Genomic DNA, 57,671 nt, shown 5'->3' with positions numbered 1-57,671 from the left:
CAAGCGCGTGGCGGAGTTGATTGTCACTGGCTTTAACCAACGTAGCCAATCAACCTACTGTGCAGTTCGTTTTGGGAATGTTCTTGGTAGCCGTGGTAGTGTCATTCCAGTCTTTGAACGTCAGATTGCTGAAGGTGGGCCTGTAACGGTCACAGACTTCCGCATGACCCGTTACTTTATGACTATTCCAGAAGCTAGCCGTCTGGTTATCCATGCTGGTGCTTACGCCAAAGATGGGGAAGTCTTTATCCTTGATATGGGCAAACCAGTCAAGATTTATGACTTGGCCAAGAAGATGGTGCTTCTAAGTGGGCACACTGAAAGTGAAATTCCAATCGTTGAAGTTGGAATCCGCCCAGGTGAAAAACTCTACGAAGAACTCTTGGTATCAACCGAACTTGTTGATAATCAAGTTATGGATAAGATTTTCGTTGGTAAGGTTAATGTCATGCCTTTAGAATCCATCAATCAAAAGATTGGAGAGTTCCGCACTCTCAGTGGAGATGAGTTGAAGCAAGCTATTATCGCCTTTGCTAATCAAACAACCCACATTGAATAAAAAAGAAAAACGCATATTATCAAGTTAACAACCTTGGTAATATGCGTTTTATTATGTAGAGACTTATACTCTTCGAAAATNNAGCTGACTTCGTCAGTTCCATCTACAACCTTAAAACAGTGTTTTGAGCAGCCCGCAGCTAGTTTCCTAGTTTGCTCTTTGATTTTCATTGAGTATTACTTCATTTTCTTCTGAAATAGAGTTGTCGCCCAGTCTATGCTATTGAAAATACGCCAAAACTTCTAAGGGTTTGTGAGCGATATAATCAGGTTGATAGTTTAGTAGATTTGCTTGCTCTCCAAATCCCCAAGTGACGGCCAATTTCTGAATACCTGTTTCTCGAGCTCCCAGCATATCAAACTTGGTATCTCCGATGATGATGGCTTGTTCTGGTGCTAGTTGATGTGTCTGTAAGGCTTGGTGAATGACATCTGCCTTATGGGGTGCTTCAGGGCTAGAACCATAAATACCATCAAAGAAATGATGGATTTCCAAGTTTTTGGCCATGTCTTGAGCAGTAGATGTATTCTTTGTCGTGGTGATGTAGAGTGGATAACTGCTCGATAACTCCTCAAGCAAGTCTATAATCTGAGGAAAGAGTTGAGCTTCATAGATGCCTTTTGCCTTATAGTAAGAACGATATATCTGCATGGCTTCAGAAATTTGGTCTTTGGACAGGCAGGTCGCAAAACTACTTTCGAGAGGTGGTCCCATAAAACCACGAATAGTTTTGGCATCAGGGCTAGGCACCCCCAGCTCTTTAAAGGTATAGGTAAAGGCATTGTGAATCCCGATAGAACTATCAACGAGGGTTCCATCCAAATCGAAAAAAATCGCTGTGATAGAGGTCATGGTTTCTCCTATTTGATAAGCTTATTCTCCGAAAATCTCTTTTTGGAGGCGACGACCAGTAGGGGTGGTAGCGAGTCCACCTTCAGCTGTTTCACGAAAGGCAGTTGGCATGCTTGCTCCTACTTGGTACATGGCATCGATCACTTCATCCACAGGGATTTTAGATTCGATACCTGCCAAGGCCATGTCTGCTGCGATGAAAGCAAAGCTAGCTCCCATGGCATTACGTTTGACACAGGGAACTTCGACCAAACCTGCAACAGGGTCACAGATGAGGCCTAGCATATTTTTAATGACAAAGGCAATAGCTTGACTGGCCTGATAAGGTGTTCCACCTGCAGCCAGAGTCAAGGCGGCAGCACTCATAGCAGAGGCTGAACCAACTTCAGCTTGACACCCACCCTCAGCACCTGAGATGGAGGCATTGTTTGCGATGACTAGTCCAAAGGCACCAGCAGCAAAGAGGAAATCCAATTGTTGCTCGTGGCTGAGGTCTAATTTTTCAATAGCAGCAGTGAGAACGGAAGGGAGACAACCGGCACTTCCTGCGGTAGGAGTAGCGCAGACCAAGCCCATTTTAGCATTGTGTTCATTGACTGCGATAGCATTTCGGGCAGCAGAGAGAATCGTGTAATCTGATAAAGTTTTTTCGTTTTTGATGTAGTGATCCAATTTGGCAGCATCTCCACCTGTCAGGCCACTACGAGATTTATTTTCATTGAGGCCAAGTTGGACAGAGGCTTTCATAACTTCCAGATTGCGTTCCATGAGAAGGAAGACTTCTTCACGTTCGCGACCGGTCAATTCAAACTCTGTTGTAATCATGAGTTCTGCGACATTTCCTTGAAAGTCCAGATCTGCTTGCTCGACCAATTCTTTGATAGAATAAAACATGCTTCCTCCTATTTAAAGAAATTGACATTGTGGAGATGAGGGATTTTTCGAATTTCTTCGATAGCCTCATCACAGTTGCGACTGTCAACTTCGATAATCATAATGGCTTTTTCACCAGCTTTTTCACGAGTGACATTCATCTGGGCGATATTGATACCATAGCGGGAAAGCGCCTCTGTAACAAGGGCAATCATACCTGGAATATCTTGATGAACGATGATGATAGTCGGTGTATTCATATTGAGAGAGACGGCAAAACCATTGAGTTCGGTTACCTGAATATTTCCTCCACCGATAGAAATACCAGTCACGCTGATGGTCTTGTGGGCATTTTTAACAGTAATTTTAGTGGTGTTAGGGTGAGGGGCATTGCTGTCTTTCTGAATGGTCCAGACAATCTTGATACCACGCTTGTGGGCAATTTCCAGACTATTTGGAATTTCAGGATCATCTGTATCCATTCCTAAAATACCTGCAACAAGGGCTAGGTCTGTTCCGTGACCACGATAGGTCTTGGCAAATGAGTTAAAAAGTTGGAATTCAACTTCTGTCGGAGTATCATCAAAAATGGAAGAGACAATCTTCCCAATACGAACAGCACCAGCGGTATGGCTACTAGATGGGCCAATCATAACTGGTCCGATGATATCAAAGACAGATTGAAAACGAAGTGATTTCATCAGTTTCCCCTTATAAAAATTCTTATCTCTATTATATCAAAGAATGAGGGGCTTGGCTTTAATTGTGGATGAAAACCTTTCTAATACCTTAAATAGCATAAAAATAGTATCTTTTATGACAAAAAACACATTATTTAGGGAAATAAAAAATAATTTTGTAATATTTCTACATAAAAGTGTTAAGAAATAGTAATATTTAAAAGGTATGATAGAACTATAGAAAGAAGGAGAATTTTCAAATATGAAATCAACAACTAAAAAGATTAAAACAACTCTTGCAGGAGTAGCTGCCTTGTTTGCAGTATTTGCTCCATCATTTGTATCTGCTCAAGAATCATCAACTTACACTGTTAAAGAAGGTGATACACTTTCAGAAATCGCTGAAACTCACAACACAACTGTTGAGAAATTGGCAGAAAACAACCACATCGACAACATTCATTTGATTTATGTTGGTCAAGAGTTGGTTATCGATGGTCCTGTAGCGCCAGCAGTACCAGCTTCAACGACCTATGAAGCTCCAGCAGCCCAAGATGAGGCTGTTTCAGCTCCAGTGGCAGAAACTACAGAGGTAGAGGAAGAAACTCCAGTAGTAAGTGAAACAGTAGCAGAAGAAACAGTTGCTTCAACTGTAAGCGGATCTGAAGCAGAAGCCAAAGAATGGATTGCTCAAAAAGAATCAGGTGGTAGCTACACAGCTACAAACGGACGTTATATCGGACGTTACCAATTGACCGATTCATACTTGAACGGTGACTACTCAGCTGAAAACCAAGAACGTGTAGCAGATGCCTATGTAGCAGGACGTTACGGTTCATGGACTGCTGCTAAAAACTTCTGGCTTAACAACGGCTGGTATTAAGAAATAACGAACAGAATAATATGAAAAGGTCGAGGAAATCCCTCGACTTTTTATATTTCCTTCGGTTGAGAATAGATCTCTACTTCTTTTTTGAGATGAGACAGCATAGAAGTTTCCTCGGTCAGCTCTAGAAGTGAGAAACCTTTTTGGATAAGTCTAGCGTCATCCCTACAAATCCCGATACGGACATAGCAGATAGCAAGTCTATCGTAGTGCTTCTTTTTCTTGGCATCCTCTAGTAAAGTATAGCAGATTTGTTGACACATGTTTTTGTCTTGATGGTATAAGTAAATGGTGGACAGATTGAGTAGGATTGCCATTCGTAAGTCATATAAATGTTGGTAGTTTTTATAGACTTCCAAGCGTTGCAAGATTTTTCCAGTGATGAGATGGAGGTGTTCAATGGGAAAGCTGAAAAGAATGGTATTGAGGATTTTTAGGTCATTTTCATACCATGTATCTTGTTTTTCAATTTTTTCCCAAAGCTTTTTGATAGTCTGTTTTACTTGGTCTGACAGTTGCTCTGTACCATGTTGACGGATATGAATGACAACTTCCAGCATATCCCTGATCTCTTCTATAGGGAGGTCATGATGGGTCTTGAGATAGTTTTGGCATTTTTGAAATAGTTTTTCGAGTTCACTAGTCCCTAGGATTGAGCTCATATTGAGATAGGTTTGCATGATTTCTGTTCGTTGGCTTGGTTGATAGAGATGGCAGATATAGTCAAACTCTTCAAAACTCATATTGATTTGCTGGAGAAGAAACTCCATATTTTCATATTTGGGAGTTGCTTTACCGCCTTCAATCTTTGATAGTCTGGTTCTTGAGAGGACATTTCCACAGACCTCTTCTTGGGTCAAGCCTTTTGACTCGCGTATTTCTTTATAGACCTTTCCGAAATCATAACGCATAATTTTCTCCTTTTCGTGAAAAAAGTTAACAAATAATAAAATCTAGTTAAAAATATTGTATCATAGTAACAGGAATAGTAAAAAAGAAAACTAAAATAATGTGTGAAAAAAGTTAACTAATTTTAAAATAGAATAAAGAAGAGGTATACTATAGATACAAAATATGGATAGGAGGGAAAAAGTATGAATAAAAAAGTTTTTCGCTTTTTAGTTGTTCTTGCTTTCTTATTTAGCATTGCTACGGTTTTCCCATGGAAATGGCCGATATAATGCGCTAGTTGCAAAAATGAAAGGAAGATGAGTCCAATGGATTATTTAGTAATTACATAAGATTTTCTGTGAATGTTAATTTCGTTTTAAGGTAGTTATTCTATAAATTTGAATTCATTATAATTTTGATTTTTAGTTTATCATATTTGGTTTCACAGGAAGTATATCATATCCCAAATTAAAGAAAACAACACAATACAACATGTTTTTCATTTTGTATTGTGTCGTAAGTGGAGCGAAAGGATTGGATTGTAATAATGAAAAAACTAGATACTAAAACAAAGTTATTTGCAAGTATATGTGCTACGTTAATGATTGGTGCAATGGCTGTCTCTGCTAGAGAAATTTCGGACTACGATATGATTATGCCGAGATTCGGAGGTCGTACAGTGACTGACTCATTATATAAAACAAATCAATCAAGAGGAGTAAATAATAATACATCAATCGGTGGTGGTTATACAATGCACTGTGCTATTTTTAGAGGTGACGCTCAAATGACACGTACATATTCTTCAGGCAGTGGAGATAGGATTTATTTGAATTATAATAGTCCATCAGATGCAGAAGGATCTAATCTTAGATTGGGTGGATGGACAGGGTTCGCAACATATGTTAAAGTTCAAACCAGCGGTTCGTGGAGTCCTGATGAGTATTAAGAGCTAGAATATAGGTTTGTATATTTGGGGGTGAGCATGTTCGCTCATCCCATTTGTTTTATAGGAGAGAAGTATGGATTACAAGGTCAGTATATTTTTAAAAGGGATGAAAAATAAGCAATTCTTTTTAGCAATATTAATTATTTTAACTTCTATGATATTTTCTGTAAGTGCATTTATTGAAGAGGGGATGGAGTATTTTTTTAATCATGATTATATTGTGGTATTTTTACAAGGTTATAATGGTGATAGGTCGTTGTTAATAGTTTTGGCACCTCTTATTGCAACAATTCCTTTTGCGTCACAGCATATCGAAAATAGAAAAAGTGGAATAATGAAATATATTATATCAAGGATGGGATATAAACAGTATTTTAATTCTATTTTTATAATCAATGGATTCATATCATTTACAACATTTATTTTTGGAATGTTATTATTCTTGATAATGTCAATTTTATTTTTTAATAGAAGTATAAATATGGATGCTTATTATGCAATAACAAAAGTTTCTATTTATGAATCAGCAGTGAGGACATCCCCGTTATTTTATGTAGTAATAATCATTTTACATTGTTCCTTTGTTGGCGTTGCATATAGTAGTGTTGGATTGGCGATGTCATATTTTATTAAGAGCAAATTTGTTGCATGGTTATCCCCATTTATTTTAACGACAATAGGATCATTGTTTGCTATGTTTTTAGGTCTTACTAAAATTGAACCAATGTCAATTTTTGATGTTTCAAGAGTAAAAGGAATAAGCATAATATTTGTTTTTGTATATTTGATACTTGTAGTAGTAATATCATATTGGATGTCGTATAAAAAATTTAAAAGGGATATAGAAACTGATGAAGAAATTTAAAGAATTAAAAAATAAAGAAGATTTTTATATAGGTTTTATATATTTATTAGTGGCTTTTGCTATATTAGCAAATTTTAGTCAGCTGATAGTATTGAAATATAAATTTGGGAATTTTCATTTTGGTGAGCTGATTCTTATCATGTTTAATGATTCCTATACTGGATATTTCACATTTCCGTTTTTATTAGCTTTCATAATGATGCTACAAAGCCCAGTTGAACAAAATATATTTTTTGTACTAAGTAGGTATTCAAGTAGAAATGATTTTTATAGAAATAAGCATTTCAAAATTTTGAAAAGTGTGATTTATTATGTGGTTAGTATTTGTATATTTTCCACTATAGTAGGAATAGGAGATTCTGACTTTGGCATCGGCATTTCAACAGCCACAAAAAAATTTTCAGAAACGTATTTATTTGGAAATTTTGAAACGAATATCGTAATTTATGAGATAGGGAAGATAATAATTTTACAAGGATTGTTGCTATATTTCTTTTCCCTGCTCCATGCACTTTTAACACAGTTTAGAATATCACAATCGTTAGTATTTGTTATCTATACGGGCACTTTGATTGTAATGGCGGGTTCAACATTGGGCTTGTTAGGAGAACATCTGAGACCATTTTCATTGTTTTCTATTTCCGGTTCAGTATATGGTTACGGTATAAATTTCATTGGTAGATGTGGGATATTGGTATTTGTTGATGCAATGTTAGTTCTATTAAATTTTAAAATATTTGAAAATAAAGATATTACATTACCTAAAGGAAGTAAGCAGTATCAAGATGAGTAAGGAGTTGAAACGTATGGATTGTATAAAAGTAGATCATCTTTCAAAAACATTTGGGAAAAAGTGTGTTATAGATGATGTTAGTTATGTTTTTGAATCAGGTAAAATATATGGAATTATAGGAACCAATGGATGCGGGAAAAGTGTATTATTTAAAATGATTTCAGGACTAATGAAACCTACTACGGGTAAGATTACAGTTGGAAGTGTAATTGTTGGTGAAAATGGCTCTATGCCACTTGATGTAGGCTTACTTATTGAACATCCAGGATTTTTGTCTAGTCTAACTGCATTAGAGAATTTAGAGCAATTAGCTACAATCAAAAATAAAATTACTAAGAAAGAGATTGAGGAAGTATTGAATAAGGTAGATTTATATCAGGATAAAGATGTAAGAGTAAAAAATTATTCATTAGGTATGTTACAAAGGTTAGGGATTGCCCAAGCATTGATGGAAAATCCTAAGATTTTACTCCTAGATGAACCATTTAATAGTATGGACTATGAAGGTGTAGAAGAACTTAGAAAAATAATTAAGAGTTATGCTCGAAAGAATCATATTACTATGTTGGTCACATCTCACAATAAAGAGGATATTGAAGTATTATCTGATATTGTTCTTGAATTGAAAAATGGTAAATTAGTTGAGATATCTAACTTTTAGTAATGGTAGGTGGCTAACTTTATTATAGACCTTCCCGAAATCATAACGCATGATGTGCTCCTTTTTGTGAAAAAGTTAACAAATAATAAAATCTTAGCAAAAATATTGTATAATAGTAATATAGAAAGTAAGGGAGAAAACTAAAATAAGTTTAAGTAGTACTATGATGTAGCTAGAAAAGAAAGAATTCTAGCTTGATACAATATTACCAGTCTTATTTAAAGTTGTGATGGAACTATTTTCAAAATAAATAGGCCTCTGCTTTAAGTGGAGTAGTGAATCAGGAGGTTAAGTGATGAACTACAATTTAAAATATCTTTTATCAGGAATATTTGTCCTAGTCTTTATAGGTTTCCTAGTCTGGATGCGTTATTTTAATCAGAGGAAGGAAGAAGAGCATTCGGATGTGTCTTTTGAAACGAGGTTGGATAGTGAGGTCAAGAACTTGTATAAACAACTAGGATTGGGTGAGGAGCCTCATTATTTCTTAGCATATCGCTACCTACATCCCTGGTTTGATTTGGCGATTTTACCACCAACAGTTGAAATTTTCTTAACTAAAATAGCGCTGGTGATGGTAACTCCAGATGAACTACTGATAAGAAATCTTGGGAATGGGATGACTTTCACAAGTGAGCATCATCGTGATTTACGGCAAGGACTTATCCGCATTCCAAAATCAGAGATGAAAGAATTTGAGATTCGTAACTGGAAAAAATTTTTTGTATTTGGCGATTTTTTGACAATTAAAACAAGCCAACATAGCTATTATTTACAGGTTAGAGATGATGGACTTCAAAAAGGAAGTCTTTCTACCAAACATTTCTCCGACTTGAAACGACAAGATTTTCTCGGATTATTAACAGATAAACGGACATTCTGATAGATAATTGCCCTAGTTGTTTATTGTAAACTTTACAAATTTGGCTTGTAATTTTTTTATAAAATTCACTTCAATTACTTGACAGTTATTATATTTTCGCTTATAATATAGATAAAAGGATGGGATAGGAGTTTAAAAATTTGAAAACGCTATCCATGTTGTTTATTGGGCTGATTCTTGAGTAATAGTTAGAGTGTGCTTAATACTACTCTGGTTGTTCAAAGACCTGATACAGAAGAGAACTATTCTCCTAGTTAAGAGTAAGTTCGTTGTTTAAAAATGAAATGAGATAGTGAGAAAATTAGTTAAAATTGGTGTTGCATCTTTAATGGTATGTAGTATACTTGCTTCTACAAGTGTTTTGGCAGTATGGGTTGATGGTGGTCAATGGAACTATGGAGTAGGATGGTCAGGAAATTTTGGTTATTCTGATTATTTACATTCTACTCGCTCTCATACAGCAACTGTTAAAGATGGAAATAAATTCTCTAAGGATCGTGCAGAAGCTGAGGCATGGGCTCGGGCTTCAATCTTCAAATTCCCACCAACGGGAATGGAATATTTCTATGGATTTTAATTAAAATTCTCCCTCCCCTTTTGGAGAGGGAGTTTCTTTACGGGAGGTATCTCTATGAAAAAAATCAGTCATCTTTGTATGCTCCTGCTCTTGCTGTGTACTACGTTTTTTGTCCTGAATGTAAATGTTACACGAGAAATAGTGCGGATTCAGGAGATGGGCAAGACAATTTATTCATTTGACTTGTACTTGAAAGATGTCACTAAACCGACAGAAACGATTCTCCAGTTTTTTGAAGAGGTTGCAAGCCAAGACAAGGTCTCTATTATCAAAGTAGATAATGGCGATGAGGTCGTCAAGGCTGGTGTTTTTGATAAGGAAACATTCCCCTATCAGGAGTTCGGTCTGACTTCTCTTGATTTTTCAAAGAATGAGAAGGGAGTCTACAGTAACCAGAACCTTCCCAATAATCTAGGAACCATTCCCACCTTTTTAAAGGTGAAACTCATTCGACTCCAGACCTTCCAATCTTATATTGAGGATAAATCCCATACTGTAAATGGACGCTACATGATTACCTCCAGCAAAGAGATAGATCGTGATACCATTCTACAAAAGTGGAGTGATTTTTTCCAGATAGATAAGACGATTTTATTAGAACCCACTTACCGAAGTCAGGTTGGAGTGCTAAATCAAGATTTGTTACTATCTATCATTATCTTTATCTTGGCAATCTTGCTTGTGATTTTAATGACAGTTTATCAGCCGATGATGGAGATGAAACGAGTGGGGGTTCAAAAGTTACTTGGTTTTCAAAGCAGGGCGATTTTAGCTGGTTTTGTAAAGACTAATTTTTATCTTCTCTTGGGTGGAAGTCTTGTCATTGACTTGGGACTATTTTTAGTGCTGGACTACAGGCCAAAACTTTTGTTTCCAAGTTTACTCTTATCCCAATTTCTGCTTTTACAGTTGTATTTGTTCATCAGTTGGCTGACCTACCTGATGATTCAGAAAATGACAGTCAGTTCCATGTTGAAAGGTTTTTCATCTGTCAAACTTGGTCTCATCTTTAATTATGTGATGAAAATAGGGACAACTATTTTACTGACGGTCTTACTGATTGGGGTGGGCAGAAGTTTAGAACAAGAAAACAAAGAACTTGCTTATCAGCAACAGTGGGTAAGCCAAGGCAATTACCTGACCTTGGAAACCTTCAAACTCAATGATAACCTGTGGCAAGAAGAGCTAGCAGGGTCAGGGAAATCTACAGATTATTTCTATCGATTTTATCAGGATTTGGTAGAAAAAACGCAGGCGGGCTATGTGCAGAGTAGCAGTCTTCCTGTAAAAAATTTTGTCCAATCAGAACAGATTCAGCAATATCAGTTAACAGATACGGTGGATGTTTACTATGCCAATCGCAATTTTCTAAAGAGCAAGGGATTCAAGCTACCAGATACCGGTATTAAAAAAGTTATTTTGATGCCAGCAAGTACGAAAGGTGAAGAAGATAAAAATCAGCTCTTGGGGAAGTTAATTGCCTTTCATTCGATGAAGTATGAAGAGCAGCAAAAACGAACGATAGAGGAGATGGATGTCGAGATTGCCTATTATGAAGGAGATTGGTCATTTTTCCCATATAGTGATAAGCGAAAGGAAAATCTCTCCAATCCAATTATTAGCTTGGTCAATGATTCTGATATGATGTGGGATGAGAAAGCCTCCCTGTCAACAACTGGCTTAAATAATCCGATTAAAATTGAAAATACGGTTCAACATCAAAAAGAGATTACAGAGTTAGTTGAGAAATTGTCAGATGGAAATTATTTAAAATTTTCATCTATTCAAGCCATTCAAGAGGGGATAGTTGATACCTATCGGGATTCTGTTCGTAATTTTAACGTTCTTTTTGCCTTATTTGCTCTTCTCAGTATGATTGTCTCCTACTTTTTACTCGTTACCACTTTCTTGTTGAAGCGCAGGGATATCATTACCAAGAAGTTTATGGGGTGGAAACTGGTCGATCGCTACCGCCCTCTCCTCGTTCTGCTCTTGCTGGGCTATAGTCTCCCTCTTCTAGTCTTGATTTTCTTTGCCCATGCGCTCTTGCCACTCCTACTTTTTGCAGGTTTTACATGTTTGGATATACTATTTGTGCTAGGCTTGGCTTCTAGGATGGAGAAAAGAAGTCTAGTAGAATTATTGAAAGGGGGCATCTTATGATTGAGTTGGAAAATATTACCAAAACCATTGGGGGAAAAGTGATTTTGGATCACTTGTCTCTCAGGATTGATCAGGGGGATTTGGTAGCCATTGTTGGCAAGAGTGGTAGTGGTAAGTCGACCTTGTTAAATTTATTGGGTTTGATAGATGGTGATTATAGCGGACGGTATGAGATTTTTGGTCAGACAAATCTAGCGGTTAATTCTGCTAAGTCACAAACAATAATCCGTGAACATATCTCTTATCTATTTCAAAATTTTGCCCTGATTGATGATGAAACGGTCGAGTACAATCTTATGCTGGCGCTGAAATATGTGAAATTGTCTAAGAAAGACAAGCTCAAAAAGGTGGAAGAGATTTTAGAGAGAGTAGGTTTGTCAGCTACTTTGCATCAAAAGGTCTCCGAATTGTCTGGTGGCGAACAACAACGAATTGCAGTTGCTAGAGCCATCTTAAAACCCAGCCAGCTGATTTTAGCCGATGAACCTACAGGTTCGCTGGACCCTGAAAATAGAGATTTGGTCTTGAAGTTTCTCCTAGAGATGAATCGAGAGGGGAAAACAGTCATTATTGTGACCCACGATGCTTATGTAGCCCAACAATGTCATCGCGTCATTGAATTGGGCAAGGGGGAATGAGTTAGTTCTGCTTATTTTGACTGAGTGAATACTAAATTGTCAAATTAAGTTAGATTTTTCATGTAACTCAGAAAAACTTGGTAGGGTGATTGATAATTCGATGATTTCCTAGGAATTCTATTTATTGAGTATAGGTCATTTATGTTAGTTTCTTTCAGACAAATGTGGTGTTTATCTGAGCCTAACATAGATGGCTTTTTCTGTCTAGTTTAATTTTACAAATTGGGTCTCTCAATCTCAAAAGTGCATAGAATACTCATTACCATTACTTGAAAATTTGATAATCTTAAAGTAATTATAAGGAGGAATTACTATGTCAGCAATTACAGATAAATGGATAAAACTATTTAATAATGTCAATAATTCTCAGGAGTTAGATACATTTTTAAAGAATGTTTCAGGGAAAGGGCTCAATGAATGGGAACAACTATATAATGACTATGATGAAAGTAAAGATTTATTTATTGAAGAAGCGCTAGAACAAGGTGAATGGATGTTATATACTCCACAGCAAAGGCTTAAGACTAGAATCAATTGGTTAGATTTATATAAACCATTGTGTTATAAATATGTCCAAAAAATTTATAGTATTGTTGAAACTAAGAATTATATTTCTGATAAACAGACTTTTATAGAAGGTATTGAAACATATTTTTTTGAGATTTGTATGAATATTAGTTATCGTACAGTTGTTTTAGAAATTAATGATTTACGCAGAAATTCAAAACTTCTGGGGGAGAGTAGTGAGGATAGATATAAATACTATATAGACACTTTATTACGAGATAAAGAATATATTGTTGATTTTTATAAAAGATATCCAATGTTATATGAGGTATTAGATCAAAAATTAAAAAATATAAGTTTTTATATTCAAGAAATTTTAAATAATTTAGAAGACGACATTCAAGATATTCAGAATTATTTTAAAGTATCGAATTTACAATTATCCAAAATTAATTTTAATGCAGGTGATACTCATTCTAAAGGCAAGACAGTTTGTATATTAAATTTCAAAGATAAGGATATTGTGTATAAACCTCGTAATATGATATTGGATGTTAATTTAAAATTATTTGCAGAAGAATTTGAAAAGACATTTGGAATCTCGAATACATTATTTATCCCTAAGACTTTAACTAAGAAAGGATATAGCTATGTAGAAATGATTGAAATTCAAGAATGTTCTACTTTAGAAGATGTAAAAATATATTTCGAAAATATGGGGAAAATTCTAGCATTTTTACATTTGTTTGGTGCCAAAGATTATCATGGAGAAAATGTATTAGCATCTGGGAGATTTCCTTATTTGATTGATAATGAAACAATTCTTCATTTTAGTGAAAATGAGACAATTAATACATCTATACATAAAATGTATGACTTTGTAGCTAACTCAGTATATAGTACAGGTATTTTGCCAATGACGCTATATTCAATTAATAATAACAAAGGAATGGAAATAGGTGCATTAAATTCTGGTGCAAGAAGAGAATCTCCCTATTTAACACATCAGCTGTCTAATGTTGGCACTGATGAAATCAGAATTGAAAAAGTTTTTAAAGAGGTTGGAAGCTTTCCCAGTACTGTTAGATACGAGGGTGAGAATGTCTCTTGTTCTAATTATTTACCTCAAGTTCAACAGGGATTTGAAGAGATTTATAGAATTTTTGTTGATAATAAGTCAGTTATCTCAAAAATGATTAAGAAATATTTTAATAATTGTGAAACGAGATACATTTATAGAAATACTAATATATATGTACAGTTGCTAGAGACTAGTCATCACCCAGAACTCTTAAAAAATCGTTATGATTTTGAAATGTATTTTCTTAGATTATGTGAATATGGTGATATTTCCAATGAATTTGATAGTAAAATGATTCATGATGAGATTAATCAATTGAAAAATGATGATGTCCCAATTTTTTATTCCGATTCATCTAATAATAATATTTCAAATGGAGTTAAGGAATATATTTTATCACTTGAGGGCGAAAGTATTGTAGAGAAAATTTTAAATAGAATAAAAATAGCATCTACTTCAAACTTAGTTCGTCAGAAGAGAATTATTAATATGTCTTTTATGGGGACCGAATTATTTGTAAAAAATATTGAACCTTCTAAAAGAAAAGATCTTGGAAGAGAATTATTTGTAAAAAGACTATTATCTAGTAGGTTTGAACATAATGGCGAAATTAGCTGGTTAGCAATGCTAGCTATGGATAAAAATTATGATATATCACTTATGAAGTATGATTTATATTCAGGTACAGCAGGCATTTTACTTGGAATCAATAGTTTAAAAATCAAGGAGTTAGAAGAACTTTTTCCTGGAGTAATGAAATACACTGTTAACTACATAAAGGATTTTAGTTCTGATATTACATATCAAAATGTTGGAGCTTTTACCGGAATTTATGGCTATCTATATGCATTGTGTGTATTAAAGGAGAGTAATAAAGATATTCCTTTGGAGATTGAAACATGTATCTTTGAAACCATTTTTAGAACTAAAGATATAGTTTCAAATTTAGATAATTTAGATATTATCGGTGGGATTTCTGGTATTTTAGGTGTTTTATTGAAAGTCAATAGTACATTTAAAGGAAATTTAGATATATTAAATTTGACAGATAAGTTGATGAAACTAATTGTTCAACGTCTGCTTAAAATATATGCCGAAGAAGGGGTATGGATTTCAGAAGATCCAGGGTATGCTCACGGGAATTATGGTGTAATTGTTCAGCTATATAAATATAGTTTAAGTTTAAGTACAGATTCAAATATTAGAAAAATGATTATTCAGTGTGTACAAGACTATTTAAGGAAAGAGAGAGAGGAACTAAATCCCAATAAAGTTCTAAAAGTAAGAAAAAATGCTAAATACTACTCCTGGTGTAATGGTATTGTTGGTATTGTAAAAGCTAAGCATTATTTGTTAATTAATGGGTTATCAGATAAGTTGTTATCGGAAGAAGTGGAGTATTACAGCAGAGATATACTAATTAATGGATTAAATTTGGATAATTCAATTTGTCATGGGAATGTGGGTAATTTGGTGATTTTGGATTCAATTTTACCTGTTCAAACTAATCAATTTGAAAATGAGATACATCAGGAAAGCAATCAATATTTATTAGAAAAAATGACCTATGAAACTGATGATTGGGGTGTTTTGACAGGTGAAATGGGAATATTGATGGCTAATTATAAGGCGGGTAGAAAATGTCTTAATGAATTGCTATTATTAAATTAAGGAGGAATGTAATGAAGAGAAGAGTACCATTTATAGAACAGCATCAAAAAACAGAGTGCGGTTTATGTTGTGTAGCAATGGTATCAAGTTATTTTGATCATGAGATTTCTGTCAAAGATTTACGTAATATTCAGGAAACAGGAAGGGATGGAACAAATTTTGGAAACTTAATTGATATATTAGAAAATATTGGATTTTCTATTAAGTCGTTTCGTTATCCCAAAGAACAAATTGAAAATTTCTCTAAAATTTTGACTCCAGCAATTGCCTTATGGCAAAGTAAACATTTTGTAGTAATTGAGAAGGTAAACGAAAAATTTGTATGGGTTGTCGATCCAGAACTTGGTAGAATTAGATATAGTTTGGAAGAATTTTCAGAAGGTTTTTCAGAGTATCTAATCAGTATAGTAGATAGTTCACAAGTATCTAGGAGAAAGAGTAAAGAAAACTTTCAAGTAGTTTATAAACAGTTGTTAAAAACTTGGTCATATTTTATTCCATTGCTTTTTTTAACACTAGGTAGTTATGGAGTAAATTTTATTTTTCCTCTATGGATGCAACAAATTTTAAACGAAGTCTCAAAGGGAGTTTTTATTAAACAATTCGATTTATTACTTAGATTCTTAGTTTTTGTCTCCATATATTTTATTATCATGTTGTGCCAGAGATATTTTGCAATTATATTGACAAGTGCTATTGATGAGCGACTAAACAATAATGTGATAAGTAATCTCTTTAAGTTACCTTATAAATTTTTTTCTACTAGAAGTAGCGGAGATTTAATCTACTCAATAAATGGTTTGTCTAGAATCAGACAGTTATTTACAAATCAGTTTATACTTGGGATTTTAGATATAGGGTTTGCTATTTGCATTTTAATCTATTTTGCTAGATTTAATTATATTATATCCTTATTAGCTGTTCTATTGTTTTTTTTGAATCTTTTTATATTATTCTTGACCAGACAGAGTTTAGAACAAAGAAATAAGTCATTTATAATTTCTCAAAATGACTTACAGAATAAACAGATTGAAATGGTTTATTCTATGATGGGAATTAAAATGGAAGGTTTTGAAGACCAGACATATAAGCAGTGGAAGAGTTTATTTGATAAAAATATATATAGATATAAATGTAGTGAAATTTTTTCAGGATTTGTGAATTCGTTATTTACTATTATCACATTTATTTCACCTTTTATATTGCTGTTTGTTGCTTTACAATCAAATAGTAGTGTTGGTATAGGAAGTGTATTTGCACTTTATTCTTTAAGTACTCTTTTATTCAGTAAAACTAATAATATTTTTGAAACAGTAGTATCATTTTACAATAGTAAAACGTTTTTAGCTAGGATAGTTGAAATTTTAGAAGAAGACATGGAGGAAAATGGAGAATTAAAATTTGATTTAAAAGGCGATATTGAATTAAGAAATGTATCATTTTCATATACAAAAGATAGTAAAAAGGTTTTAGAAAATATTTCTTTAGAAATAAAACAAGGAGAGCAGGTTGCAATTGTCGGATCATCTGGTTCTGGGAAAAGCACTCTATCTAAGTTATTAATTGGTCTATATCCAGCAAGTTCAGGAGAAATATTGTTTGATAATATAGATTATGATAAATTTGAGAAAAAATACTTACGTCAACAAATTGGAATTGTACCTCAAGATATGACACTCTTTAATAAAACTATTCTTGAAAATATTATAGGTGATAATATTATTTCACAAGAAGAAGTAGAGGAAATTTGTAAATTAGTAAATATTCACGATGAAATCCAAAATATGCCTATGGGATATCATACGCTAGTTTCGGAGATGGGATTGAATTTGTCTGGTGGGCAACGTCAAAGAATTATTTTGGCTAGAGCATTAGTCAAGAAACCTCGAATTATGCTCTTAGATGAAGCGACAAGCTATTTAGATAATGTAAACGAAAAACAAATAATGAGAAAATTTAAAGAGCAGAATATTACTATAATCTTGATTGCACATCGTTTATCTACAATTATTGACTCTGATCAGATTTTTGTTATGGACAATGGAAAAATTTCTGAGAGAGGGACGCATAGAGAGCTATTAAATAATAGAGATGGTTTATACAGTCAACTTTATCAAATGAATTATTAATTTTAATAAAAAATTTCAAGTTTAAGTTATTTTGCATTAAATGAGTTGATTATGCTTATCATTTGTATCACACTTCCAAGAAAAGTAAGAATAAACTTATGTCTCAGAAGTATGGGGTTTAGTTTTATAGTATCACTCACTAAAAATATTGGAAAATGTAAAAATTGAAAAGAATTCTACTTCGTCAAGGTGTAATGACCTCAAAAGTTGAACTATTAATTTATGCTAAGGATTGAATCCTGTATTGCACAGGACTCAGTCCTTTTAATTGTGGTTTCAAGCCAGTTTTTCTCTGTGAGAAAAATTAGTCAAATAATATAGCATGACCTGAACGAAGTTCAGCGAGCGTTTTTAGACGCCGCTGGAGAGAAACGGCTTATAGCCAGTGTACAAGCCACCCGTTTTCACGGGTGGTTATGACTAGTCGAATTGCCACCGATCAACACTTTACTCAAAATGGTTTCTATTGTTTCTTGATTGAGAGCTTGAAACAAGGTAAGTTTTAATTTTCTAATACGAACTTTAAGAACAGATTATTTCTATTTTTCTGAAAAAAACGACAAGATTATGGAATTTCCAAAGAAATACTCCGTTGTGACATCAATATAGCCTCCAACTTTATTTTCTACTAGCAGTATGCTGAAGGTGTGAGAATTATGATAGATACATTGTCATAGAGCTAAATTGATTGTTCCAATTTAATTGTTCAAGCTAGCTTGACATAGATAGAAAAAGATATTTCACACGGAGTCTATTGCTATATTAGAATATCTAGCTAATCAATCTGTATTACCATTTTTAATTTTTAAATCGTTCAATATTATTGCACGATTTACTCATTACTAAAGCTATTTAGCGATGTATACTTAGTAGTGTAAAGATGATTATCTTAAAAAAAGAAAGGAGAGTTGTTTATGACTAAACATATTCATAAATGTGAAGAAATTGATAGTCTTGATTTTGAAGTAAACGAGCAAGAGCTTTCAGGCAAATCAGGTTCAGGTTGGTTTACGGCAGTTCAATTAAGTCTAGCAGGTCGTTGCGGTCGATGGTTTACAGGATCATTTGAAGGCACTAGTAACAACGTAAGTTGTGGTAAATAAAAATGGGGGAAAAATGATGGAAGAAAAGAAAATGTCATCAGAGATTGATAATTTGGATTTTGAAGTAAACGAGCAAGAGCTTTCAGGTAAATCAGGTTCAGGTTGGTTTACGGCAGTTCAATTAAGTCTAGCAGGTCGTTGTGGTCGATGGTTTACTGGTTCATTTGAATGTACTAGTAATCATGTAAAATGCGGTTAACTAAGGATTAGAAAATTTTATTCTGATAAATAGTATTTGTTAAATTTATTATAAACAAGGAAAGTTTTGCGAGGGACAATATGGAAAACAAGCAATATAATTCAGAAATTGACACTTTAGACTTTGAAATTAGCGCTCAAGAATTGGAAGGAACTTCTGGTGCAGGAGGCTGGTATTCAGCATTTAAAATGACTCTAGCTGGTCGCTGCGGTCGATGTTTCACATGTTCTTATGAATGTACAAGTAATAATGTTAATTGTTAATTTAGGAAGTATATATGTTTCTTGAGATGTGAAAATTTTCCTTGTTATAGTTGACAGATATAGAGTTAAATGATAAATTATAGGAGAAACAAAATGGAAGAAAATTATGTAGAAGTTGATAGCTTGCGTCATGAAATTGACAATCAAGAATTAGCAGGTAATTCTGCAGCTGGACTCAGAACAGCAATTCGAATGACTAGTCAAGGTCGCTGTGGGTGGGCTTTCACGCTTTCTTATGAATGTACGTCACCAAATGTCCGCTGTAGATAGAATGAACAAGATTGGAGAGTAAGATGGAAGGAATTATTGGAACACTTGAGTTTTATGCTCCCGTATTGATTCTAGGAGCATCTATTATTGGTATCGTCTACGTTATGAAAAAACGAAAAGAACGAAAATGATGTATATTTAAAAAGCCATACTAGTTTATGGCTTTTTTACTTGTCTTTAGAGAGATTATGCACGAATTACTCATGATATTAAAGCTCAGATTGATTATAATAGTCTTGTAAAATAGAAATGGAGGAATATTTATGTCACAATTAGTTGTAAAAAATTTAAATAAAGAGTTTGGGGAGGGAGATAGCCTAGTTCATGCTTTATCGGATGTTAATCTCTCTGTAAAGACAGGAGAATTTCTTGCTATTATGGGAGCAAGCGGCAGTGGAAAAACAACTTTGTTAAACTGTATTTCAACAATCGATAAGCCGACGTCAGGTGATATTTCCTTTGAGGGATTTGATATCATCAATGCAACAGATAATCAATTGGCAAACTATCGCTCACAAAATATTTCCTATATCTTTCAATCTTATAATTTAGTTGAAACTTTAACAGTTTATGAGAATATTGTCTTACCATTACAAATTCAAGGGAAAAAAGTTGCTGATTGTCATTTAAAAATAGAAAATATCCTAGAAAAATTATCAATTGGTCAATTACGAAATAAATTTCCCAATCAATTATCAGGAGGACAAAGACAGCGTGTTGCCACCGCACGTGCTCTAATTGATGAATCTAAACTGCTTATTGCAGATGAACCAACAGGTGCTTTAGATTCGGCTAACTCAGAAAATTTAATGGCTCTTCTGCAAGAGATTAATCAAGTTTTTGGCATTACCATTTTAATGGTGACACATGATCCGGCAGCAGCTAAGTATTCATCACGAATTATTCTATTAAAGGATGGACAAGTTACAGCAGATATGTACCGCCATTCTTTATCAAATGAAGAATACTTACAAAAAATTTATAAACATACACGATAAGGAGAAGTAGGATGTATCCAAAATTAATTCTCAGAAATGTTCAAAGAAATTTACAGACCTACACAGTTTATTTTCTTAGTTTAACGTTAATTTATAGTCTACTCTATGCATTTAATGCTTTGCCAAGTCATCCTGTTATGCAAAGTTTATCAGGTGCTAAGGAGATGATGACAACCATTATGACACAATATATGGGACTATTATCTTATGTTGTATTGAGTACAATTGCTTTTTTAGTTGTTTACTCCACTGGTTTCGTATTAGGTCGAAGAAAACAAGAGCTAGGTCTATACGCAACATTGGGGATGAAAAAACGTCATATTGTAGGAACGCTTTTCTGTGAGACAATGGTTGTTAATCTGTTTGCTTTGCTTGCAGGATTTATCTTAGGGTTAGGAGTATTGATTGTTCTAGCACATATTGCATCTAATTTTTTTATGGGGAATTATTTTGGTAATATGTTTTTTCTAGACATGAAATCAGTTAATTTATTAGGAATATCATATTTAGCAACAAGTGTAATCATTGGTGTGATGGACATAGTTACCTTTAGAAAGCAAGCTATTATTTCTCTTATTCAAGAAAATGGTGTTAAAAGTTCTATTTTTTCGAAAGGAGAAACAAAATGGCAATTGCTACTATTTATCTTGTCGGCACTAGTTATTTGCTTTGGATGTGTCTATTTATCAGACTATACACATATTTCAATTCTTAGAAATTGGGGAATGTTACTTATAACACTGTTTGTACTAGTTATATTTATTTTTTACAGTACATTAAGTCATTCTTTGATCCGCTTAACTTATTCATTGCCAAATTGGTATTTCAAGAAATATAATTCATTTAAACTCAGACAACTATCTAAGCAAGCAGATCGTAATTCGGTGACCATATCGGTATTATCGCTTTCCTTGGCATTAGCAACTAGCTTATTGATTTTTAGTGGTAGTGCCTACAGTTCATTGAGTAATGATTTAAATAAATTTATTCCTTATGATATTGATGTGCAGATGTTTAAGGGAGAAAAATACCATCATAACAATATAGATGTAAAGAATAAGTTAAAAGAAGATGGTTTTGACTTTTCGATTATTGATAAAGAGTTTGAGTATCCAACTTATATAAGTGAATTGACTTATAAAGATATTATTGATACAAGCAATTTATGGGATTTAGATAAAGAATTAGGAGGCTCGTTCGTTAATATTGTTTCGCTTACTGATTATAATTCTTTATTAAGACTTCAAGGGAAAAAAGAAGTCAGTTTGTCAGACAATGAATTTTTAATAAATGCAAACTATAAAGGCACTAGGAAGCAGATTAGGGAATTTCTCTCTAAAACTAACGAATTGACTGTTTCCGATGTAAAGTTAAGGTCAAGTTCTAAAAGTCCTTTGGAAAATGTTTATTTTGTTACTACAGTAGAAAATAATGATCGAGGGACATTGATAGTCCCTGATAAAGTAGCGAAAAAATTGACTATTAACAGTTTACATTATGTAGCCTTATATAAAAAAGGGATTGATAAACGAAATGTTGAATCATTTTTAGAGAACTGGATTGAAAATTATTATTTTACGGATCAAGAAGGAAATCAAGCTGATTTTGTATATCAAACAAAAGTTCGATCAGCAGAACTATATCTAGGAGTTATGGGAGTCATTGTATTAGTTCTAATTTTTGTTGGAGTTATTTTTACAGTTATCACATTGAGTATTCTGTCGTTGCAGGCTTCCACAAATGCATTAGAAAGTGTTAATGATTACAATATACTTTATTTATTAGGAAATCAAAGAATGCAAAATAAAAAAATTATTTTTCAACAGATTCTCGCCTATTTTCTAATACCGTTGCTAATAGCTATTCCATTGAGTTGTTCACTTAGTAATAGCTTATTAGGCTACTTTGAAAATTTTGCAAATACAACAGTTGTAATTGATGTAAAATATTTATTGTTTATGATTGGTTTATTTACAATTTATATCTATTTTACCTATAAAATTTGTGTGAGGGCCAGTAATCAGATCTAATGAGTGAAAACCAGAATGGGATATTAGCTATCCTTATTCTGGTTTTGTGATATAATGATAACAAAAAATCATAGTAGGAAATTTTAAATATGAAGACGTGGTTAAAGAATATTTCTGATAACTCATTATTGTTATGGTGGAGCACTTTAATAAATCATTTTATATTAATGGTTTATATATACCTTAAAATTCCATTTGACTTTTCATCAACTTTTACTCAAAAATTTGCAGTTGTTTTTATTATTTTGTTGATTATTTCTACTTATATTTGTAATTTCTTAAAGTTTAAATATAGTGAATTAAAGTTGTGGCTATTACTATCTCTATTTTTAATTAGTTGGCAATTGGCTCTGAGTTTGAATGTTGAACACACATTATTCCATTTTTTAGATCTGCTTCATCCCATTAATTCTTTTCTATTAGTTTATAGTTCAGTATCTATTATTCTGTTAGGTAAAAAAATAGGTGAGGAACTATTTTTTGTAACTTTTATTGTTACGATTATTACAGAGATATCTTATTTTTTTAGTGAGCCTCTCTTTTTATTCTTATCTATATTTACATCATTTTTCATTTCTTGCTTACCTATTGTTCTGTTAATGATGTATAAAAAAGAGTTGAAATCTTTTTTAAATTACCAGAGGAAAAATTTAACCTTCCTTTCATTTTTTCTACCCGTTACTTATGTCATTTTATATATTAACACGGCTGATATTGGTATTTTAAATTTTTTATGGTATGTAGAAATTTTTTTGGTACTTGTTTCGTTCCACTTGAAAACAATTTATATGAGTTTTCAAAAAAAGATAGATGAGTTGAAACTATTATATATTGAGGCAAGTTTAAAAGTACTACTGGGGGTAAGTATCCTTTTAATTGCTACATTTATTATTGCAAGACTAGATTTAAAACAAAGTTTTATTTGTTTTAATTTACTTGTGCTGATTGTTGGATTTCTAACGGAAGAATTTATTAGATTATTTAGAGGTAAGCGGCTAACGGGTGCAAAAGATTATTTAGAAGTTTTATTTTTGAAAAGAAATAAGATGGTGAAGAATTTGTTAGCTAATGAAGATATAGAGCAACAATTCGCAGAATTTCTTCATAACGAAGTATTACAAAGTGTGATGGCTATTAAAAATTTTAATAAATATGGAGAAGATGAGAAGTTTAGAACTCAGATTGGATATGTCTCAGATGAACTAGTTCAACGTATCCGAGAGAGAATGGATTATTATCAACCAATGAGTAGTGGCAATGAGGAGTTAACTAAAAAATATACATCATTAATTGATAGAATATTGAGGAGATATGAGACTATGAAAGAAGTTGAAACAGATTTTCAGTCTGATTTTTTTCTAATGGAACCGTATGATAAGATTCTTTATCGCTTTATTGAAGAATTAGTGACTAATGCTGTTAAATATTCATCAGGACATACTATTTGGTTATCTCTCTCTGTATCTGACGATATTATTTATTTATCTTGTAAAAATAATTATGATATTTCTAGTAACCATCTTGGTTATGGGTTAAAGAATTTAGAAAATCGTGTTAGTGTTTTAGGTGGAACAATAGAAATTCAGACAATGGATGCTATGTTTCAAGTAGAAATTCAATTACCAATAGATAAGGAGCTATGCTATGAAAATTTTATTAATTGATGATCACAAGTTGTTTAGTCAGAGCATAAAAATGATTTTAGAGTTATCAGAAACAATTGAATATGTTGATTTAGTTGAAAATTTTCAATCAGTAGATGATATTGATTATAGTCCATACGATATCATTTTGATAGATATTAATTTGACTAGTATTTATGAAACAGATGGATTAGCCTTGGCAGAAGAAATGATAAAAAAAGAACGAGGTATTAAAATCGTTATTTTAACAGGGTATAGCAAAAAAATTTATGAGTATCGAGCTCAGAAGATGGGAGCCTATGCTTTTATTGATAAAAGTATCGATCCAGATAAGCTTCTTACTCAATTAAAAGGTATATATAGTGGAAAAAAGTATTTTTCGGTAGAAGAAATCGTGGATATCTTGTCTGAACGAGAGATAGAAGTGTTAGAATCGATTAGAAATGGTTTAACAATTGATGAGGTCTGTGAAACCTTATTTTTAAGTAAGCGGACTGTTTCGAATCATTTGGCAAATGTATTTTCAAAGCTAGGTGTTAATAATAGGCAGGAGGCAATCCATAAAGCAGAACTTTTAGGATATTTCTCTCCAGAGTAAGATTATCTTTTATGCCAAATTGGCATAAAACTATGAATTATGAATCAAGTAAACCATTAAGTTATGCACGATTTAAGCGCCTTGTTGGTGTTCAACGCACTACTTTTGAAGAGATGTTAGCTGTGTTAAAAACAGCTTATCAACTTAAACACGCAAAAGGTGGACGAACCCCTAAGTTAAGCCTAGAAGACCTCCTCATAGCTACTCTTCAATACATGCGAGAATACCGAACTTATGAACAAATTGCGGCTGATTTTGGCATTCACGAAAGCAACTTAATCCGTCGGAGTCAATGGGTTGAAGTGTGACTCTTCTTCAAAGTGGTTTTACGATTTTAAAAACTCATCTTAGTGCTGAGGATACGGTGATTGTGGATGCAACAGAGGTAAAAATCAATCGTCCTAAAAAAATCAACTAACCAATTATTCTGGTAAAAAGAAATGTCATGCTATGAAGGCTCAGGCGATTGTCACAAGCCAAGGGAGAATTGTTTCTTTGGATATTGCAGTGGACTATTGCCACGATATGAAGTTGTTCAAAATGAGCCGCAGAAATATCGGACAAGCTGGTAAAATCTTGGCTGACAGTGGTTGTCAAGAGCTCATGAAGATGTATTCACAAGCGCAAACTCCGAGGAAATCAAGCAAACTTAAGCCACTAACTCTTGAAGATAAATCCTATAATCATGTGCTATCTAAAGAGAGAATCAAGGTTGAGAATGTTTTTGCCAAAGTAGAAACGTTTAAAATGTTTTCAACAACCTATCGAAATCGACGTAAACGCTTTGGATTACGAATAAATTTAATTGCTGAAATTATCAACCGTGAACTAGGATTCTAGTTTCGCAGGAAGTCTAATAGCATAAATACGCCTAGGAATGACATTTTTATGTAGTATTTCTAGGTTTTTTTGTTTCAAATTGAAAATTTTTCCAATTTAGGCTTGACAAAGGATGAAGATAAGTGTATTATTTATACAAATAAAAGGAATAAACATAAAGGAGGCTTTGTTATGAATAAGATGAAGAAGGTGTTGATGACGATGTTTGGTTTAGTGATGCTCCCCCTAATATTTGCTTGTAGTAACAATCAATCGTCTGGAATTGAAGCTATCAAGTCCAAAGGAAAATTGGTTGTAGCCCTCAATCCAGATTTTGCTCCATTTGAATACCAAAAAGTGGTTGATGGGAAAAATCAGATTGTGGGTTCAGATATCGAATTAGCCAAGGCTATCGCAACAGAACTAGGTGTCGAATTGGAACTATCTCCCATGAGTTTTGACAATGTACTGGCTAGTGTTCAATCAGGTAAAGCTGACCTTGCCATATCTGGTGTTTCTAAGACAGATGAGCGGAGCAAGGTGTTCGATTTTTCAATTCCCTACTATACTGCAAAAAATAAACTCATTGTCAAAAAATCTGACTTGGCCACTTATCAGTCTGTAAACGACTTGGCGCAGAAAAAGGTCGGAGCACAGAAAGGTTCGATTCAAGAGACGATGGCGAAAGATTTGCTACAAAATTCATCCCTCGTATCTCTGCCTAAAAATGGGAATTTAATCACAGATTTAAAATCAGGGCAAGTGGATGCCGTCATCTTTGAAGAACCAGTTGCCAAGGGATTTGTGGAAAATAATCCTGATTTAGCAATCGCAGACCTCAATTTTGAAAAAGAGCAAGATGATTCCTACGCGGTAGCCATGAAAAAAGATAGCAAGGAATTGAAAGAGGCAGTCGATAAAACCATTCAAAAGTTGAAGGAGTCTGGAGAATTAGACAAACTCATTGAGGATGCCTTTAAAGCGTCCATTGAAAAATAGAAAGAAGGAAAAGAACATGAGTAAAGAAAAAGTAATTTTGGCCTATTCTGGCGGTTTGGACACATCAATTGCTATTACCTGGCTAAAGAAAGACTATGATGTTGTTGCAGTTTGTATGGATGTGGGTGAGGGGAAAGACTTGGATTTCATCCATGATAAGGCTCTCAAGGTTGGGGCAGTCGAATCTTATGTCATTGATGTTAAGGACGAATTTGCTACAGATTATGTGCTAGTAGCTCTCCAGTCGCATGCCTACTATGAACAAAAGTACCCCTTGGTATCTGCCTTGAGCCGCCCTCTTATTTCTAAAAAATTGGTTGAAATCGCGCATCAGACAGGAGCGACTACAATTGCTCATGGTTGTACAGGTAAGGGGAATGACCAAGTGCGTTTTGAAGTATCGATTGCAGCCTTGGATCCCAATTTAAAAGTGATTGCGCCAGTTCGTGAATGGAAATGGTCTCGGGAGGAAGAAATTCATTATGCCAAGGAAAATGGAGTACCTGTTCCTGCTGACCTTGACAATCCCTACTCTGTCGACCAAAACCTTTGGGGACGTGCCAATGAGTGTGGTATTTTGGAAAATCCATGGAATCAGGCTCCAGAAGAAGCCTTTGATATTACATTTTCTCCAGAGCAAGCTCCAGATATGCCAGAATACATTGAAATTGAGTTTAGTGAAGGTGTCCCAGTTTCCCTCAATGGAGAAGGGTTAAAATTGGCAGATTTGATTCAAAAACTCAACGAAATAGCTGGGAAACATGGGATCGGACGGATTGATCACGTGGAAAATCGTTTGGTTGGGATTAAATCAAGAGAAATCTATGAGTGTCCAGGTGCAGTGACCTTGCTGACAGCTCATAAGGAAATTGAGGACTTGACGCTTGTGAGAGAAGTGGCTCATTTTAAACCAATTATAGAAAATGAATTATCAAATCTCATTTATAATGCTTTGTGGTTTAGTCCAGCTACACAAGCCTTGATTGCTTATATTAAAGAGACTCAAAAAGTTGTCAATGGGACTGCAAAAGTTAAACTCTATAAGGGGAGCGCTCAGGTCGTGGCTCGAAAATCACCAAATTCACTTTACGATGAAAATTTGGCGACGTATACTAGTGCGGATACCTTTGACCAAGATGCGGCTATTGGCTTTATTAAGTTGTGGGGACTTCCAACCAAGGTTCATTCTGAGGTTCAAAAAAGCGCCAAATAGGACGATTGGATAGAGAGGTGGATGTGATATGGCTAAGAATATAAAATTATGGGGTGGTCGCTTTGAAGGTACTGTCGAAGACTGGGTAGAGCGCTTTGGTGCGAGTATATCTTTTGACCAGAAATTAGCTAAATTTGATGTGATTGGTTCCTTAGCCCACGTTCAGATGTTGGGTCAGACGGGCATTTTGAGTTTGAAGGAATCAGAAAAGATTCAAGAAGGCTTGAAAGAGCTTTTAGAAGAGCTAGAGGCAGGCCAACTTGTCTTTGATATCGCAAACGAAGATATTCATATGAATATGGAAGTGTTGCTGACAGAAAAAATTGGTCCCCTTGCAGGGAAACTACATACGGCTCGTTCTAGAAATGACCAAGTTGCGACAGATATGCACTTATATCTCAAGGAACAACTAGGCCATGTCCTAGATAAACTGACTCATCTCAAGGGTGTTTTATTAGACTTGGCGGAAAATCATGTGGAGACAATCATGCCGGGCTATACCCATCTGCAACATGCCCAACCGATTAGTTTTGCCCACCACCTGATGGCTTACTACAATATGTTTCAAAGAGACAGTGAACGTTTTGGATTTAACCAGAAGCATACAGACCTATGCCCTCTAGGTGCGGCAGCTTTGGCAGGGACGACTTTCCCCATTGATTGCCAATTGTCTAGCGATTTGTTAGAGTTTAAGCAACCTTATACAAATTCTTTGGATGCTGTTAGTGATCGCGATTTTATCTTAGAATTTCTATCCAATGCCAGCATACTCATGATGCACATGAGCCGTTTTTGTGAAGAAATGATCAATTGGTGTAGTTTTGAGTACCAATTCATTACCTTGTCAGATACGTTTACAACAGGTTCCTCTATTATGCCCCAAAAGAAAAATCCAGATATGGCTGAGTTGATTCGAGGAAAGACTGGTAGAGTTTATGGACATTTGTTTGGACTATTGACAGTCATGAAGTCCTTGCCCTTAGCTTATAATAAGGATCTGCAAGAGGATAAGGAAGGAATGTTTGACACGGTCGAAACGATTTTAAATTCCCTCGATGTATTGGCAGGTATGTTATCTAGCTTACAGGTAAATAAGGAAAAAATGCAAGAGTCTACAGAGAAGGACTTTTCAAATGCGACTGAGTTGGCAGATTATTTGGCAGGGAAAGGCTTGCCATTTAGAGAAGCTCATGAGGTTGTGGGAAGATTAGTGCTAGACTCTATCAAGTCTGCTAAAAATATTCAAGATTGGACTTTGGAGGAATTGCAAACCTATCATTCTCTCATTGCTGAGGATATCTATGTCTACTTACAACCTAAAACGGCTGTCCAAAGACGAAATTCCTTGGGAGGTACAGGGTTTGACCAAGTGAAATACCAGATTGAAGTCGCTAAGAAAGCGAATGAAGCTAAAAAGTGCTAGATTGATAGGTTCAGAATAAGAGGTTGGTCGATTGACAGCCTCTTTCTTGTCGTTAAAAAAGTGAGATATATTGACTTTTGAAAAAATGTCATAATTGAGTTGGGATAAACGTAAAAGTCATACTTTCTCGTTAAATCGTTCGGCGATTCATGGTGACATGGACACGTAGTAGTAAGCAAACTATGTGGCTTGGCAGAGCTAAAAACTTCGGGATTAACAACGGCAGGTATTAAGAAATAATGAATAGAATAATATGAAAAGGTCGAGGAACCCCCTCGACTTTTTTATAATTTCTTTGGTTGATAATAGGTCTCTACTTCTTTTTTGAGATGAGACAGCATAGAAGTTTCCTCGGTTAGCTCCAGAAGGGAGAAACCTTTTTGGATAAGTTTAGAATCGTCTGTACAAATCCCAATACGGACATAGCAGATAGCAAGCCTATCATAGCTTTTCTTGTTCTTGGCATCCTCCAGTAAAGTGTAGCAGATTTGCTTACACATGTTTTTATCTTGATTGTATAGATAGAGTGTGGAAAGGTTTAATAGAATTGTCATTCGCAAGTCATATAAATGTTGATAGTTTTTATAGACTTCTAGGCGTTGCAATATTTTTCCAGTGATGAGATGGAGGTATTCAATGGGAAAACTGAAAAGAATGGTATTGAGGATTTTTAGATCACTCTCATACCATGTATCTTGTTTTTCAATTTTTCTCCAAAGTTTTTTGACAACCTGTTCTGCGTGATCTGATAGTTCACCTGCCCCGTGTTGACGGATATAAATGACAACTTCAAGTATATCTCTGATTTCTTCTATAGGGAGATCGTGGTGGGTCTTGAGGTAGTCTTGGCATTTTTGAAATAAATTGACAAGATCGCTGGTCCCGATAATGGAACGCATATTGAGATAGGTTTGCATAATCTCTGTGCGTTGACTTGGTTGATAAAGTTGACAGATATATTCAAACTCTTCAAAACTCATATTGATTTGACGGAGAAGAAATTCCATATTTTCATATTTTGGGGTTGTCTTGCCACTTTCGATTTTTGATAAGCTGGTTCTTGAAAGAACACCCCCACAGACCTCTTCTTGGGTCAGCCCCTTTGACTCACGTATTTCTTTATAGACCTTTCCGAAATCATAACGCATGATTTTCTCCTTTCTGTGAAAAAAGTTAACAAATAATAAAATCTTGTTAAAAATATTGTATCATAGCAGTGTAAAAAGTAAAAAAGAAAGTAAAAATAAATTTATGAAAAAAGTTAACGTAATTTTGAAATGAGCTTAATAAGAGGTATGATGTAGGTAGAAAATAAAGATAGGAGAAAAAGTATGAATAAAAAAATATTTTGTATTCTAGTATGTATTATATCATTGATTAGTCTAACTATAATCTTTCCATGGGGCTGGTCGATATAATGTAAGGGAGCTTGAGTTGTTAGTGGAGGATAAAATGTTAAGAGTAATAGTAGTTATTCAATCTTTAGTAATAATACTGCTTGCTGTTGCTTTATTATTATCTCGGAAAAACTTTGATTCGTTAAATGTTGTTCTTATAATGATGATCGTATCACAATTGTTGTTATTAGTATATTTGATAAAATCAGGGAATCAGTGATTAGCTGTTATTTGAATTAAGTAAACTGTTAAGCTTCAAGCAGTAACTGGTTTTAAATATTTAAAATAAGATAAAGGAAGGAAGTCTAATTTAGGTAACTAAACAAAGCCTGCGATCACTTGTTAGGAAACCATCCTAACCATGCTTAATAAAAAGGAGAAAACAAATGGAACTTGTATTACCAAATAATTATGTTGTGATTGATGAAGAAGAGATGATGTATCTTGATGGGGGAGATTGGAATAATTTTAGTAGAAACATTAAAGGATTATGGGCAAGGAGTGCAGGATTACGTGATGCAATGCGTCAAGTTGGATTGGTGTCAGCAGTGGGTAATGCAGTTAGGTATAGCTATCCTGTTTTAATGGCTAAAGTTGCAACAATCTCTGCTCCTATTATTTGGGCGACTGGAGGTGCAGCAGCAGTAGTGGTTATTGGGGCAGGAGCTGCACTATGGAATATGCGGTTGTTCTATTAGTATAATATATTTTTTTGCAGGCAAATACTTCCATTACTTAAATTCAAAGGAGTATTTGCCTGTAGTATTATTTAACAATGGAAAGTAGACTAAATGAAAAATAAACGTTATTTTTTTGACACAGTTTTAGTGATTTTACTGCTTATAAGCACGATATTTTGTGTCAGCCCAGTATTTATAAAATTGGATATCTTAGGAACTCCCTCTCATGCCATTTTAACCTTTGTATTGGCGGTACCGTTATTCTATATTTTGTCTCAATGCTTACATACTTTGCTATTACTAGTTTCCTCAATCTTTTGTAAATTAAGACCAATTTATTTTTATTTTATATTTGTGATCATTATAGGAGCTAGGAAATACTATCGAATTCTCTTTCACCAACTAATGGGATTTAGTCCAGGAATAGCAGTGTTTTATAAGGAGAGTCAAACAACTAAGAATCTGTTTAAATTTTACTACTTCTTGTACTTTACAACACTAATTTCATACTATTTTTTCTTTACTTTTGTGTATGACAAACCGTTGCTTTTGCCTCTTATTCCATTTTCTATTATCATAGCATTAGTACAAAAACTTTATAGAATTGAGAATCAACAATTATTTCTGTTAAAATCAAAGGTACTAACAATACTGGAATCTAAGAAGAATTGTGAGTTTAATCTTCAGGATTATCATGAAATTTGGAAATTGCAATCAAAATCTGAGTTGCCATGTGTGGCTTTATCTTATATCAGTTTGATCAAGCCATATCTTTCAGAGAGTGTGCGTGAACAAATTGATTTATTAGAAGTTAGGCGATTTAAAAAAATAAATCATCCAATATCACTTTATGGTATGTTGGATGTTATAAAATTAAATCTATATTTACGGCATTATAATGAAAAAAATAAATATGAATCAATGTTAAATAAAATTTTAGAGGTAAGACCAGACTTTGTTTTAATCGAGCAGAATATTGATGATAGTTTAAATAGCTCGCAACCATTATCTTTATCTTTAGCCATTTCAGAAATCCAACTTTTGCTTGAAGTGTATATGGGGATCAAACATGTTTCAATTAGGAGATAAAACCAGAATAATATTTGCTATTGTAGGGGCAAGTTGCATATTAGTCAGTATGTATCTTATACCTCTCATTAACACGGATAATAAATTTTGGGAAATACTTTTATTTATATTAGGTGTATTGCTAATTGGAACTGCGTTACTAAGTCAAAAAAAATAAATTTTGAAATAGTATTAGTGAGTTCGCAATCATTTATTGCTAGTGGTTTAGAACTGTTAAGTTTCAAGCAATAATTGGTTTTAAACCTTAGGTAACCTATAAAAACAAATAAGGTAGAGAAAGGATATCTTATCTAGGTAGCTAAGTGATAAAAACACAGTCGACGATTACCTGTTAGGAAGCCATCCTAACCATGCTTAATAAAAAAGGAGAAAACAAATGGAACTTGTATTACCAAATAATTATGTTGCGATTGATGAAGAAGAGATGATGTATCTTGATGGGGGATTTTCTATTCCAAGGTGGCCAGTTGCAGTAGCCATTAATATAGCTTTCAATGGTGTTCTAGGCGGAGGAGCTATCAGTTTGGTTAAAAATTATGTCCGTAAGCATGGTTTACGATGGGTTACGAGTGCAGTAGCTGGAGCTGCAGCAAGATATGTTGGAGTACGGGTTGCGAATAGAGTTGCAGGTTTTGCAGCTTCTGCTATTAACGGATTTGCAGCTTGGATGTCAATTGGTGATGCCATCACAACAATTTGGGCAAATAATGATATTAATCGAAGAGATCCAAACTTAAACGCTTTATGGTAATTGTAAAATGGATATGAAAATTGAAAAAATTTTTGTTATTGTATTTTTAGCATTTCTACTCATTTCCTCTGTAACTTTTTTAGCATATGATCATGTTGGTGAGGAACTAAAGAAATTAATCATTATGATTAATTTAATATTTTTGCTTTTAACCATAGCAATGATAGTTTATGCAAAAATTTTTTTAAATCGATAACAAATATGATATAGCTGGAGTGATAGGAAGGGGAGTCTACTATATTAGAGACTGTTCTCTTAATGAAGGTTATAATATTAGTGGTAATTTTTATCCTTGGGACGGCTTCATATCGGAGACAGTAAGATGAGTAATGTAGATAAGATTCGAAAAATACACATCATCGTGTGTTGGGTGTATATATTTTTATCATTCAGGGCGATTATAAATGATACGGAGTATTTTTTGCTTATTTTTTTAGCTTTTATCTACTCAATAGTATCACTACCTCTATATTCTGTGAAAAATAAAATAGTATCTATCTGTCTAGCCATAAATTCGATTCTGTTAATGAGTTTCCCCATTTTAATCAATAAGTTTTTCCCAGAAAGTTTTTTGACTTATACCGTATTAATAAGTGTTTTTATTACAGAGTTGATAATTTTTCATTTAATTGGGAAAGATTTTGATATTAAATTGACTAACGAATATAAGAAAATTAGTCAGTTTAGAAGCAAGGTGTCTCAATCTCCTTGGATAAAATATTTAGAGATTTCTAGTTTTATATTAACTATATTTCCATCTATTCTTTACGGTACAGTTGATAATCATGCACTAACTCTTATCTTTTTGATAAAAATTTGTGTAGATACCACGATAAAATTTTTATTCATCAGATTATTTGACACAAGTACTTTAATGAAGAGGAGAATATTTTTTCTTTTCGCATTGGATGTTATAGCTTACTTATTTTTAGGATATCTTTTAGTGATTCAAAAAGCAGGCTATTTGTTTTCGGTTTTACTTCTTTTTTCTAATTTTTCAGTTCCATTTATCAAGGAAAAGGAATACGAATTATTTAAAAATAGCAAGTAATAGAAATATGGATTAAATCTTAGAACGGCTTAAAATCAGACATGATAAAGGAAAGCTATCTAGGTAACTAAGTACTATAAACACAGTCGACAATCACTTGTTAGGAAACTATCCTAACAAGTGATTAATAAAAAAGAGAATTTTGATGGAACTCGTATTACCAAACAACTATGTTACTATTGATGAAGAAGAGATGATGTATCTTGATGGTGAAGGGTGGCTTGCCTTGCTTTGTGGAGGTGTAGGTGGTGTCGCAAGCGGAATAGCAGGAGCTATAACTGGAGCGGCAGCTGGTGCAGCACTAGGGACAATAACCTTACCAGTTATTGGTACAGTTAGCTATGCATTCATTTTAGCTACTTGTGGTGCAGCAACAGGTTATATGTCAGGCTATATTACCGGCTATAATTTCGGTAGGATATTGGAAAGTAATTTAGGCTGGGACTAGTTATGAAAGATAAAAAAGTACAACTATTTGCGACTATAGTATTTATTATGAATCTATTATTAGCTATCGTGAGTTTATTTGATACTAGTATTTTTAAGCATGTTTTCCTTATAGTGAGCTATCTGGCAATCATGTTTGCCTTTCTTATCTATATTGTTGCTAAATACATTCAATCACGGAATAATGGAAGGTAAGTATAGGATATTTTATGTGCCTATTCAATCATGGGCATCTTTATCGATTACCATTTCATTTTCGGCTTAGAAAAGAAAGGACAAGGTTAAAACAATTTCTTCAATAAAGGAGTCAAGATTGGCTCCTTTCCTTGTCTTCTCTAACCAAGCATGTTATAATGAATACTGCTCAAGCGACCTTCAATCGTTAAAGCACACACGACCTTCAATCGTGAACTAGTCATTTCGTTTATCTTTTATTACGTCGTTAACTCGAAATGAGATGCAAGCTGAGCTTGTCTTATTTATAACCTCAATCAGTCTCCCAGACTGATTGAGCGAACTCAAGTTATGCCTGCGACTCGTTGCCTATCATATTTTCATTTTAAGATGATAGGCTAAAATGGTCTCCCAGACCATTTTACTACTAAAAGCAAACGAAATGACTATACTCAAATAAATTCTATTGAAAGTCATAGTAAATAGAATTTTGAGGGATATAAATAAACGAATAGATGGGAGACTTACCATGAGTGATAACTCTAAAACACGTGTTGTTGTGGGGATGAGTGGTGGTGTTGATTCGTCGGTGACGGCTCTTCTTCTCAAGGAGCAGGGCTACGATGTGATCGGTATCTTCATGAAGAACTGGGATGACACAGATGAAAACGGCGTCTGTACGGCGACCGAAGATTACAAGGATGTGGCTGCGGTGGCGGACCAGATCGGTATTCCCTACTACTCTGTCAACTTTGAAAAAGAGTACTGGGACCGCGTTTTTGAGTATTTCCTAGCGGAATACCGTGCAGGACGCACGCCAAATCCAGATGTTATGTGCAATAAGGAAATCAAGTTCAAGGCCTTTTTGGACTATGCTATGACCTTGGGGGCAGACTATGTAGCGACTGGGCATTATGCCCGAGTGGCGCGTGATGAAGATGGTACTGTTCATATGCTTCGTGGCGTGGATAATGGCAAGGATCAGACTTATTTCCTCAGCCAACTTTCGCAAAAACAACTTCAAAAAACCATGTTCCCACTGGGACATTTGGAAAAGGCGGAAGTGCGAAAACTAGCAGAAGAAGCAGGACTTGCGACTGCCAAGAAGAAAGACTCGACAGGGATTTGCTTTATCGGAGAAAAGAACTTTAAAAACTTCCTCAGCAACTATCTGCCAGCTCAGCCTGGTCGCATGATGACTGTGGATGGTCGTGATATGGGTGAGCATGCAGGACTTATGTACTATACAATCGGTCAGCGTGGCGGTCTCGGTATTGGTGGCCAACACGGTGGTGACAATGCCCCTTGGTTCGTTGTCGGAAAAGACCTGAGCAAGAATATCCTCTATGTTGGCCAAGGTTTCTACCATGATTCGCTCATGTCAACCAGCCTAAAGGCTAGTCAAGTCCACTTTACTCGTGAGATGCCCGAGGAATTTATGCTCGAATGCACAGCAAAATTCCGCTACCGTCAGCCTGATTCTAAGGTGACCGTCCATGTCAAAGGAGATAAGGCAGAGGTCATCTTTGCAGAACCGCAACGCGCGATTACACCAGGACAGGCAGTTGTCTTTTACGATGGCGAAGAGTGTCTAGGTGGTGGTTTGATTGACAATGCTTACCGCGATGGACAAGTTTGTCAGTACATTTAGATTGACAAATTTTCTCAATTTGCTACAATAATAAAAGCAATAGAAATGATGGTCAAAGCTCATGGATGTTGCAGGCTTTTTTGTCCTGCACTTCTCTGGAGTTTTGACTGTTTTTGTGTCGTTTAGAGGAAAGGACAAAAATGACTCAACAAGACTTTCGGACAAGAGTAGGAAATACGGTTTTTGGTGTTCGGGCGACAGCCTTGATTCTTCAAAATCGCAAGCTCCTAGTTACCAAAGAAAAGGGCAAGTATTATACTATCGGCGGTGCAATTCAAGTCAATGAAAGCACGGAAGACGCGGTAGTCCGTGAAGTGAGGGAAGAACTGGGTGTCAAAGCTCAAGCTGGGCAGCTAGCTTTCGTGGTTGAAAATCGTTTTGAACAGGACGGTGTTTCCTATCACAATATCGAGTTTCATTATCTAGTGAATTTGCTTGAAGATGCCCCATTGACCATGCAGGAAGATGAGAAAAGGCAGCCTTGTGAGTGGATTGACTTGGATCAGCTCCAGAATATCCAGCTAGTTCCAGCCTTTTTAAAAACGGCCCTACCAACTTGGGACGGCCAACTAAGACACATTCATCTTGAGGAATAGGAGAGAAACATGACTTATAATTTTACTGAAGAATACGATATTATTGTAATCGGTGCGGGACATGCTGGGGTAGAAGCATCCCTAGCTGCTAGTCGTATGGGTTGTAAGGTCTTACTTGCGACCATCAACATTGAAATGCTGGCTTTCATGCCTTGTAACCCCTCTATCGGTGGTTCTGCTAAGGGGATCGTTGTGCGTGAAGTCGATGCCCTCGGTGGTGAAATGGCTAAAACCATTGACAAGACTTACATCCAGATGAAGATGCTCAACACAGGGAAGGGTCCTGCCGTTCGTGCCCTTCGTGCGCAGGCTGACAAGGAGCTTTACTCTAAGGAAATGCGCAAGACAGTTGAAAATCAAGAAAATCTGACCCTTCGTCAGACCATGATTGATGAGATTTTGGTGGAAGATGGCAAGGTTGTCGGTGTCCGTACAGCTACCCACCAAGAGTATTCTGCCAAGGCTGTTATCGTGACGACAGGGACTGCTCTCCGTGGGGAAATCATCATCGGAGACCTCAAGTACTCATCAGGACCTAACCACAGCCTAGCTTCGATTAACCTAGCTGATAACCTCAAGGAATTGGGCCTCGAAATCGGTCGTTTCAAGACAGGGACGCCTCCACGTGTCAAGGCTTCTTCTATCAATTATGATGTGACAGAGATTCAGCCAGGAGACGAAGCGCCAAATCACTTCTCATATACTTCACGTGATGAGGACTATGTCAAGGACCAAGTGCCATGCTGGTTGACCTACACCAACGGTACCAGTCATGAGATTATCCAAAACAATCTCCACCGTGCGCCTATGTTTACAGGTGTGGTCAAGGGAGTGGGCCCTCGTTACTGTCCGTCAATTGAGGACAAGATTGTGCGCTTTGCGGACAAGGAACGCCATCAACTCTTCCTTGAGCCAGAAGGGCGCAATACAGAGGAAGTCTACGTCCAAGGTCTTTCAACCAGTCTGCCTGAGGACGTCCAACGTGAGCTGGTTCATTCCATCAAAGGGTTGGAAAATGCTGAGATGATGCGAACTGGTTACGCCATTGAGTATGACATGGTCTTGCCTCACCAGTTGCGTGCGACTCTGGAAACTAAGAAAATTTCAGGTCTCTTCACTGCTGGTCAGACAAATGGAACGTCAGGTTACGAAGAAGCAGCAGGTCAAGGGATTATCGCTGGCATCAATGCGGCTCTGAAAATCCAAGGCAAGCCTGAGTTGATTTTGAAGCGCAGTGACGGTTATATCGGGGTTATGATTGATGACTTGGTGACCAAGGGAACCATTGAACCCTACCGTCTCTTGACCAGTCGTGCTGAATACCGTCTCATTCTCCGTCACGACAATGCCGATATGCGTTTGACAGAGATGGGGCGCGAGATTGGACTTGTGGATGATGAACGCTGGGCTCGCTTTGAAATCAAGAAAAATCAATTTGAAAATGAGATGAAACGCCTAGACAGTATCAAACTCAAGCCAGTCAAGGAAACCAATGCCAAGGTTGAGGAGATGGGCTTCAAGCCGTTGACTGATGCAGTGACAGCCAAGGAATTCCTTCGCCGTCCAGAAGTTTCTTATCAAGATGTGGTGACCTTCATCGGACCAGCTGCTGAGAATTTGGATGACAAGATTATCGAATTGATTGAAACAGAAATCAAGTACGAAGGCTATATTTCCAAAGCCATGGACCAGGTTGCCAAGATGAAACGCATGGAAGAAAAACGCATTCCAGCCAATATCGACTGGGATGACATTGATTCTATCGCAACCGAAGCCCGTCAGAAGTTCAAACTTATCAATCCAGAAACTATCGGCCAAGCCAGCCGTATTTCGGGAGTAAACCCAGCAGATATTTCTATTTTGATGGTGTATCTTGAAGGTAAAAATCGTAGTATTTCTAAAAATCAAGAAAAGAAAGCATAGAGAAAAACAGCTCCGTTTTCGGGGCTGTTTTCTTGCTTTATTCTTCATCTGGTGTGAGGATCATAGGGATGATGATCGGTTCACGTTCTGTATTTTCATAGAGGAAGGGGCGAATAGCGTTGACAATGGCACCATTGACAGATTGCACGCTAGCATCCTTATTTTTCAGTGCGATACGAATGGCATTGAAGAGGATGCGTTGGCTTTGGCGAATCAAGTCGCCAGACTCTCTCATGTAGACAAAGCCTCGGCTGAGGATGTCTGGACCAGATAGAATCATCTGAGACTTGAAGTCAACAGTTGCGACTGCTAGAACGACACCGTCTTCAGATAGATCACGACGATCTTTGAGGACAGCAGCACCGATTTCACCGATACGATTTCCATCGACATAGATGTCTTGGGCGTTGAAATGACCTGCTATACGAGCTGAGTCAGCAGTAAGGGCAAGCACATCACCATTGCTCATGATAAAGATATTGTCCTTCTCAACACCAGTATCCACTGCTAGTCCAGCGTGGACTTTTTGCATGCGGTATTCACCGTGGACAGGCATGAAGTATTTTGGCTTAATCAAGCGGAGCATAAGTTTTTGCTCTTGCTGGCCACCGTGTCCAGATGTATGGATATTGTTAACCTTACCGTGGATAACTTCGACACCAGCTTCTGAAATGATGTTAATTAGCTTGTTGACGCTAGTAGTGTTTCCAGGGATTGGACTAGAAGAGAAGATAACGGTATCACCTGGTTGGAGTTGTACCTGACGGTGGGTTCCGTTGGCGATACGAGAGAGGGCTGCCATCGGCTCACCCTGACTACCTGTACAGAGAATGAGAACCTCGCCTGCAGGGTAGTCTTTGATTTCATTTGGCTCGATGAAGGTTCCTTTTGGAGCTTTTATGTAACCGAGCTCAATTCCGTTGACAATGGCCTTTTCCATAGAACGGCCAAAGACAGCGATCTTACGTCCAGTCTTAACAGCAGCTTCTGTTGCTTGCTGGAGACGGAAGATATTTGAGGCAAAGGATGCAAAGATGATACGTCCTTCAATGCCTTGGATAATCTTCATGATGGACTGGCCAACGACTTTTTCAGAGTTGGTAAAGGTTGGAATTTCTGCATTTGTCGAGTCAGACAGGAGACAGAGCACGCCTTCTTCACCAAGCGCAGCCATACGGTGCAAATCTGCTGGTTCACCAACTGGTGTTAAGTCAAACTTGAAGTCACCCGTACAGACAATTTTCCCTTGAGGAGTATGAATGACAATCCCCAAAGGCTCTGGAATAGAGTGAGTCGTTCTAAAGAAAGTTGCCTTGAGGTTTTTAAAGGTCAACTCAGTGTTGTGGTTGATTTCGTAAAGTTTGGCGTTGCGCAAGAGGCCGTGTTCTTCGAGCTTCCCACGGATCAAAGCCAAGGCAAGTGGTCCAGCATAGATTGGGACATTTGCTTGCTTGAGCAGGAAAGGAATCCCACCGATGTGGTCCTCGTGTCCGTGTGTAATTAAGACAGCCTTGACGCGGTCGATATTGTCCACGATGTAAGAGTAGTCAGGAATGACATAGTCGATACCCAGTAAGTCATCTTCTGGGAATTTAATCCCAGCATCGACGATGATAATCTCGTCTTGGTATTCAATTCCGTATGTGTTTTTCCCGATTTCTCCCAGACCACCGATGGCAAAAACGCCAACTTCTTCAGGTTTAAGAGTATAGGCCATATTAGAACTCCGTAATTTTGAAGGCGCCAGTTTCTTTTTCGTAATCTAGCAATTTGTCAGACAAGAGTTCGATATACTCGATATTGTACTCTGGGCGATTTTCTTCGACAAGTTGGCGAGCAGCGATACGACCCTCAAGTTCTGAGCTGGCATCGATGTCTAGGTAAAGTGCGCGTGTTGTTTCACGGCGTGGGCTACGTTCTTTTGTTTCTTGATAAAAAACTTTGTAAATCATATAGTTCCTTTCTATTTACAGGTCAGCTTATTCCAAACTTTTAGCATAGATTTGCTTGATTTCATTCCATTTTGTGTCTAGATTGACCTTGATTCGTTACAATTATTTCAATTATACCACAAAATGAAAAATTAGTAAAAGACGGAAACGAGAAAGTCAGGGGACGATTTGCTGAGTAAACGCTTGCAATATCAAAAAGTATATGCTATAATAATAGAAAGAAATAGTCTAAGCTGGAAAGGAAATAATTCGGAAACTATATTGTTTAGTGCTATTGCTATTATGTTTAACTTTATAGATACTTCTGAATTGGATAAAGTTACCGAATTGAATGAACATAGTTTCCCTGTAGTTAGATTAGATAAAGCAGAGGAGCTTTGTTTAGACAATGAAGCTTTGGAGGTAGGGCGTGTTTTAAACGAAATCGTAACGGATATAGAGACTAACGGAGAGTCAACTGCTTTGGCTAGAATGGATCGCTCTCTTTTTCCTATAGGCTCTTATGGTAATTATTGTGGTTATGGAAATAATGGATATTCTATTCCAGCTATTGATGATTTAGATATGGCTTGTTTCTATCATGATAAGTGTTTTAAGGGATTTTTAGCAGATAATAGAAGTTGCAATGCCGCATTCCTAATAAGATTATCTCCTATTGTAGCAAATAATGCTTGGAATACAACTAAAGGAGCATATGCAAGAGCAGCTGTGGCTCTATTTTCTAGATTCGTATAAGACTAAGTTTTTGTAAAATATGAGTTGTTACGTAAAAGTGTTGATATGAATATTGGTGTCTATGAACAGAATCTTATTTTATAAGTTTTAACTTATCTTTTAAGGTTTCTGTTTATAGGCGCTTGTAGATGTGTTTATGTCTTTAAAAAATATATTTGCGATATTAAAAATGGATACTTATGCAATATTTCACTTTACTTATTAAGATAATTTTAAACTAAGGAGGTTGCCCTATGTATAACTTATTTGCTTTTGCTATCGGAGCTCGCTTGGTAGCTTTTATTGTTTTTGTTGCTTGCGTTTATGGAGGGAATCTTCTATTTGCCAAACTGGAACGACGACAAACCAAGTTCTTGTGGAAAATTACCTTTGTGACTCTCTACTCGCTTTTTCTCCTCCTTGTAACCTATGTCGTTTGGTTTGTATTTTACTTTGGATTAAATGCTTAGATGCCCTGCTCATGCTAGGGCACTTTTGTTTGGGGATATAGAGGTAGTAGATTTACGACACGAAAATTCCACCCCATCTATCAAGATGAGGTGGTCTTCGCATTTTTCTAAAATGACATGACAACGGAATAAATGTTTGCTTTCAGAATTTACTCTTATTTTTATATTAACGATTCTTCTTATGTTCAAAAATAGAGTTGAAGCATAAAAATAAAACAATACAAACAGATAGATCAATTGGTAAAGGGATAGTAGTAATGTTTAAATCATTGAGAATGCTTAGCAAACTGTAAGAGATAAAGATAATAAAATTTATCCTTCTAAAAATGTGTTTTTTATCTAGCATGACTTACCAAACTTTTTACGGAGGTCTTTTCCAATGGTATAACCTGCCATAAATAAAGCGATACCAACACCTACACCAAAGCCACCCTTTATTTCTTGCAATTCCTTAGTAGAAATTTCACAATAGTTGTTCAAATCTTTCATCATATTAATCTCCTCCTAAAAAATAACCAGCTGCCAAACCAGAATCTATAAGTGCTGTTCCACCTGCAATAGCTTTCCAAGATACTGCTACTCCAAAGATAACCAAGGGAGCGAGACCGCCATCAATATCTGATAATTCATTTTCAGATAAGGATAAAAATTGATTGTCAAGAACGTCAAAATTTGTCATTGAACTTTCCTCCTTTTTTCTTGTTCACTTTTATATTCGGAAAAGAAAAGGAAAAGTGAACATTTTTTTAAATTATTTTTAGTTAAGTGAGGGCACTCTTGTTTGGGGATAAAGAAAATTCCCATGTGCCAGCTTTTGTAGTATAATAGTAAGCAGACAAAAAGATAGGAATGTGTTATGAAAGTATTAGCTTTTGATACGTCAAGCAAGGCTCTTTCTCTCGCTATTTTAGAGGACAAGCAGGTTCTTGCTGAGACTACTATTAACATCAAGAAAAATCACAGTATTACCCTCATGCCTGCCATCGATTTTTTGATGGCAAGTTTGGATTGGACACCCAAGGATTTGGACCGAATCGTGGTGGCGGAAGGACCAGGTAGCTACACAGGCTTGCGAATTGCGGTGGCAACTGCCAAGACCTTAGCTCACACTCTGAACATCGAGTTAGTTGGTATGTCGAGTCTCTTGGCTCTGGTGCCCTACCAACAAGAAGGCTTGTTTGTCCCCTTGATGGATGCGCGTCGCAATAATGTTTATGCAGGATTTTATGAAAATGCCAAACCTGTCATGCCAGAAGCGCACCTGCCTTTTGAGCGAGTGATTGAGCTAATCAAGGGGGCTAGCCAGGTAACCTTTGTCGGAGAAGTTGGCCCCTTTGTGAAGCAGATTCAAGAACACTTGCCAAGGACTAATTTCAAAGAAACCTTGCCAAATGCAGCCAATCTAGCTCTTTGGGCTTGGGACAAGGAAGCAGACTCCTTGCACGACTTTGTGCCGAACTACCTCAAACGTGTTGAGGCTGAGGAAAACTGGCTTAAGAACCACACGGAGTCTGGCGAGTCTTACATTAAACGCCTATGATAGAAATCAAACGAACTCAACAGCAGTCTGACTTGGCTCAAGCCATCTACGCTGTTATGGCAGCTGTTTACCCAATCAGTCCGTGGACGCTGGAACAAATCCAAGCAGACCTGGCTCAAGACCAGACTTGGTATGCTCTGGCTTATGATGGGGCAGAAGTGATTGGATTTCTAGCTGTACAGGAGAATCTCTTTGAGGCAGAAGTCCTGCAAATCGCTGTCAAAGAAGCCTATCAGGGTCAGGGAATTGCGTCAGCCTTGTTTGCGACACTGCCGACAGACAAGGAGATTTTCCTCGAAGTCAGAAAATCAAATCAACGAGCGCAAGCATTTTACAAGAAAGAAAAGATGGGAGTCATCGCTGAGCGAAAGGCCTACTACCATGACCCAGTCGAGGACGCCATTATCATGAAGAGAGAAATAGATGAAGGATAGATATATTTTAGCATTTGAGACATCCTGTGATGAGACCAGTGTCGCCGTCTTGAAAAACGACGATGAGCTCTTGTCCAATGTCATTGCTAGTCAAATTGAGAGTCACAAACGTTTTGGGGGCGTAGTGCCCGAAGTAGCCAGTCGTCACCATGTCGAGGTCATTACAGCCTGTATCGAGGAGGCACTGGCAGAAGCAGAGATTACCGAAGGCGATGTGACAGCTGTTGCGGTTACCTATGGACCGGGCTTGGTCGGAGCCTTACTAGTCGGTTTGTCAGCTGCTAAGGCCTTTGCTTGGGCTCATGGACTTCCGCTGATTCCTGTTAACCACATGGCTGGTCACCTCATGGCAGCTCAAAATGTAGAGCCTTTGGAGTTTCCCTTGCTAGCCCTCTTGGTTAGCGGTGGACACACAGAGTTGGTTTATGTTTCGGAGGCTGGTGACTACAAGATTGTTGGGGAAACGCGAGATGACGCGGTTGGCGAGGCCTATGATAAGGTTGGCCGTGTCATGGGTTTGACCTATCCTGCAGGTCGTGAGATTGACGAGCTAGCCCATCAGGGGCAGGATATTTATGATTTCCCTCGTGCCATGATTAAGGAGGATAATCTGGAGTTTTCATTCTCAGGTTTGAAATCTGCCTTTATCAATCTTCACCACAATGCTGAGCAAAAGGGAGAAAGTCTGTCTACAGAGGATTTGTGTGCTTCCTTCCAAGCAGCTGTACTGGATATTCTCATGGCTAAAACCAAGAAGGCTTTGGAGAAATACCCTGTTAAAACCCTTGTCGTGGCAGGTGGCGTGGCAGCCAATAAAGGTCTCAGAGAACGCCTAGCAACTGAAATCACAGATGTCAAGGTCATCATTCCACCTCTGCGTCTCTGCGGAGACAATGCAGGTATGATTGCCTATGCCAGTGTCAGCGAGTGGAACAAAGAAAACTTCGCAGGCTGGGACCTCAATGCCAAACCAAGTCTCGCTTTTGATACCATGGAATAAAATGGAGTCAGCTTAAGGCTGGCTTTTTTGCTCTCTTAAATGTCAGAATATTTTGACAAAACTATAAAAATAATGATATAATATGCAAAAGCTAGGAGGTGGTAAGATGATCGAGAGAATGGAATTGGGAGAATTTTACAAGGAGTTGCGCTTGGCTAGAAAGCTCAAGCAGTCAGATGTGGCTTGTGCTGGACTAACAGCTTCTCAGCTGTCCAAGTTTGAACTAGGGCAGTCTATGCTATCTGCGGACAAGTTAATCCTAGCTATTCAAGGAATCAATATGAATTTTGATGAGTTTGGGCACAAGCTCAACAACTATCAAGAATCTCCACATATGCAGATTGGTAGGAGGGTTGTGGATCGCTTTGCCCACCAAGATATCGCTGGCTTAGAGCAACTATTGGAGAAAATCAAGCAAGAACAGATGGCAGAGACCTATCGTCGTTTGAATGCTATTGTAATCAAAGATGCCATCCACTCACTAGATAAAAGCTACCCACTAGCAGAGGAGGATAGCGAGTTTTTGACCACCTATCTCTATGCTATCGAGTCTTGGACCTGGTTTGAACTCTATCTCTTTTGCAATACTATGCCCTTCTTGAGCAATCAAGATCTGATCTTTTTATCAACCTCCTTACTCGAAAAATCCAAAGAATTTAAAGAGTTGGTACATAATAGACTGTATATGAAAAGTGGCTTTCTGAATATTATATCAGAGCTCATGGAGCGAAAACTTTTCTCATACATCCCAATCTTCGAAGCCGAGTTGGAGAGCATGTTGCGTCCGTACGATGTTTTTGAGAAAGTATCGTGGCAATTTTTAAAGAAAATGAGTATTTTTCTTCAAACCAAGGGAAGCAACCAAAAAGAGATTGAAAATTTTATCCAATCTCTGCAAGTATTAGAAAATCCACAATTGACATCCCTTTTTGAATTGCGTTTGCAGCAATACAAAGAGCTTATCGATTAGTTAAAAACGGGATGACAATAACCCACTCCGAAATAAGCAGGAGTATCAGTTGTATTTTTCTTTTCTTCATCATTATATCCCTCCTTGTTAGTAATAACTTTATTATACCAGAGAAGTAATCAAATTCACCAAAATCGCAAATCTGAAATTTCTATAAGAAAAAATATCAAATATGCGATTTTCTAAAATAAGCCAATTTCCGTGTTATACTGTCCTTGTAAAACATTTGAAGCAAATCCTAGGTCGCAGAAGTGGTTTACAAATGAAGATAATTGAAGGAGTGTAAAAGATGTTAAATTTACAATTTGCAGAAACAATGGAATTGACAGAAGCTGAGTTGGAGACAGTTTATGGAGGGGAACTTGGGTATAATGCCGTTATCCCAGGTGGTAGTTGGGGAGGTTTAGGAACGTCTTGGTCAATCACTAATTTCTGGGAGAAATATTTTAACCATGATTCTTCCACTGTTAATCGTCGCCATTATTGATATTCAAAGTCCTTGCCTTTTTCTTGGGTAGGGGCTGTCTTTATTTCATAGTATAGGAGAAAATAAAATGGGAAAGATAACTTCAAGATACTACTTTTTTATAGCGATTCTACTCGTCCTTGCTTATCAGTACCTTAGTGGTCTGGTTTTATCTAGCGACTTTGCTCTTGTTCTATCTGACTTTGGTTATTATCTGTCGGATATGATGTTGCATTTTCTTGTCGTTTTTATTGCTTTTTTTGCTATGGTTAAGTCAGGCAAATGGCAGAAAATCAAGAGTAGAAAGTTTAAAGGATCCTATCTTTTCTATTCCTTCCTAGCTCTGCTTGCTTTTGTTGTTTGGAATTTCGTCACCTTTTTTCTTTTCCCTCCTACCAAAAATGAAATTGCTTATCAACTGGATGTTCCTACTTTTACAGGAGCTACAGCATTTTTGATGTATTTTTTCTATCCTGTTATAGCAGGTCCCATTTTTGAAGACATGATTTATCGGGGATTGGTGATGACAGCTCTGGAAAAAGGAAAGCAATGGGGACTAGATGTACTTGGTTCTGATATTTTATTTGGGGTCTTGCACATTAGTAATCACGGTTGGGTTTTAACAGACTTTTTTGTATATATGGGTGGTGGCCTCATATTTGCCATCTTGTTTAGAGTAACCAAGTCCATTTATTGGCCTATTGGACTGCATATAGTCTACAATGGCATTGGTCAAATTTTACCGTTGCTGTAATTTTGGTTGTGAGTAGTATCGCGGTCTATTTCTGGGGAAAGATTCCCATTTGAACTTAAAAAGGAGTTATAATGAAAGTATTTCTTCAAAATAGAGATTTTAGGCAATTAACCATCAACCAGTGGATTTCAACGCTTGGGGATACGATTTTTTATCTGGCCTTTTTGAATTATGTGGCAGACGCCTCTTTTGCTCCTTTGGCGATTTTACTTATCACGATTTCAGAAACCCTGCCCCAAGTTCTACAAATCTTTCTGGGAGTTTTGGCGGATTTTCAACATCATCGTGTCTTGAAATATACAATTATTAGTTTTGCAAAATTTTTGCTTTACTCTATAGTGTCCTTATCGCTTTCAGGGCAGTCCTTTTCCTTAGTACTAGTAGCCTTTATTTGTCTGATTAACCTCTTGTCTGACACATTGAGTTATTTTTCAGGCGCCATGCTCACTCCGATTTTCATTAGAATTATTGGACAAGACCATCTGGCAGAAGCTATTGGATTTAAACAGTCAACTGTTAGTTTAGTGAAAACAATCAGTAATATTTTAGGAGGAGTCTTATTAGGTATTCTATCCATCCAGTTTATTTCCTTACTGAACGCTCTTACCTTTTTAATCGCATTTTTAGGTATCCTCTTCATAAAAACTGACCTCTTGAAAGTAGAAAAAACGATTAGCTATCAAGAAGGACTCTCTGTAAAATCCTTTTGCCAGCATTTGGTCCAGTCGTCGAAATTGATATGGAATATGAATAAGGTGCTCTTGGTTTTGTTTATTATTTCTATTAGTCAAGCAGTGATAAATGTTACAGTTCCTGTTTCTACTCTATTTTTGAGGAATCAACCCTTTTTGAATTTGCAGACAGGTCAATCTCTTGCCTTGCTATCCACTTTTGAACTGTCAGCCCTGATTGTCGGAAGTCTTGTAAGTGGCTATCTGAAAAATACGATTTCTATAAAAACAGCTCTCTATGCCTCACTTGTCATCCAGTTGCTTCTTCTAGTAGGATTTGCCACAGTTCGTTTTGACTGGATTCTTATCTTTAGTACCTTGGATGCCTTTTTCGCAGGTGTTCTCTCTCCTAGATTGCAAGAACTCGTCTTTAAACAAATACCTGAGGAGTCAATGGGAGCAGTTCAATCTTCTATCGGTGCTATTACGGTTGTTTTACCTAGCTTATTTACAATAGCTTTGGTAACCATTGCTACTAGCTTTGGAACTCTGGCAGTTAGCTTTGTTTTATTGCTATTTCTTCTAGTTGCCTTTGTCATGCTTCTGAATATTCGTGAAAGTATTTAGCGGAGAATTTGTCTAATATATATTTGAGACTGGATTGCCAGTCTTTTTATGATGGTCAAAATCAACAGACTTTTTTCTCTTTCCTGAATGTGTTATAATAGTCCATGCTGTGGCTGGAGTCTTTTCAGCCCACCTATTAAGACAATATGAGGAGAAAGATGAAAGAAAAAGGATTTTGGGAGGGAGCGCAGGCAGCCATGCCAACGGCCCTTGGTTATGTCAGTATCGGACTTGCCTGTGGGATTATCGGTGCGCCCTATGTGACACCTGTTGAGATGGGCTTGATGAGCCTCTTTGTTTATGCTGGGAGCGCCCAGTTTGCCATGTTGGCCCTGATTGCGGTTCAAGCGCCTGTGGCTGCCATTGCTATGACGGTTTTTTTGATCAATTTGCGTCTCTTTTTGTTGAGTTTGCATGCGTCGACCTATTTTCGTCATACTAGTCTCTGGCACAATATCGGTATGTCTAGTATCTTGACGGATGAGACTTATGGTGTTTTGATGGGCGAATTGGCCCATGCAGACAAGGTCAATCCTATGTGGATGCACGGAAACAATCTTAACAGCTATGTGGCTTGGTTTGTGGGAACAGTTGCCGGAACGGCTCTGGGTGGTCTGCTGCCAAATCCAGAAATCTTTGGATTGGATTTTGCCCTGGTTGGGATGTTTATCGGGATTTTTGCTTCGCAATTCCAGATTATGCAAAGACGGATTCCTGTCCGCAATCTGCTTATTATCCTAGCAGTTGTTGCGGTGTCCTTCTTTTTGCTCTTGACAGTGGTGTCTCAGTCACTAGCTGTTCTGTTTGCGACGCTACTTGGTTGTACAATGGGGGTGGTTTTAGATGGTCAGTAAGTATCTTTTATTAGCAGTTATTTTCTCTGGTCTTGTGACTTGGATTCCCCGTATGATTCCCTTCATCTTGGTTAAGTATAAGGGCTTGCCTGCGATTGTTGAGCGTTTTTTGAAGTTCTTGCCCGTTTCTATTATCTTTGCCTTGATTCTTTCAAGCGTAGTGACAGGCAAGGTTGGCAGCCTTCCTCAAATCAAATGGCTGGACTTCTTAGCAGTCTTTCCAACGGCTTGGGTAGCCTTTCGCTACCGCAATCTAGTCGGAACAGTTCTCTTTGGAGTGGTCTTAATTGCAGTCTTGCGTTTGGTCTTTTAATACTCTTCGAAAATCTTTTCAAACCACGTCAGCTTTGCCTTTCCGTAGGTATATGTAACTGNNTTTTCATTGAGTATAAATTAGCCATAAAGAAAACTTATCACAGATATAGATATCATATAATGGCGTAAATAGTCTTTTTCTGTTAAGATTATAAGGTATTCTATTTTGGAGGAAATGACATGAAAAAAATCGTTAAATACTCATCTCTTGCAGCCCTTGCTCTTGTTGCTGCAGGTGTGCTTGCGGCTTGCTCAGGTGGTGCTAAGAAAGAGGGAGAAGCAGCTAGCAAGAAAGAAATCATCGTTGCAACCAATGGCTCGCCAAAACCATTTATCTATGAAGAAAATGGCGAATTGACTGGTTACGAGATTGAAGTCGTTCGCGCTATCTTTAAAGACTCTGACAAGTATGATGTCAAATTTGAAAAGACAGAATGGTCAGGTGTATTTGCTGGTCTTGACGCTGACCGTTACAATATGGCTGTCAACAATCTTAGCTACACTAAAGAACGTGCGGAAAAATACCTTTATGCCGCACCAATTGCCCAAAACCCTAATGTCCTTGTAGTGAAGAAAGATGACTCTAGTATCAAGTCTCTCGCTGATATCGGTGGAAAATCGACGGAAGTCGTTCAAGCCACTACCTCAGCTAAGCAGTTAGAAGCATACAACGCTGAACACCCAGACAACCCAACTATCCTTAACTATACTAAGGCAGACTTCCAACAAATCATGGTACGTTTGAGCGATGGCCAATTTGACTATAAGATTTTTGATAAAATCGGTGTTGAAACAGTGATCAAGAACCAAGGTTTGGATAACTTGAAAGTCATCGAACTTCCAAGTGACCAACAACCGTACGTTTACCCACTTCTTGCTCAAGGTCAAGATGAGTTGAAATCATTTGTAGACAAACGCATCAAAGAACTCTACAAAGACGGAACGCTTGAAAAATTGTCTAAACAATTCTTCGGAGACACTTACCTACCAGCAGAGGCTGATATTAAATAATTTCTTGAAATCATCCATTCTGAATAAGATGGGTGATTTCTCAGTTCTTAGATATATAGTTTTAAACTATATATCTGACTATCTAATAACAATTTGTGAAATAAAACAAAGTATGAGATACTAGTACGGTATTATTTTTAAGGAGAAAGAATCATGAAAATCAAAAAATGGCTTGGTGTAGCAGCCCTTGCTACAGTCGCAGGTTTGGCTCTTGCAGCTTGCGGAAACTCAGAAAAGAAAGCAGACAATGCAACAACTATCAAAATCGCAACTGTCAACCGTAGCGGTTCTGAAGAAGCTCGTTGGGATAAAGTTCAAGAATTGGTTAAGAAAGACGGAATCACTTTGGAATTTACAGAGTTCACAGACTACTCACAACCAAACAAGGCAACTGCTGATGGCGAAGTAGACTTGAACGCTTTCCAACACTATAACTTCTTGAACAACTGGAACAAAGAAAACGGGAAAGACCTTGTAGCGATTGCTGATACTTACATCTCTCCAATCCGCCTTTACTCAGGTTTGAATGGAAGTGACAACAAGTACACTAAAGTAGAAGACATCCCAGCAAACGGAGAAATTGCTGTACCAAACGATGCTACAAACGAAAGCCGTGCGCTTTACTTGCTTCAATCAGCTGGCTTGATTAAATTGGACGTTTCAGGAACTGCTCTTGCAACAGTTGCCAACATCAAAGAAAATCCAAAGAACTTGAAAATCACTGAATTGGACGCTAGCCAAACAGCTCGTTCATTGTCATCAGTTGACGCTGCTGTTGTAAACAATACCTTCGTTACAGAAGCAAAATTGGACTACAAGAAAGCACTTTTCAAAGAACAAGCTGATGAAAATTCAAAACAATGGTACAACATCATCGTTGCGAAAAAAGATTGGGAAACATCACCAAAAGCTGATGCTATCAAGAAAGTGATCGCAGCTTACCACACAGATGACGTGAAAAAAGTTATCGAAGAAACATCAGACGGTTTGGATCAACCAGTTTGGTAATAAGAAACAGGGAGGTGGGAGAGAAGATTCCACCTCTTGCTTTTGTATAGAGCATGGATTGTCAGGAAGAGTAGTTCATAGAAAGGTAGAGAGAATATGGTTTTTCCTAGCGAACAAGAACAGATTGAAAAATTTGAAAAGGATCATGTAGCCCAGCATTATTTTGAGGTTTTGCGTACCTTGATTTCTAAGAAGTCGGTCTTTGCCCAGCAGGTTGGACTTAAGGAAGTCGCCAACTATCTGGGTGAGATTTTCAAGCGTGTGGGGGCTGAAGTAGAGATTGATGAGACTTATACGGCGCCCTTTGTCATGGCGCATTTCAAGAGTTCGCGTCCAGATGCCAAGACCCTAATTTTCTATAACCATTATGACACTGTGCCAGCGGATGGGGATCAGGTCTGGACAGAGGATCCCTTTACGCTTTCGGTGCGTAATGGCTTCATGTATGGGCGTGGGGTTGACGATGATAAGGGTCATATCACAGCTCGTTTGAGTGCTTTGAGAAAATACATGCAGCACCACGATGACCTGCCTGTCAATATCAGCTTTATCATGGAGGGAGCGGAGGAATCGGCCTCGACAGACCTGGATAAATATCTGGAAAAACATGCGGATAAACTCCGTGGTGCAGGTTTGTTAGTTTGGGAACAAGGGACCAAGAATGCCTTGGAACAGCTGGAAATTTCTGGTGGAAATAAGGGGATTGTGACCTTTGATGCCAAGGTGAAAAGTGCGGATGTCGATATCCATTCTAGTTATGGTGGGGTTGTGGAATCAGCTCCCTGGTATCTCCTCCAAGCCCTACAGTCTCTTCGCGCTGCAGATGGCCGTATCTTGGTTGAAGGCTTGTACGAAGAAGTGCAAGAGCCAAATGAACGAGAAATGGCCTTGCTAGAAACTTATGGTCAACGAAACCCAGAGGAAGTTAGTCGGATTTATGGATTGGAGTTGCCTCTCTTACAGGAGGAGCGGATGGCCTTTCTAAAGCGTTTCTTTTTCGAGCCAGCGCTTAATATCGAAGGAATCCAGTCTGGTTATCAAGGCCAGGGTGTTAAGACTATTTTACCTGCAGAAGCCAGTGCCAAGCTAGAGGTTCGTCTGGTTCCGGGCTTAGAACCGCATGATGTTCTGGAAAAAATTCGGAAACAGCTAGACAAAAATGGCTTTGATAAGGTAGAATTATACTATACCTTGGGAGAGATGAGCTATCGAAGCGATATGAGCGCACCAGCCATTCTCAATGTAATCGAGTTGGCCAAGAAATTCTATCCACAGGGCGTTTCAGTCTTGCCGACTACAGCTGGGACAGGGCCTATGCATACGGTCTTTGATGCCCTAGAGGTACCAATGGTGGCCTTCGGTCTAGGAAACGCTAATAGCCGAGATCACGGTGGAGATGAAAATGTGCGAATTGCCGATTACTACACCCATATTGAATTAGTAGAGGAGCTGATTAGAAGCTATGAGTAGAGATATTATTAAGTTAGATCAGATTGATGTGACTTTTCATCAAAAGAAGAGAACCATCACAGCGGTCAAGGATGTGACCATTCACATCCAAGAAGGGAATATTTACGGAATTGTTGGATATTCTGGAGCAGGGAAATCAACCCTTGTACGGGTGATTAATCTCTTGCAAAAGCCATCTGCAGGCAAAATTACCATTGACGACGATGTGATTTTTGATGATAAGGTGACCTTGACGGCCGAGCAGTTGCGTCGTAAACGTCAAGATATCGGGATGATTTTCCAGCATTTTAACCTGATGAGCCAAAAGACAGCAGAGGAGAATGTAGCCTTTGCCCTTAAACACTCTGGACTCAGCAAGGAAGAAAAGAAGGCTAAAGTAGCCAAGTTGTTGGACTTGGTTGGCTTGGCGGATCGTGCTGAAAACTACCCTTCACAACTATCTGGAGGGCAAAAGCAGCGTGTGGCCATTGCGCGTGCCTTGGCAAATGATCCAAAAATCTTGATTTCAGACGAGTCAACTTCTGCGCTTGATCCGAAGACAACCAAGCAGATTTTGGCCTTGTTGCAAGATTTGAACCAAAAATTAGGCTTGACTGTTGTCTTGATTACGCATGAAATGCAGATTGTCAAAGACATTGCCAACCGTGTGGCAGTTATGCAGGATGGGCATTTGATTGAAGAGGGCAGTGTGCTTGAAATCTTCTCAGACCCTAAACAACCTTTGACTCAAGACTTTATCTCAACAGCTACAGGTATTGACGAAGCCATGGTCAAAATCGAGAAGCAAGAAATCGTGGAACATCTGTCTGAAAACAGTCTCTTGGTGCAGCTCAAGTACGCAGGGGCTTCAACAGACGAGCCACTTTTGAATGAATTGTACAAGCACTACCAAGTAACGGCCAATATCCTTTACGGAAATATTGAAATTCTTGATGGTACTCCTGTTGGTGAGCTTGTGGTTGTCTTGTCAGGGGAAAAAGCAGCCTTGGCAAGTGCTCAAGAGGCCATCCGTCAGGCTGGTGTGCAACTAAAAGTATTGAAGGGAGGACAGTAAGATGGGATCATTGATTCAAACCTATTTACCAAATGTCTATAAGATGGGCTGGGCTGGTCAAGCAGGCTGGGGAACAGCCATCTACCTAACCCTTTATATGACAGTTCTTTCCTTCATCATCGGAGGTTTCTTGGGGCTAGTGGCAGGTCTCTTTCTCGTCTTGACAGCGCCAGGTGGTGTCTTGGAAAATAAAGTCGTTTTCTGGATTTTGGATAAAATCACCTCTATTTTCCGTGCGGTTCCTTTCATCATCCTCTTGGCAGTCTTGTCACCCTTCTCTCATCTAATCGTAGGAACAAGCATTGGTCCAAATGCGGCTATCGTACCGCTATCTTTTGCAGTCTTTGCTTTCTTTGCCCGTCAGGTGCAGGTGGTTTTGGCTGAATTGGATGGCGGTGTCATTGAGGCGGCTCAAGCGAGCGGAGCGACTTTCTGGGACATCGTGGGTGTCTACCTATCAGAAGGTCTTCCAGATTTGATTCGTGTGACGACTGTGACCTTGATTTCCCTTGTTGGTGAAACAGCCATGGCTGGTGCGGTTGGAGCTGGTGGTATCGGTAACGTAGCCATCGCTTATGGATTTAATCGCTACAATCACGATGTGACCATCTTGGCAACCATCATTATCATTTTGATTATCTTTGCAATCCAATTCTTGGGAGACTTCTTGACTAAAAAATTGAGTCATAAATAAAAAAAGAGCTAGGAAATCTGTACATCATTCATAGGAGTTGTCGTTATAGTCAAGACTTGAAATTTTCTGTACTGGTTGCTATCAACCGTTACTTTTATGAGTAAGAGAGTTAAGAATTGTGGGGAGTCAATATGCAAAATCTGGGAGAAGTTTTTAAAGAATTGAGAAAGAGTCGGAATGTATCCCTACAAGAGGCGACAGGAGGAGAGTTTACTTATTCCATGCTGAGCAAATTTGAGCGTGGAGAAGCAGACCTATCATCTATGAAATTGATTACTGCCTTAGATAACATCCACTCTGATTTGAATGAATTTATGTACTTGGTACGTGGTTTTTCTCAGAAAAAGGTCCTAGCTTTTCAAGAAAATCTTTGGAATTTATATGACAGAAAAGGGATTGATTCTCTCCAATCCTTATATGAAGAGACGACTCAAAAGTATAGATCAAGTGCTAAAAAAAGCTATCTCTTACAAATGATTCGTATCAAAAGCCTTCTCGTGTTTTTTGATTCAGAAATCAGGGCAACGGATGAAGAACTGACTTTTCTCTATGACTATTTTTTTACTATTGACATCTGGGGAAATTATGAATTGGAATTATTTTCAACGATTTCTACTTTGTTTCCTCTGCCCCTCTATTTTAAATATTCTAGGGAGATGTTACAAAAGACGGATTTATTAGGCTCTTTACCTAGTAACAAAGTTGGTATTGACACCATTTTGATTAATGGACTTTTTAAAGCGATAGAGGAAAAGGATAAATTAAAAGCAGACTATTTTGTTTTTCAGATTGAAAAACGAGAATTGCCAGAATCTCAAGCTTATCTTAAAATCATTTATATGATTGCTAAAGGGTATTATGATACTATTTTTAATGTAAAAAATAAGGGTCTTGAAAAAATCCAGAGAGGCATTACAATCTTACAAGATTTAGAGTATATAGATGGTGCAAGATACTATGAAAACTATTTTGCAAATCAGCTTTCAAATAAAGATTTGTAATATATTCTCGTTACATCGACTGATGAAAAATAAATAGGCTTGTAGATGGAGTGATAATTAGCAATTTCTAGGCGCTAGAGTTTCTATTTTCAGAAAAAATATATTACAAAAAAGTGGGGACTCCCGCTTTTTTTGTTAGACTGGATTCAATAGAATACTCTTTGAAATATGGAGAAAGCCTTGTTATGAAATTATTTTTAAAACATCATTTATTTAGAATACTGACCTTATCAAGGTTTTTAAGCTCAAGTGGAGCTTATATTTATAATCTGGTATTTATCGTTTATGCTGCGAGTCTACCCTTTAAAAATATAGCTGTATTTATGGCGAATATGATTACGATTTTACCTTTCCTATTTACTTTTTATGTTGGGATTAAGGCTGATCATACTCGGAATAAAGCAGGGACAATTATCTGGGTTGGTTGTGTACAAAGTCTCCTATTTCTTTTGATTGCTAGTGTGATTCATGATCAGAACTTCGTAACGTTTGCTTTTATCTGTATGGTTAATATCTGTTCAGATATTTTATCGGATTATACAGCAGGCCTTCGTATGCCGATTATCCAGCATAATATTTCGGAAGATAAGCTCTATGAAGCTTATTCATTTACTCAGTTTGTTTCCTATTTATCAAATCTAGGAGGTCAAGCCTTAGGAGTGTGGTTACTCACAACAAGCCACCAAAATTTTTCTTTTGTTGCAATTGTGAATGCTGGCTTCTTTTTACTATCTTCTCTTATTTTGTTCAAAAATAGAAGAGAATTGACGTATTTGTCTGTAACGGTAGAGAATGAGTCGATTAGTTTACTTCAACAAGTTAAGGCAATCTATGCGGACATGGATGATATCTTTAGGCAAAGAGAAAGTAAATCTTTGTTTAAAATGATCCTTGTCATTTTGGTAATGAATACTTTGGGAGGAGCTGTTGGAGGTATTTATCACTTTTACTTATTAGACCATACTATCTATCATCTCAGCTATGCTAAAGCCCTATTTTTAATCGAATGTGTTAGCTTGGGAGGAGCTATTCTTGGTAGCCTAACTCCCCATGATTATTTTGGGAAATGGTCGTTTTCAAGTTTGCTATCGCTCAATGCAAGTCTGTTTGTATTGCTTGCTACTGCTAATATTTTAGATTTTTCTCCTCTAGTAGGTGTTGTTTTCTTAGCCTTTGTCATGTATTTGATGTCGAAATCAATGCCTAAATTAGATACTCTGTTATTGTCTAATTTGAGCGCGGATGTATTAGCTCGAAGTAATAATCTCTTGAGTATGATTGTTTCCCTAACATTACCTTTGGGGATGTCTGTATTTTCCTTCTTAGCTTTGCAAGATATCAGGCTTTGTTGGTGGGTATTTTTGGTAGTGAGTGTGATAGGGTTGATTTTATCACTAGAAAAAAGAAGTTTTTCAGGTAAAAAAGTTTAACCTAGGCAAATCAGGCTTACTAGAAGGTCTTCCAGATTTGATTCGTGTGACGACTGTAACCTTGATTTCCCTTGTTGGGGAAACAGCTATGGCTGGTGCGGTTGGAGCTGGCGGTATTGGTAACGTAGCCATCGCTTATGGATTTAACCGCTACAATCACGATAAAACTATCTTGGCAACCATCATTATCATTTTGATTATCTTTAAATTTATACTCAATGAAAATCAAAGAGCAAAGTAGGAAACTAGCCGCAGGTTGCT

General features: G+C 36.8%; 59 protein-coding genes and 2 pseudogenes (1 of these 61 running past the window's edge). 52 read left to right on the top strand and 9 right to left on the bottom strand.

What is annotated here, in order from left to right:
• Nucleotides 1-559: the 3' end of a nucleoside-diphosphate sugar epimerase/dehydratase gene (locus HT723_RS02455; RefSeq protein ID WP_172934552.1), read on the top strand. 1,292 nt of this gene lie to the left of the window's left edge; 559 of the gene's 1,851 nt are visible here — the last part of the coding sequence; its start codon lies beyond the left edge, outside the window; the stop codon is at nucleotides 557-559.
• A gap of 219 nt (nucleotides 560-778) precedes the next feature.
• Here the strand turns inward: HT723_RS02455 and HT723_RS02450 are convergent, their stop codons facing one another.
• Genes HT723_RS02450 through sdaAB form a run of 3 tightly spaced genes read right to left on the bottom strand, consistent with a single transcriptional unit; the run spans nucleotide 779 to nucleotide 2,985 of the window.
• Nucleotides 779-1,411, bottom strand: coding sequence for an HAD family hydrolase (locus HT723_RS02450; protein WP_050261216.1), 633 nt, complete (start codon nucleotides 1,409-1,411; stop codon nucleotides 779-781).
• 21 nt (nucleotides 1,412-1,432) lie between these two features.
• Nucleotides 1,433-2,305 carry an L-serine ammonia-lyase, iron-sulfur-dependent, subunit alpha gene (sdaAA, locus tag HT723_RS02445; RefSeq protein WP_000500040.1) on the bottom strand — a complete coding sequence of 291 codons (873 nt, stop codon included), beginning with the start codon at nucleotides 2,303-2,305 and terminating at the stop codon, nucleotides 1,433-1,435.
• Between the two features lie 8 nt (nucleotides 2,306-2,313).
• Nucleotides 2,314-2,985, bottom strand: a complete 672-nt coding sequence (gene sdaAB / locus HT723_RS02440; RefSeq protein WP_000838912.1) for an L-serine ammonia-lyase, iron-sulfur-dependent subunit beta — start codon at nucleotides 2,983-2,985, stop codon at nucleotides 2,314-2,316.
• Nucleotides 2,986-3,226: 241 nt separating this feature from the next.
• On the opposite strand from sdaAB, the gene HT723_RS02435 reads away from it, so the two are divergent.
• Nucleotides 3,227-3,847: a LysM domain-containing protein gene (locus HT723_RS02435; RefSeq protein ID WP_023939095.1), complete on the top strand. Its 621-nt coding sequence runs from the start codon at nucleotides 3,227-3,229 to the stop codon at nucleotides 3,845-3,847.
• 50 nt (nucleotides 3,848-3,897) lie between these two features.
• Here HT723_RS02435 and HT723_RS02430 read toward each other — a convergent pair whose 3' ends face one another.
• The gene (locus HT723_RS02430; RefSeq protein WP_172934551.1) at nucleotides 3,898-4,761 is read right to left on the bottom strand and encodes a helix-turn-helix transcriptional regulator; all 864 of its coding nucleotides are present in this window, start codon (nucleotides 4,759-4,761) and stop codon (nucleotides 3,898-3,900) included.
• Between the two features lie 527 nt (nucleotides 4,762-5,288).
• On the opposite strand from HT723_RS02430, the gene HT723_RS02425 reads away from it, so the two are divergent.
• The 22 genes and pseudogenes from HT723_RS02425 to argH all read left to right on the top strand — a co-directional run bounded on the left by HT723_RS02425 (nucleotide 5,289) and on the right by argH (nucleotide 29,216).
• Nucleotides 5,289-5,690, top strand: a complete 402-nt coding sequence (locus HT723_RS02425) for a hypothetical protein (RefSeq protein WP_000732159.1) — start codon at nucleotides 5,289-5,291, stop codon at nucleotides 5,688-5,690.
• A gap of 73 nt (nucleotides 5,691-5,763) precedes the next feature.
• Nucleotides 5,764-6,555, top strand: coding sequence for a hypothetical protein (locus HT723_RS02420; protein ID WP_172934550.1), 792 nt, complete (start codon nucleotides 5,764-5,766; stop codon nucleotides 6,553-6,555).
• Nucleotides 6,542-7,348 carry a hypothetical protein gene (locus HT723_RS02415; protein ID WP_172934549.1) on the top strand — a complete coding sequence of 269 codons (807 nt, stop codon included), beginning with the start codon at nucleotides 6,542-6,544 and terminating at the stop codon, nucleotides 7,346-7,348. The genes HT723_RS02420 and HT723_RS02415 overlap by 14 nt, the downstream gene beginning before the upstream one ends.
• Nucleotides 7,349-7,361: 13 nt before the next feature.
• Nucleotides 7,362-8,009 (top strand): ABC transporter ATP-binding protein, encoded by a 648-nt coding sequence (locus HT723_RS02410; RefSeq protein ID WP_049779943.1) that lies wholly within the window; start codon nucleotides 7,362-7,364, stop codon nucleotides 8,007-8,009.
• A 295-nt stretch (nucleotides 8,010-8,304) separates the two neighbouring features.
• Entirely contained in the window at nucleotides 8,305-8,892 is a 588-nt protein-coding gene (locus tag HT723_RS02405; RefSeq protein ID WP_172934548.1) for a hypothetical protein, read from the top strand.
• Nucleotides 8,893-9,184: 292 nt separating this feature from the next.
• Complete coding sequence (locus HT723_RS02400) at nucleotides 9,185-9,469, top strand: lactococcin 972 family bacteriocin (protein ID WP_001230167.1); 285 nt, start codon at nucleotides 9,185-9,187, stop codon at nucleotides 9,467-9,469.
• Nucleotides 9,470-9,523: 54 nt separating this feature from the next.
• Nucleotides 9,524-11,632, top strand: coding sequence for a bacteriocin-associated integral membrane family protein (locus tag HT723_RS02395; RefSeq protein ID WP_172934547.1), 2,109 nt, complete (start codon nucleotides 9,524-9,526; stop codon nucleotides 11,630-11,632).
• Nucleotides 11,629-12,270, top strand: coding sequence for an ABC transporter ATP-binding protein (locus tag HT723_RS02390; RefSeq protein WP_100104851.1), 642 nt, complete (start codon nucleotides 11,629-11,631; stop codon nucleotides 12,268-12,270). The genes HT723_RS02395 and HT723_RS02390 overlap by 4 nt, the downstream gene beginning before the upstream one ends.
• Before the next feature lie 313 nt (nucleotides 12,271-12,583).
• Complete coding sequence (gene lanM / locus HT723_RS02385) at nucleotides 12,584-15,529, top strand: type 2 lanthipeptide synthetase LanM (protein ID WP_172934546.1); 2,946 nt, start codon at nucleotides 12,584-12,586, stop codon at nucleotides 15,527-15,529.
• Between the two features lie 11 nt (nucleotides 15,530-15,540).
• A complete protein-coding gene (locus tag HT723_RS02380) occupies nucleotides 15,541-17,658 on the top strand; it encodes a peptidase domain-containing ABC transporter (RefSeq protein WP_172934545.1) in 2,118 nt (705 codons plus the stop codon).
• Between the two features lie 914 nt (nucleotides 17,659-18,572).
• Nucleotides 18,573-18,761 (top strand): salivaricin M family lantibiotic, encoded by a 189-nt coding sequence (gene slmA, locus HT723_RS02375; RefSeq protein ID WP_172934544.1) that lies wholly within the window; start codon nucleotides 18,573-18,575, stop codon nucleotides 18,759-18,761.
• A 31-nt stretch (nucleotides 18,762-18,792) separates the two neighbouring features.
• Complete coding sequence (slmA, locus tag HT723_RS02370; RefSeq protein WP_240148716.1) at nucleotides 18,793-18,960, top strand: salivaricin M family lantibiotic; 168 nt, start codon at nucleotides 18,793-18,795, stop codon at nucleotides 18,958-18,960.
• Nucleotides 18,961-19,040: 80 nt separating this feature from the next.
• Entirely contained in the window at nucleotides 19,041-19,223 is a 183-nt protein-coding gene (slmA, locus tag HT723_RS02365) for a salivaricin M family lantibiotic (protein WP_078156164.1), read from the top strand.
• 93 nt (nucleotides 19,224-19,316) lie between these two features.
• Nucleotides 19,317-19,493 (top strand): salivaricin M family lantibiotic, encoded by a 177-nt coding sequence (gene slmA / locus HT723_RS02360; RefSeq protein WP_057487960.1) that lies wholly within the window; start codon nucleotides 19,317-19,319, stop codon nucleotides 19,491-19,493.
• 263 nt (nucleotides 19,494-19,756) lie between these two features.
• Nucleotides 19,757-20,491, top strand: a complete 735-nt coding sequence (locus HT723_RS02355; protein WP_023945195.1) for an ABC transporter ATP-binding protein — start codon at nucleotides 19,757-19,759, stop codon at nucleotides 20,489-20,491.
• Nucleotides 20,492-20,502: 11 nt separating this feature from the next.
• Complete coding sequence (locus HT723_RS02350) at nucleotides 20,503-22,521, top strand: FtsX-like permease family protein (protein WP_023945194.1); 2,019 nt, start codon at nucleotides 20,503-20,505, stop codon at nucleotides 22,519-22,521.
• 89 nt (nucleotides 22,522-22,610) lie between these two features.
• Nucleotides 22,611-24,185, top strand: coding sequence for an ATP-binding protein (locus HT723_RS02345; RefSeq protein WP_023945192.1), 1,575 nt, complete (start codon nucleotides 22,611-22,613; stop codon nucleotides 24,183-24,185).
• Entirely contained in the window at nucleotides 24,166-24,762 is a 597-nt protein-coding gene (locus HT723_RS02340) for a response regulator transcription factor (RefSeq protein ID WP_023945190.1), read from the top strand. The genes HT723_RS02345 and HT723_RS02340 overlap by 20 nt, the downstream gene beginning before the upstream one ends.
• A gap of 32 nt (nucleotides 24,763-24,794) precedes the next feature.
• A pseudogene (locus tag HT723_RS02335) lies at nucleotides 24,795-25,602 on the top strand (IS5 family transposase).
• 171 nt (nucleotides 25,603-25,773) lie between these two features.
• Nucleotides 25,774-26,580 (top strand): ABC transporter substrate-binding protein, encoded by an 807-nt coding sequence (locus HT723_RS02330; protein WP_172934543.1) that lies wholly within the window; start codon nucleotides 25,774-25,776, stop codon nucleotides 26,578-26,580.
• Between the two features lie 16 nt (nucleotides 26,581-26,596).
• Complete coding sequence (locus HT723_RS02325; protein WP_172934542.1) at nucleotides 26,597-27,793, top strand: argininosuccinate synthase; 1,197 nt, start codon at nucleotides 26,597-26,599, stop codon at nucleotides 27,791-27,793.
• A gap of 28 nt (nucleotides 27,794-27,821) precedes the next feature.
• A complete protein-coding gene (gene argH / locus HT723_RS02320) occupies nucleotides 27,822-29,216 on the top strand; it encodes an argininosuccinate lyase (RefSeq protein WP_172934541.1) in 1,395 nt (464 codons plus the stop codon).
• Between the two features lie 284 nt (nucleotides 29,217-29,500).
• Here argH and HT723_RS02315 read toward each other — a convergent pair whose 3' ends face one another.
• Nucleotides 29,501-30,364 (bottom strand): helix-turn-helix transcriptional regulator, encoded by an 864-nt coding sequence (locus tag HT723_RS02315; protein WP_172934540.1) that lies wholly within the window; start codon nucleotides 30,362-30,364, stop codon nucleotides 29,501-29,503.
• Between the two features lie 635 nt (nucleotides 30,365-30,999).
• On the opposite strand from HT723_RS02315, the gene HT723_RS11885 reads away from it, so the two are divergent.
• The 9 genes from HT723_RS11885 to mnmG all read left to right on the top strand — a co-directional run bounded on the left by HT723_RS11885 (nucleotide 31,000) and on the right by mnmG (nucleotide 38,975).
• Nucleotides 31,000-31,311, top strand: a complete 312-nt coding sequence (locus HT723_RS11885) for a hypothetical protein (RefSeq protein ID WP_050203425.1) — start codon at nucleotides 31,000-31,002, stop codon at nucleotides 31,309-31,311.
• 93 nt (nucleotides 31,312-31,404) lie between these two features.
• Entirely contained in the window at nucleotides 31,405-32,382 is a 978-nt protein-coding gene (locus HT723_RS02305; protein WP_050203426.1) for a hypothetical protein, read from the top strand.
• A gap of 376 nt (nucleotides 32,383-32,758) precedes the next feature.
• The gene (locus HT723_RS02300) at nucleotides 32,759-33,133 is read left to right on the top strand and encodes an SPH_0224 family bacteriocin-like peptide (protein WP_172934539.1); all 375 of its coding nucleotides are present in this window, start codon (nucleotides 32,759-32,761) and stop codon (nucleotides 33,131-33,133) included.
• Nucleotides 33,134-33,140: 7 nt separating this feature from the next.
• Nucleotides 33,141-33,329, top strand: coding sequence for a hypothetical protein (locus HT723_RS11280; protein ID WP_016397257.1), 189 nt, complete (start codon nucleotides 33,141-33,143; stop codon nucleotides 33,327-33,329).
• A gap of 126 nt (nucleotides 33,330-33,455) precedes the next feature.
• Nucleotides 33,456-34,184: a hypothetical protein gene (locus tag HT723_RS02295; RefSeq protein ID WP_172934538.1), complete on the top strand. Its 729-nt coding sequence runs from the start codon at nucleotides 33,456-33,458 to the stop codon at nucleotides 34,182-34,184.
• Between the two features lie 145 nt (nucleotides 34,185-34,329).
• A complete protein-coding gene (locus HT723_RS02290) occupies nucleotides 34,330-34,632 on the top strand; it encodes a hypothetical protein (protein ID WP_023941044.1) in 303 nt (100 codons plus the stop codon).
• Nucleotides 34,633-35,334: 702 nt separating this feature from the next.
• Complete coding sequence (gene mnmA / locus HT723_RS02285; RefSeq protein WP_172934537.1) at nucleotides 35,335-36,456, top strand: tRNA 2-thiouridine(34) synthase MnmA; 1,122 nt, start codon at nucleotides 35,335-35,337, stop codon at nucleotides 36,454-36,456.
• A 140-nt stretch (nucleotides 36,457-36,596) separates the two neighbouring features.
• Complete coding sequence (locus HT723_RS02280) at nucleotides 36,597-37,052, top strand: NUDIX hydrolase (protein WP_172934536.1); 456 nt, start codon at nucleotides 36,597-36,599, stop codon at nucleotides 37,050-37,052.
• A gap of 9 nt (nucleotides 37,053-37,061) precedes the next feature.
• Nucleotides 37,062-38,975 carry a tRNA uridine-5-carboxymethylaminomethyl(34) synthesis enzyme MnmG gene (gene mnmG, locus HT723_RS02275; RefSeq protein ID WP_172934535.1) on the top strand — a complete coding sequence of 638 codons (1,914 nt, stop codon included), beginning with the start codon at nucleotides 37,062-37,064 and terminating at the stop codon, nucleotides 38,973-38,975.
• Between the two features lie 37 nt (nucleotides 38,976-39,012).
• Here mnmG and HT723_RS02270 read toward each other — a convergent pair whose 3' ends face one another.
• Complete coding sequence (locus tag HT723_RS02270) at nucleotides 39,013-40,692, bottom strand: ribonuclease J (RefSeq protein ID WP_000331993.1); 1,680 nt, start codon at nucleotides 40,690-40,692, stop codon at nucleotides 39,013-39,015.
• A gap of 1 nt (nucleotide 40,693) precedes the next feature.
• On the bottom strand, nucleotides 40,694-40,927 hold the full coding sequence (locus tag HT723_RS02265) for a DNA-dependent RNA polymerase subunit epsilon (RefSeq protein WP_000639574.1): 234 nt from the start codon (nucleotides 40,925-40,927) through the stop codon (nucleotides 40,694-40,696).
• A gap of 168 nt (nucleotides 40,928-41,095) precedes the next feature.
• Here HT723_RS02265 and HT723_RS11450 point away from each other — a divergent pair, with 168 nt between their 5' ends.
• Entirely contained in the window at nucleotides 41,096-41,662 is a 567-nt protein-coding gene (locus HT723_RS11450) for a phospholipase (protein ID WP_240154935.1), read from the top strand.
• A 233-nt stretch (nucleotides 41,663-41,895) separates the two neighbouring features.
• Nucleotides 41,896-42,111, top strand: coding sequence for a hypothetical protein (locus HT723_RS02255; RefSeq protein WP_023935522.1), 216 nt, complete (start codon nucleotides 41,896-41,898; stop codon nucleotides 42,109-42,111).
• A gap of 339 nt (nucleotides 42,112-42,450) precedes the next feature.
• Here the strand turns inward: HT723_RS02255 and cibB are convergent, their stop codons facing one another.
• Nucleotides 42,451-42,603 carry a fratricide two-peptide bacteriocin subunit CibB gene (gene cibB / locus HT723_RS02250; protein ID WP_000974046.1) on the bottom strand — a complete coding sequence of 51 codons (153 nt, stop codon included), beginning with the start codon at nucleotides 42,601-42,603 and terminating at the stop codon, nucleotides 42,451-42,453.
• 1 nt (nucleotide 42,604) lies between these two features.
• Nucleotides 42,605-42,790 carry a fratricide two-peptide bacteriocin subunit CibA gene (cibA, locus tag HT723_RS02245; RefSeq protein ID WP_172934534.1) on the bottom strand — a complete coding sequence of 62 codons (186 nt, stop codon included), beginning with the start codon at nucleotides 42,788-42,790 and terminating at the stop codon, nucleotides 42,605-42,607.
• Between the two features lie 177 nt (nucleotides 42,791-42,967).
• Here cibA and tsaB point away from each other — a divergent pair, with 177 nt between their 5' ends.
• The 17 genes and pseudogenes from tsaB to HT723_RS02160 form a co-directional block, all read left to right on the top strand.
• Entirely contained in the window at nucleotides 42,968-43,651 is a 684-nt protein-coding gene (gene tsaB, locus HT723_RS02240; RefSeq protein WP_050261241.1) for a tRNA (adenosine(37)-N6)-threonylcarbamoyltransferase complex dimerization subunit type 1 TsaB, read from the top strand.
• On the top strand, nucleotides 43,648-44,085 hold the full coding sequence (gene rimI, locus HT723_RS02235) for a ribosomal protein S18-alanine N-acetyltransferase (RefSeq protein ID WP_101514815.1): 438 nt from the start codon (nucleotides 43,648-43,650) through the stop codon (nucleotides 44,083-44,085). Before tsaB ends, rimI begins: the two co-directional genes overlap by 4 nt.
• Nucleotides 44,075-45,085, top strand: a complete 1,011-nt coding sequence (gene tsaD, locus HT723_RS02230; RefSeq protein ID WP_172934533.1) for a tRNA (adenosine(37)-N6)-threonylcarbamoyltransferase complex transferase subunit TsaD — start codon at nucleotides 44,075-44,077, stop codon at nucleotides 45,083-45,085. The genes rimI and tsaD overlap by 11 nt, the downstream gene beginning before the upstream one ends.
• A gap of 106 nt (nucleotides 45,086-45,191) precedes the next feature.
• Entirely contained in the window at nucleotides 45,192-46,055 is an 864-nt protein-coding gene (locus HT723_RS02225) for an XRE/MutR family transcriptional regulator (protein ID WP_172934532.1), read from the top strand.
• A 289-nt stretch (nucleotides 46,056-46,344) separates the two neighbouring features.
• A complete protein-coding gene (locus tag HT723_RS02220) occupies nucleotides 46,345-46,542 on the top strand; it encodes a peptide pheromone VP1 (RefSeq protein ID WP_000933471.1) in 198 nt (65 codons plus the stop codon).
• Nucleotides 46,543-46,609: 67 nt separating this feature from the next.
• Complete coding sequence (locus HT723_RS02215) at nucleotides 46,610-47,275, top strand: CPBP family intramembrane glutamic endopeptidase (RefSeq protein ID WP_172934531.1); 666 nt, start codon at nucleotides 46,610-46,612, stop codon at nucleotides 47,273-47,275.
• 71 nt (nucleotides 47,276-47,346) lie between these two features.
• The gene (locus HT723_RS02210; protein WP_172934530.1) at nucleotides 47,347-48,573 is read left to right on the top strand and encodes an MFS transporter; all 1,227 of its coding nucleotides are present in this window, start codon (nucleotides 47,347-47,349) and stop codon (nucleotides 48,571-48,573) included.
• 158 nt (nucleotides 48,574-48,731) lie between these two features.
• Nucleotides 48,732-49,427 carry an AzlC family ABC transporter permease gene (locus HT723_RS02205; RefSeq protein WP_172934529.1) on the top strand — a complete coding sequence of 232 codons (696 nt, stop codon included), beginning with the start codon at nucleotides 48,732-48,734 and terminating at the stop codon, nucleotides 49,425-49,427.
• Complete coding sequence (locus HT723_RS02200; RefSeq protein WP_000253936.1) at nucleotides 49,417-49,740, top strand: AzlD domain-containing protein; 324 nt, start codon at nucleotides 49,417-49,419, stop codon at nucleotides 49,738-49,740. The genes HT723_RS02205 and HT723_RS02200 overlap by 11 nt, the downstream gene beginning before the upstream one ends.
• A gap of 182 nt (nucleotides 49,741-49,922) precedes the next feature.
• Nucleotides 49,923-50,753: an amino acid ABC transporter substrate-binding protein gene (locus HT723_RS02195; RefSeq protein WP_000724930.1), complete on the top strand. Its 831-nt coding sequence runs from the start codon at nucleotides 49,923-49,925 to the stop codon at nucleotides 50,751-50,753.
• 153 nt (nucleotides 50,754-50,906) lie between these two features.
• A complete protein-coding gene (locus HT723_RS02190) occupies nucleotides 50,907-51,761 on the top strand; it encodes a MetQ/NlpA family ABC transporter substrate-binding protein (RefSeq protein WP_023948487.1) in 855 nt (284 codons plus the stop codon).
• Nucleotides 51,762-51,857: 96 nt separating this feature from the next.
• Nucleotides 51,858-53,231, top strand: a complete 1,374-nt coding sequence (locus tag HT723_RS02185) for a M20/M25/M40 family metallo-hydrolase (RefSeq protein ID WP_172934528.1) — start codon at nucleotides 51,858-51,860, stop codon at nucleotides 53,229-53,231.
• Nucleotides 53,224-54,285, top strand: coding sequence for a methionine ABC transporter ATP-binding protein (locus HT723_RS02180; protein WP_172934527.1), 1,062 nt, complete (start codon nucleotides 53,224-53,226; stop codon nucleotides 54,283-54,285). The genes HT723_RS02185 and HT723_RS02180 overlap by 8 nt, the downstream gene beginning before the upstream one ends.
• Before the next feature lies 1 nt (nucleotide 54,286).
• Nucleotides 54,287-54,979: a methionine ABC transporter permease gene (locus tag HT723_RS02175; protein WP_000535118.1), complete on the top strand. Its 693-nt coding sequence runs from the start codon at nucleotides 54,287-54,289 to the stop codon at nucleotides 54,977-54,979.
• Nucleotides 54,980-55,110: 131 nt separating this feature from the next.
• A complete protein-coding gene (locus tag HT723_RS02170) occupies nucleotides 55,111-55,980 on the top strand; it encodes an Rgg/GadR/MutR family transcriptional regulator (RefSeq protein ID WP_172934526.1) in 870 nt (289 codons plus the stop codon).
• 185 nt (nucleotides 55,981-56,165) lie between these two features.
• A complete protein-coding gene (locus HT723_RS02165) occupies nucleotides 56,166-57,410 on the top strand; it encodes a transporter (RefSeq protein WP_172934525.1) in 1,245 nt (414 codons plus the stop codon).
• A 22-nt stretch (nucleotides 57,411-57,432) separates the two neighbouring features.
• Nucleotides 57,433-57,651 (top strand): annotated as a pseudogene (locus HT723_RS02160) (hypothetical protein); the annotation flags it as partial.
• Between the last annotated feature and the right edge of the window lie 20 nt (nucleotides 57,652-57,671).

Origin of the sequence: Streptococcus sp. 2106, assembly GCF_013277315.1 — a bacterium.
In the GTDB taxonomy this organism is placed as follows: domain Bacteria; phylum Bacillota; class Bacilli; order Lactobacillales; family Streptococcaceae; genus Streptococcus; species Streptococcus pseudopneumoniae.
Note: the sequence above shows the minus strand (reverse complement) of the source record. Positions and strands in the feature narration are given on the sequence as shown.

Excerpts from the sequence above, each read along its gene's own strand:
- HT723_RS02330 (WP_172934543.1), top strand. The coding sequence starts at position 25,774 with ATGAATAAGATGAAGAAGGTGTTGATGACGATGTTTGGTTTAGTGATG.
- HT723_RS02270 (WP_000331993.1), bottom strand. The coding sequence starts at position 40,692 with ATGGCCTATACTCTTAAACCTGAAGAAGTTGGCGTTTTTGCCATCGGT.
- HT723_RS11280 (WP_016397257.1), top strand. The coding sequence starts at position 33,141 with ATGGATATGAAAATTGAAAAAATTTTTGTTATTGTATTTTTAGCATTT.
- HT723_RS02175 (WP_000535118.1), top strand. The coding sequence starts at position 54,287 with ATGGGATCATTGATTCAAACCTATTTACCAAATGTCTATAAGATGGGC.
- HT723_RS02345 (WP_023945192.1), top strand. The coding sequence starts at position 22,611 with ATGAAGACGTGGTTAAAGAATATTTCTGATAACTCATTATTGTTATGG.
- HT723_RS02435 (WP_023939095.1), top strand. The coding sequence starts at position 3,227 with ATGAAATCAACAACTAAAAAGATTAAAACAACTCTTGCAGGAGTAGCT.
- HT723_RS11885 (WP_050203425.1), top strand. The coding sequence starts at position 31,000 with ATGGAACTTGTATTACCAAATAATTATGTTGTGATTGATGAAGAAGAG.
- sdaAB (WP_000838912.1), bottom strand. The coding sequence starts at position 2,985 with ATGAAATCACTTCGTTTTCAATCTGTCTTTGATATCATCGGACCAGTT.
- tsaD (WP_172934533.1), top strand. The coding sequence starts at position 44,075 with ATGAAGGATAGATATATTTTAGCATTTGAGACATCCTGTGATGAGACC.
- HT723_RS02300 (WP_172934539.1), top strand. The coding sequence starts at position 32,759 with ATGGAACTTGTATTACCAAATAATTATGTTGCGATTGATGAAGAAGAG.
- HT723_RS02190 (WP_023948487.1), top strand. The coding sequence starts at position 50,907 with ATGAAAATCAAAAAATGGCTTGGTGTAGCAGCCCTTGCTACAGTCGCA.
- mnmG (WP_172934535.1), top strand. The coding sequence starts at position 37,062 with ATGACTTATAATTTTACTGAAGAATACGATATTATTGTAATCGGTGCG.
- argH (WP_172934541.1), top strand. The coding sequence starts at position 27,822 with ATGGCTAAGAATATAAAATTATGGGGTGGTCGCTTTGAAGGTACTGTC.
- HT723_RS02165 (WP_172934525.1), top strand. The coding sequence starts at position 56,166 with ATGAAATTATTTTTAAAACATCATTTATTTAGAATACTGACCTTATCA.
- HT723_RS02315 (WP_172934540.1), bottom strand. The coding sequence starts at position 30,364 with ATGCGTTATGATTTCGGAAAGGTCTATAAAGAAATACGTGAGTCAAAG.
- HT723_RS02295 (WP_172934538.1), top strand. The coding sequence starts at position 33,456 with ATGAGTAATGTAGATAAGATTCGAAAAATACACATCATCGTGTGTTGG.
- HT723_RS02180 (WP_172934527.1), top strand. The coding sequence starts at position 53,224 with ATGAGTAGAGATATTATTAAGTTAGATCAGATTGATGTGACTTTTCAT.
- HT723_RS02305 (WP_050203426.1), top strand. The coding sequence starts at position 31,405 with ATGAAAAATAAACGTTATTTTTTTGACACAGTTTTAGTGATTTTACTG.
- HT723_RS02265 (WP_000639574.1), bottom strand. The coding sequence starts at position 40,927 with ATGATTTACAAAGTTTTTTATCAAGAAACAAAAGAACGTAGCCCACGC.
- HT723_RS02420 (WP_172934550.1), top strand. The coding sequence starts at position 5,764 with ATGGATTACAAGGTCAGTATATTTTTAAAAGGGATGAAAAATAAGCAA.
- slmA (WP_240148716.1), top strand. The coding sequence starts at position 18,793 with ATGTCATCAGAGATTGATAATTTGGATTTTGAAGTAAACGAGCAAGAG.
- HT723_RS02185 (WP_172934528.1), top strand. The coding sequence starts at position 51,858 with ATGGTTTTTCCTAGCGAACAAGAACAGATTGAAAAATTTGAAAAGGAT.
- HT723_RS02395 (WP_172934547.1), top strand. The coding sequence starts at position 9,524 with ATGAAAAAAATCAGTCATCTTTGTATGCTCCTGCTCTTGCTGTGTACT.
- HT723_RS02380 (WP_172934545.1), top strand. The coding sequence starts at position 15,541 with ATGAAGAGAAGAGTACCATTTATAGAACAGCATCAAAAAACAGAGTGC.
- HT723_RS02280 (WP_172934536.1), top strand. The coding sequence starts at position 36,597 with ATGACTCAACAAGACTTTCGGACAAGAGTAGGAAATACGGTTTTTGGT.
- HT723_RS02195 (WP_000724930.1), top strand. The coding sequence starts at position 49,923 with ATGAAAAAAATCGTTAAATACTCATCTCTTGCAGCCCTTGCTCTTGTT.
- HT723_RS02205 (WP_172934529.1), top strand. The coding sequence starts at position 48,732 with ATGAAAGAAAAAGGATTTTGGGAGGGAGCGCAGGCAGCCATGCCAACG.
- HT723_RS02415 (WP_172934549.1), top strand. The coding sequence starts at position 6,542 with ATGAAGAAATTTAAAGAATTAAAAAATAAAGAAGATTTTTATATAGGT.
- tsaB (WP_050261241.1), top strand. The coding sequence starts at position 42,968 with ATGAAAGTATTAGCTTTTGATACGTCAAGCAAGGCTCTTTCTCTCGCT.
- HT723_RS02170 (WP_172934526.1), top strand. The coding sequence starts at position 55,111 with ATGCAAAATCTGGGAGAAGTTTTTAAAGAATTGAGAAAGAGTCGGAAT.
- cibB (WP_000974046.1), bottom strand. The coding sequence starts at position 42,603 with ATGATGAAAGATTTGAACAACTATTGTGAAATTTCTACTAAGGAATTG.
- HT723_RS02350 (WP_023945194.1), top strand. The coding sequence starts at position 20,503 with ATGTATCCAAAATTAATTCTCAGAAATGTTCAAAGAAATTTACAGACC.
- HT723_RS02340 (WP_023945190.1), top strand. The coding sequence starts at position 24,166 with ATGAAAATTTTATTAATTGATGATCACAAGTTGTTTAGTCAGAGCATA.
- slmA (WP_078156164.1), top strand. The coding sequence starts at position 19,041 with ATGGAAAACAAGCAATATAATTCAGAAATTGACACTTTAGACTTTGAA.
- slmA (WP_172934544.1), top strand. The coding sequence starts at position 18,573 with ATGACTAAACATATTCATAAATGTGAAGAAATTGATAGTCTTGATTTT.
- cibA (WP_172934534.1), bottom strand. The coding sequence starts at position 42,790 with ATGACAAATTTTGACGTTCTTGACAATCAATTTTTATCCTTATCTGAA.
- HT723_RS02405 (WP_172934548.1), top strand. The coding sequence starts at position 8,305 with ATGAACTACAATTTAAAATATCTTTTATCAGGAATATTTGTCCTAGTC.
- HT723_RS02200 (WP_000253936.1), top strand. The coding sequence starts at position 49,417 with ATGGTCAGTAAGTATCTTTTATTAGCAGTTATTTTCTCTGGTCTTGTG.
- mnmA (WP_172934537.1), top strand. The coding sequence starts at position 35,335 with ATGAGTGATAACTCTAAAACACGTGTTGTTGTGGGGATGAGTGGTGGT.
- slmA (WP_057487960.1), top strand. The coding sequence starts at position 19,317 with ATGGAAGAAAATTATGTAGAAGTTGATAGCTTGCGTCATGAAATTGAC.
- HT723_RS02325 (WP_172934542.1), top strand. The coding sequence starts at position 26,597 with ATGAGTAAAGAAAAAGTAATTTTGGCCTATTCTGGCGGTTTGGACACA.
- HT723_RS02410 (WP_049779943.1), top strand. The coding sequence starts at position 7,362 with ATGGATTGTATAAAAGTAGATCATCTTTCAAAAACATTTGGGAAAAAG.
- HT723_RS02220 (WP_000933471.1), top strand. The coding sequence starts at position 46,345 with ATGTTAAATTTACAATTTGCAGAAACAATGGAATTGACAGAAGCTGAG.
- HT723_RS02215 (WP_172934531.1), top strand. The coding sequence starts at position 46,610 with ATGGGAAAGATAACTTCAAGATACTACTTTTTTATAGCGATTCTACTC.
- rimI (WP_101514815.1), top strand. The coding sequence starts at position 43,648 with ATGATAGAAATCAAACGAACTCAACAGCAGTCTGACTTGGCTCAAGCC.
- HT723_RS02430 (WP_172934551.1), bottom strand. The coding sequence starts at position 4,761 with ATGCGTTATGATTTCGGAAAGGTCTATAAAGAAATACGCGAGTCAAAA.
- HT723_RS02290 (WP_023941044.1), top strand. The coding sequence starts at position 34,330 with ATGGAACTCGTATTACCAAACAACTATGTTACTATTGATGAAGAAGAG.
- HT723_RS02425 (WP_000732159.1), top strand. The coding sequence starts at position 5,289 with ATGAAAAAACTAGATACTAAAACAAAGTTATTTGCAAGTATATGTGCT.
- HT723_RS02255 (WP_023935522.1), top strand. The coding sequence starts at position 41,896 with ATGTATAACTTATTTGCTTTTGCTATCGGAGCTCGCTTGGTAGCTTTT.
- HT723_RS02390 (WP_100104851.1), top strand. The coding sequence starts at position 11,629 with ATGATTGAGTTGGAAAATATTACCAAAACCATTGGGGGAAAAGTGATT.
- HT723_RS02225 (WP_172934532.1), top strand. The coding sequence starts at position 45,192 with ATGATCGAGAGAATGGAATTGGGAGAATTTTACAAGGAGTTGCGCTTG.
- HT723_RS02210 (WP_172934530.1), top strand. The coding sequence starts at position 47,347 with ATGAAAGTATTTCTTCAAAATAGAGATTTTAGGCAATTAACCATCAAC.
- HT723_RS02355 (WP_023945195.1), top strand. The coding sequence starts at position 19,757 with ATGTCACAATTAGTTGTAAAAAATTTAAATAAAGAGTTTGGGGAGGGA.
- lanM (WP_172934546.1), top strand. The coding sequence starts at position 12,584 with ATGTCAGCAATTACAGATAAATGGATAAAACTATTTAATAATGTCAAT.
- sdaAA (WP_000500040.1), bottom strand. The coding sequence starts at position 2,305 with ATGTTTTATTCTATCAAAGAATTGGTCGAGCAAGCAGATCTGGACTTT.
- HT723_RS02450 (WP_050261216.1), bottom strand. The coding sequence starts at position 1,411 with ATGACCTCTATCACAGCGATTTTTTTCGATTTGGATGGAACCCTCGTT.